Genomic DNA, 57671 nt, shown 5'->3' with positions numbered 1-57671 from the left:
TACGCTGGACAATATGGGGAACGCCAAAACAGTGCGTTACTATAAAAACAGTACAGCCCCCTATCGCACTATTTACTATTCATATGATGAACTTGGTCGTTTAATATCTAAGACAGAAGGAAACAATAACAATCGATATAAATATGACAAAATTGACCGACTTGTTAGTTTTACCGAAGCTGACGGTCAGCAATATGTCTTAAGTTATGATGAATTTAGCAGGCCTTTACAAAGTGTAGATGTAACAAATACATCAATGACTTATGGATATGACACTGTCGGCCTCGACTACATTAGAGGTGCCAACAATCAACTCACCAGCTTCACTCTCAATGGCTTTGGTAAAGAGCTCAAAGAGTCTAGCCCTGATCGAGGCAATGTATCATACGAGTACTACAGTCCGAGTCAAAAACTCAAAAAGCTAATCACTGGACTCGGTACCATCAATATTCAATACAGCAAAATCAATCAAGGTGAAAAAGTAACCAAATCATTTATCGGAGGATCTGAGTCATACCAGTTAAATTCAAGAGAGCTGCCGACAAGTTATACCGATAAATCAGGCAATACAACCCTAACGTATAATGCTTTTGATCAATTGATTGAAATGCGCAAGGTCATAAATGGTGGAAGCAGAAATGCAATCTACACGACCAAATGGCAATATGACGCCTACGGCAGGCTCACTTCAATAACTTACCCAAATGGTAATAAAGCTAACTACACTTACAACGCTGCCGGTATATCTAGCATTACCGCAACAATAAATGGCCGCAGTATCCCAATTGCGAGCAACATCACAAAATTACCTAGCCTTGGCCTAAAATCGCTCACATATGGTAACGGCCTGACAAGAAATATGACTTACGCAAATGGTCAAGTTCGAAGTATAACGGTGCCGAATGTCCAATCTTTGACTTATACAAGCCAAAAGGGCGAAATCACACACATAGATAACCACATCAATTCAACAAATGATTGGACCTATACTTACTCGAAAGGCAGACTCACAGATATACTGAAAAACGGTCGACCTCACTCCTCCATCAGGTATGATCAATCTGGTAATCGAACCAGTGTGAACCACTCAGGTACTACTTTAGAAACATACCGTTATCAAAGTAGTTCAAATAGACTGTTAAGTCGCACAAAAGGGTCCAACACGGTTAGATATAGTTATGATGCGAATGGCAATATCAAGACGCAAAGTCTCAATTATATTAACCAAAACTCGTATCAATATGACATCCAAAGCCGCTTAACAGGTGTCAGCAACAAAGGGAATTATATCTATGATGCATATAGCATCAGAGCCATTAAGCAATCTTCGGGTGTAGAAACTCACTTTATTTACACACCAGAGTCAAGACTGCTGTCTGAGAATGGCAATGTAAACTATGTCTACCTATTTGGTATGCCTGTTGCGATGTTGAAAAATAATCAGGTTTACTATATTCACAATGACCACCTTGGCCGACCTGAAGTAGTTACAAATAGCGCAAAAAACATTGTATGGCGCGCCCATCTAGAGCCTTTCACTCGTACTGTTGTACACAGCACAATTGGCGAGTTTAACCTCGGTTTTCCTGGTCAATACTTGGATACGGAGTCTGGGCTTTGGTATAACATTAACCGATACTACGACCCGACAACGGGCCGATATATTCAATCTGATCCAATTGGTATGTCTGGTGGCATAAACACCTATGTGTACGTTGGTGGTAACCCTGTCAAATTTACCGATTTACTTGGGTTAAATCCAGATATCAACTTAGTACCAATGACACAAACTAAACATTGGCGAGCAATGTTCAGACATGTTGACAACAGTCCAAATGATTTCTCAATTGGTGCACATGGCAACCCCGGTCAAATAATTAATGAAATAGGTAAGCCTCTCACACCTGCACAGCTTCTTTCATTGATGAAATCGAAAGGATATGATGGTAAACAACCAATTAAACTATATGCTTGCGAAACAGGTAAAGGCGGTGATGCTTCTTTTGCACAGCAATTGGCCAACTTAGCTGGACAACCCGTAACGGCTCCCAACAACCTGTTCGAGATTTATCCTGATGGTTCGCATGGCGTGGCAAACGGTGGCTCATGGGTAACGTTAAATCCAAATAAAGGTCAATAATGCGTAATATTGCTTTAATTATTGTGGGCCCCACTGTGTCACTTGCAACCTTTGCACAGGAGCTAACTACTGAGTTGGCGCTTAGCGAAGCGTTTAGTATTTCAGCTACCAAACTTGAGGCAAAATATAATTCTGTTTGCTCTATTGTTGAGATTGACTCCCCTTTGCATTTAAAGCGACATCAAGCTTATTCTGAGCTAACGGTCACAGCTGAAATGTACCAAAGTGATGGAACCTTGATATCATCGACGTATTTAGACACCCAAATTGAAAGAAACAAATATGTGTCTTTGGGGTGTTTACCTATCCATACTAAATACAGAGTTAAGATTAACTTCGACTACAGCCAAAAAGGTGTCTTGTATGGTAGAACACAGTCTTTGAGCATAACAAATTTAAGCAATTATTTGGGTACACAGAAAGCCCCTTAGGGCTTTCTATCTATTTCTCTTATTAGGCTTTCTTGTTTAGTAAGAGAAATATTTCTTACTGCTACTATGATATGCTACTGGCATCACCTACCCGTTTTGCATTCAAGGACCATTCATGACTATCGAAAGCTATATTGCCCTCTTCTTTGCCATGTTCATTGTTGGCATTATTCCCGGCCCTGCCGTTATCGCAATAACAACAGCCTCAATGACTGGAGGATTCCGTCGTGGTGCAGCGATAACCGTAGGACTCGTTTTCGCTGACTATGTATTTATTTTATTGGCGGTTTCTGGTTTGGCATATATCGCAGAGTCAATGGGGAACGCTTTTGCGATTATAAAATATCTTTGTGCGGGCTATTTAATTTGGATGGGCGTCAACTTATTTTTCTCAAAACCTTCACTGGCAGAGCAAACCGTTCCTAACAATAAGCACCATATGGACATATTAACTGGCTTTTTGCTTACAATGAGCAATCCAAAAGCCATTATTTTTTATGTTGCACTGTTTCCGGCATTTGTCGATTTTAAGACCATTTCCACAGCAGATATTTTAGGTATTTTTGCCTGCGCAACCTTAGCATTTGGCTCTGTTAACTTAGGTTATTCGTATGTCTCGGCCAAAGCCAAAAAGCTGGTCTCAAACTCAAAACGTTTGAACATATTTAACAAATTAGCAGGTAGTTTACTGTCCGCCTCAGGCGTGACGATTGCCACCAGAACATAAACAGGATTAGTTAAGGTCGCCAACATGGAACTGTTGCTAGGCATAATCGCATTCACGACGTCACTGATAGCTGCAATCATTGGCTTTGGTGGCGGAATGCTCCTTATCGCAGTGCTTCCCATGTTTTTAAGTCCCGCTTTAATCATCCCCATTCATGGTATTACACAGATAGCCAGCAACACATCAAGAGCGCTGTTTTCGATTTCTTATGTGAAGTGGTCACTATTGCCTGCATTCTTCATTGGGTCAGTCATTGGGACTTTGCTATTTGGTTTGGTTCTATACAACTTACCTACGACTTATATCCCTGCGGCAATTGGCCTCTACTTGTTGCTCAACATTTGGTACAAGCCATTTGCAAACTACGTTAGCCAATTCGAAAACTATTATGTCATCGGCGTGCTGCAAACTGGCTTAGGTTTATTGGTAGGTGCCACCGGGCCTTTGTCTCTTTCTGTACTTACTAAACAGCTCAAATGTAAAGATGAAATCATCGCCACCAGTGCTGTCTTTATGACTCTCAGCCATTTGGCAAAAGTGCCTGTTTTTGCAATGCTTTCGTCAACACTTTTACAAAGTGGCTCACTCATCTTATACATGGTTCTTGGATCCATTGCGGGGTCATACTGTGGCAGCAAACTGCGACTCTCTAGTAATAACGCAAAGCTCATTTGGGTTATCAAGCTCACGCTGACAGCACTTGCGATAAAAATGTTGGTTTCATTATTCATATCACAGCCTTAACAGTTTTGTAATGGCAGATAAAGCTGATTGAGCGCCTATTTAATTATAATACAAATGTAGCGGCTACATGTGTCCACACTCAATCCATAATCTTACGATACACTTAAGATGTTTTAGACAAGATAGAGAAATAACATGCGCTTGATCCCATTTGCTCTTGCTGGTTTGGTTACTTTGACCGGGTGCCAATTTAGCGATAACGACACCCCGGAAATCACCGTTGTAACACCTACACCAGAGATTAAAAGTAATTTAGAAATAACTGATATTTCAACTGGTCCTTTGGATACTTTGGAACCAAATGACACTGTGAAAACATACTACACAGTCGATGTGACGGGTTTTAATAACGTCGATGTCGAAGTTCATTTTTATCTAATGCACTCAGATGAACTAGATATTCAAAACGACCAAGAAACAGCCATTGAAGATATTCAGCAAATTGCAGTTGTCGAGTTAACGGGGCTTGCGCAAGGTGCTTCTGAACATGAGATTGAACTAACCCTGCCCAATTCACTGGAAGGTGGCAACTATCACATCTTGGCGCAAATTGATCCCCATGACCTGCATGTCGAAGACGTTGAAGAAGACAACCACCCTTCTGTCGATCATGACCCTCACTTGGAAGGTAATTTCCCACACGCTGACATTGTGGTACGAGAGCAAGCTGGCCACGACTACAAACTTCTAGGTGCAGAATTCGGTCAAGCTGCATTGATCCTAGATACACCAAATTCCGATAATGGCGCAAGTGAGCACCACACCGATTTGATTGGTTACTTCGAAGCGGACTATGAGGGTGCAAATTTAGGCCTATCCCACATAAAAGCAGAAGTAATGGTCGCTGGTAACTGGGTTAGCACACACTTTTGGGACGCGACGGCTGGCAAATATACAGACACACTTGCTCATGAATTTACTGCTGAACTGCACAACGAGCATATCGGTTTTGATATCGCTCTAGAAGCTGACCTGTTACAAAGCTTGCATGATAACTATAATGCAGACGTCGATAACACACTTGAAATGCGCTTTACATTAATTGATGCGGCACAAGATGCAGAGACCAATACTGACAACAACCAAATTCTGACATCAATACCGCTATACTTCTTCGAACAAGAAGATGCAACCGATGAACCTGCTAGTCGCTTGGCAAGACAAGACTTTACTGAACAAGCGGTTGCACCTGCTGCCGTTGGCCTTGCCAATATCAATTTCCAAAGCGAATTTGACAAATCATACGGAGACAAATCTAAATTTAGTGTTGGTGTAGACTTACAGGGCCAATTATTCATAGTACCAACAGGCGATCCAGGTGGCCGTATTACCGGTGAAGGTACAGTTGAAGCCTATTTTTTCAGAGCTAAAAACACCCTTTTTAGTATTTCGTATAACGGCAGTGCATACATCAGTGGCCAAAATACGGGCTATGAGTCTGAGATGATCATTTTTAACAATGTGGTTTTTGAAGATGAAAAGTTCACAGCCAAGTATGAAAAGTCTTGGGAAAAGAAATGGGAAGAAGACAAAACGCTTGCCCAAGCGACATTTACCGTCGGCCCAATTCCTATCAAGGTTGAAGCTGGCGTCACTGGTAATTTAGGGTTTGAGCTGACTGTCGGCTATAACGCTGAGCTATACGCTGAAGGTGACTTATTCCACGTAGATTTCGGTGCATTTGGTCGTGGTGGCGTTAACCTACTGGTTGCTTCAGCAGGTGTACAAGCAATTTTGACTTTAATCGACAATACTTTTGCCATGGAATCAAATGCTGGTTTTGCGTTACTTACAAACAACAGCAGCAACCCGCATATCTATTACGGCATTGAACTGAAAAATGATCTAGATGTGATCTCAGGAAAATTCGGCTTATACGCAGAAACGTATGGCGTCAAATGGTGTAAAAAATGGGGGATCCCATACCCATGTGGTAAGAAAACATCGCGCTATGATCTGTGGCTGTATCAAACCAAAAGTGTGTTTGATAAATCTTGGACAATTTACTCCAAAGAAGGTGAAATTAACCTATGATCACGCTTAGTAAAGCGACATTAGCCAGTGCACTTTGTGCACTGGCTGTTTCAGGTACTGCAAATGCGGATTGCTCTGCACAGTATCAGTTTGCAATCGATACACGAACGACATTTAATTACGACCAAGTGAGTCAACAAGGTCAGCAAACCCAATTGAAGCTCAGTGGCTTCATTTCCATAAAGGCTGTCCAACATAACGATGAGTCTGGTTGGTGGGCTATAAAAGCCGACAATGTAACCGCAGGACAAGGCCAATTTGCTTCTGAGTTGGCCAGTTATACCCTACCTTTTGCTTTTAGACTTGCATCGAATGGACTTATCAGTGACTTCTGGTTTCCTACGCAGCTAAATCAACAAAATCTAGAACAGCTGAAGGGACTGGCATACTACTTCCAGTTCCAGCGAGTCAGAAGTGAATTACACCAGCAAGAGCAAGATACATTGGGTAAGTATACGGTATCTTATCAGTTTAAAGATTCGAGCATTCAATTAAACAAACACGCTTACCTCTTGCGCGATGCCGAACAAACAGCATTGCAAACGGTTCAAGTTGCATCCTCAGGCCATACTATTACCCCTAATGCATGCTTTTTCGAATCACGTAAAGGCCAAGAAACGCTGCTGTTTTCTGGCAAAGGGCAGAGTTTAAACTTAAAAACCAAGCAACAATACCAAATTGGACCCACAACAACTGCATTCCCTTCTGCCCTTTTTTCGCTTCCAGCGACTTTAGACAATTGGCCAAATACAAATAAACCACTGAGCTCAGAAGCGCTAAAACAACTTAAAATATCGCTCCACAATTTGGTTAAAAAGCCCGATTTAACCGACACTTCAGCCTATGATTTGGCAAAACAGTTAGTACAATTTGATGCCGTAATAAGTTCTTTAGAAGGTGTCTTTTTACAACAAGCGCTCTCTGATGAAGCGCAAATGCGTCTGTTTAATGCGTTAGGCCAACTTGATAGTGCCAATAGCCAACTATTACTGGGTAATTTACTTATCAAGGCAGACAAAGATCCACTGATGCAATTTCGTGCCCTGCGAGCACTATCTCAAGGCCACCAGCCACTGAGTCCTCAATTAAGCACATTGCTAGTGACACAAATAGAAAATGGCTTTAGCAGTTTAGACTCCGAAGTAACCAGCAGTTTCTACATGACGATAGGCGCTATGTTGCATAGCCGTGAGCCCAACTTGCAATCATCTCAATTGCATGACGCACTATCAGAGCAGTTGTCACTGGTCAGCGAGAACACGACTAAATCCGCACTGGTAACGGCCCTTGGCAATAGTCGCGACGAACGACATTTTGAACAAATTGACAGCTACCTTGACTATCACAATAACAGTGTTCAAAAGGCATCTATACGCGCACTTGGCATGATGCAAACACAGCGCGCATACAACAGCTTAGAGAAGCAGCTAGCTAAACCAGTTCATCAGAACCAAGTCGCATTGCTAAAAGCCCTGTCTCACTATCAACTGCAACCCGCTGCCAGTGATGCCGTTTTAGCCATCGCCGTCAACAACCCCACCGCAGAAAACCGATTCGCAGCAATCCAAGCACTTGCTAATCAACAGCATCAAGATGGTATAAAAGCAACATTGAAATCGGCTTTAAAACAAGAAACGTCGAAACGAAACTTTAAAGCCATCATTGAGCTACTACACAGCAACAAACAACAAACCCCTTGATCTTTTTGTGTTGGCTTCGTCTAACTTTGTGTTAGTCGAAGCCGCACAGTGTGCTGTTAGCTGTTGCGGATCATTTAGATTCTGTTAGTAGAGGGCTACTATGGCACTTCATTCGATCATCCCCATTATTCGCAGCTTTGATGAAAATGCTGCACACGCTTTTTACCTTGAATTTTTGGGGTTCAAGTTAGACTGGAAACACCAGTTTGAAGCTGATTTACCCGTATACATGCAAATTTCCAAAGACAGCTGCATATTGCATATTTCAGAACACTATGGCGATGCGTCACCTGGGGTAAGCATTCGCATTGAATGCGACGATCTTAAGTCCTACCATACACAGTTAATCGCCAAACAATTCAAACATGCAAGACCTGGAATTAGCGAGCAGCCCTGGGGGATAGAAATGGCTATTTCAGATCCGTTTGGCAATAAGCTTATATTTTTCCAGTCGAACTAAAACAGGTAAGGCACCAACAGCACAAACAATAACTATAGCTTTGACTAGTCCTTCATTTGCTCTATCGCAACAATCTCAGAGCGGTTCATGGTCAGTTTGTAACGCTCCAGTTGTATGTCTTCGCCTGATTTAAAACGCATTACAAGATTTATTTGATATCTGCGCTCTACCGAGTTTTTAGAAACTTTGTGGCCCTCTAGACTGTATAACTTCCCAGCCCCTTTTTTAAGGTAGCGAGCGAACGAACTCATATTAAACGTTATACGTTGCTGTACCTCTTCATATCCAGGTAGAAACTCATCTATTTGCACCGAATTCTTACAGCTAAAGTGCAACAAATTGGCTTCTTGTCGATTTTGTCGACCACGCTTTTTGAGAAGTATATCAACGTCTTCCGGAATGTCTTTTTTCTTAATATGCTCTAGCCAAATCGTTTGGGTGCAAATTGTTTCATCATTGACTGAGTTTTTGAACTTGTTGCGCCATTTGGGCCGGCCTTTTTGCACCTTACGCCACGCCCACTGCGTTAAATCATCTTTAAACGTTTCTCTTAGACCATAGATCACACCGAGAAGCGCAATTAAAGCTACGGTAATTTCCTCAAAGTTTGAGCGTGCATTGAGTACCAAATACATCACAAACGCCATAATAACCGCAGTAACAGCCCCTCGAGCAAGGCGCTTTAGATTTGCCCCCAGATTAACCGTTTCTTTGTTGAAAACCACACCATACTCTATCAGTCTTTCAAGTAAGCGCATTTTATTGGTAATGCGATTGGGATCCTCAAGTGTAACTTGCGAGTTATAACTGTGTTTTTCTCGATAGCGGTTTTCTTGTTTACAAAAATCAATAACATCACCGCGCTCTTTACTGAAATCACTTGATTTAGGGCCTCTGGCAAGTAACTTCAAAAAGGCTTGCTCGGTATGCCAACTTAAATAGTTATCAGCATTTTGAAAATAAGATTTAAGCCGGTTGTCCGGTGGTGTATAACGGCGCAACTTCACTAGCAGCTTTGATGTTTGCTCCACAAGCTCTATCGCTGCAGGGTAAAACTCTTCCGCTTGTTTAAGTTTAAGGGTTTGTTTTACGTCGGCATCCAGTGCAATCCTGATCTGATAGCAAAATAAGTTTAAGTTGACGCGATAATCACTTTTTTGCCCTTTGCTTTGACTGATAAAACGACTTCGAACTAATGGCAAATGCAATTGCTCAGAGTAATAGGCGCTATGGCATTTTATGTTTGCATTGAAGTAGTCTACTTCATTGAGTGTATTAGCATTGATCCCCATATCAACCGGGATGGAAAAGTATAGGTCAAGTTGATTTGTCTCTTTTGGTAGGAGCTGATAATTGATTTTAAATGATAGGCTTTCGTCTTGGCTTAGTTTTGCGGTGCTCACTCGAATAATTTACCTCCTCTTTCTAACACCCCGTAAGTATAACACAAATCCTTTGCTAACATCGGCTTAAGCCATTAAAAGTAAAGTGAACAAGACGAAAATTCACTATGCTTCATTTCCCTAAAAAAGGATAATATGGGTTTTTAGCAGGAGTTTGCGTTATGGCAAATATACAACCAGAAAGTGTTGAGCGCTTTATTAGTCGTGTAACTGAGCAAGGGGAATCGGTAGAGTTTGAGCAGACCATTTCACTCATCGACACCCATTTTGAATTTACGCCAACAAGTTTTACAAACGGTGAGCAAGAAAATGAAGCAGGAACCAACCTTGGCTCTTGTAAAATTTTAGCATTCGCCAAATTACATGGTTTATCAGAGCAAGCCACATTGCATTGCTTTGGACGTTATTACCGCCAAGATGTGTTGCAAAACACTGATGGTAATGACCATGCAAACATTCGCAACTTTATGAAGTTTGGTTGGAAGCGAGTTTCTTTTTTTGAATTTCCATTATCTAAAAAATATTAGAAACCAATAACGACAATGCAATATGGTAGTAACCACAAAGCCGACTTACTGCCATAGTTTTAAACCTGTTGAGTGATTTTTACCGACTAAATTGGGTTTAATGCAGTTTAGGTAACGGCCTCTAAATAGATTAAATTTGCCATTGCCTCTTCATTGGAACTCCCACACGTTTCCTTATCAGCTTTAAAATCACTACAAACTTTAGGACGTTCAGGTTGCCCAAAAATAGAGCATAAGTTGTTGTCATTTAAGTATTCACAGCGGATATTAGCAGCCTTTTCTAACGAGCTGATGCTCGGGGCTATACAGCACGCACCACAACCTAATCTACAGTCCATTTTGAACCAACCATCAAAAAGCCTTCATTATACTCTGCGTATAATACGATGTATGTATCTCAACTCAAAAAAATGTACAATTTTTTGCAATTGTAACTGCGTTATTTATATCGCAATGCTTTGTTACATATTGAGCACAGATCAAAACACCTTGAAATAACTATTGACGTATTATTCTAACTAACCGATGCGTTCACGGTCAGTGCCTACGTATCTAATTTGTCAATTCAGGAAGGAATTAACATCGTGGCTAGTAAAAAACAAATTATCTTACCTGGTGTGGTACTACTTGGCGGCATTGCAAGCGCAATTGCATTTTCGTCAATGAAGACCCCTCCAGCTGAAAAACCTAAAAAAGTTATCCACCCGCTGGTTGAAGTAACCCCCATTAATGTTGCCCCCATAGAAATGTCTGTTAATTCTTATGGCATTGTAAAACCTAAATACAGCACCCAATTAGTCGCTCAGGTTAGTGGTCAAATCATTGAACTTTCCGAACAATTTGTTAAAGGAGGGTTTGTCAAAAAAGGGGAAGTGCTAGCGCGTATTGACCCAAATGATTACGAAGCAGCACTAATCGATGCCGAAGCGACACTCGCTCAAGCGAGTTCAGCATTAGAAATCGAACAAGCACAAGCGCATGTTGCAAAAACCGAGTGGGAACGTATAAAAAGTAACGCAAACTCTACAATACCGTCTGAACTATATCTTAGAAAACCGCAATTGGCCGAAAAGCTTGCTCGATTCAAAGCTGCTCAAGCAAGTGTAAAACGAGCCAAAAGAAATTTAGAACGCACTTATGTAAAAGCTCCTTATGATGCAATTATCGAAAACCGAGCATTAAGCTTGGGGAGTGTGGTCAATTTAGGTAGCTCAGTGGGCGTATTGAACGCAATTTCGGTAGCTGAGGTCCGCTTGCCCGTAGCTGACAATGAGCTGCAACACCTCAATGAAAACGGCCTAAATGCGGATGTGACGCTGACCGCTAAAGTAGCGGGCCAAGACGTAAGTTGGAAAGGTAAAATTGTCCGTAGTGAAGGTGTTATTGATAACCGAAGTCGCATGACTTATCTGGTTGCTCAGGTAGAACGCCCTTACGATAATGCACAAGCACCACTGCGATTTGGCGCATATTTAAATGCCCAGATCAAAGGTAAATTACTAACCAATGCTGTAGAGATCCCTCATCATTTAGTACGCGATGGACAAGTCGCCATTCTTAATCAAGATCGTACTTTATCATTCAAGAAACTCAATGTTGTTAGAGAGTACGACGGTCTCATTGTAGCCAACCGGGGACTTGAAACGGGTCAACAACTGATCACTTCCTCGTTAGAGTTTCCTACAGAGGGCATGCAGCTAAGCCTTGATGATAGCCAAGTTGCATCACCATCTACTGCCCTTGCATTAAAAGAGGAGTAATGGCCAATGGAGACACAAGAAAAAGGCTTAATAGCTTGGTTTGCACGCAACCCTGTTGCGGCAAACTTACTGATGATTTTTATCCTAGTAGGTGGGTTATTAACTGCATTTACAATTCAAAAACAACTTTTTCCGCAAGGTAAAAACTACTGGCTAAGTATTCAAGCAGTCTACCCAGGCGCTGCCCCACAAGAAGTGGAGGAAGGGATTACCATCAAAGTTGAAGAGTCGATGGAAGGCCTGGAAGGGATAAAACGACTGATAACCTACTCAAATAGAGGCTTCTCTCAAACTTGGATTGAAGTAGACCATCAGTACGAACCAAAAGAAGTACTAGATGAAGTCAAAATGCAAGTTGATGCAATCTCAACGTTTCCTGCAGGTATGGAACGCCCAGTTATTCGCAATGAGAAAAATGAACAAGAAGTCATGTTACTTACTTTGAATGGTGACATGAGCTTTCAGGAGCTAAAACGCCTTGGTAACAATTTACACGATGAAATGCTGGCTTTACCCGGCGTCAACTTGATCTCATTTAACAGCGGCCTTGATTATGAAATCGGCATCGAAGTAAGCCCTGATAAATTGCGTGAATATGGTCTGACTTTTAGAAATATTGCTGATGCCGTACGTAATTACTCAGCAAATATGTCTGCCGGCCAGATCCGCTCGGATAATGGCTACATATCAATGCGAGTGGAAAACCAAGCCTATCGCGGACATGATTTCGAGCAGCTGCCGTTGATTACATTAGAAGATGGCGCCCAAATTAGATTAGGTGACGTCGCTACGGTATCTGATGGCTTTGAAGAAGGCTTGATGTACTCTCTCTATAATGGCAAAAACTCTCTTATTTATGAAGTGCGCGCGTCGAAAGATCAAGATATCACCAACATCGCTGGCATCATTAAAAACTACCTTCAAGAAAAGCAGGGACAATTACCTCAAGGCGTTAAATTAGAACCATTTTTAGACTTTACCTACTACCTAGAAGGTCGCCTCAACATGATGATTGAAAACATGATCATTGGTGGCGCACTGGTTATGCTTATGCTAGCGCTATTTTTGAGAATTCGCTTGGCGTTTTGGGTCATGATGGGCTTACCTGTTTCTTTCTTAGGGGCTTTTTTACTTATGCCTGCTGGGTCCGTTGACATTACTATTAATCTGGCTTCTTTGTTTGCCTTCATTCTCGTACTGGGTATTGTGGTAGATGATGCGATTGTAGTAGGTGAATCCGCGCATGCTGAAATAGAAAAACACGGCCATAGCTTGAACAATGTCGTGCGTGGCGTTAAACGAGTTGCAGTCCCAGCGACTTTTGGTGTATTGACCACCATAGCTGCATTTTTCCCACAAACACTCTCTACTGGACCTGAAGCCGCGTTTTCTAAAGCAATTGGTGGCGTCATCATCCTGTGTTTAATCTTTTCACTGATTGAATCAAAGCTCATTTTACCTGCTCACCTTGCAGCGATGAAAGACAAGCCGAGTAACCCTAACAATCCATTCCACCGCTTGCGTGAAGCATTAGACAACGGCCTAAAACACTTCATTGAAAACATCTACAGACCCTGTATCGAAAAGTGCATTCATTACCGCTATACAGTGATTGTCGGTTTTGTGTGTATTTTAATTGTCAGTGCTGGTCTGTTTATGGGTGGCTTTATCAAATTTGTCGCTAACCCGAAAATTCCTCATGACTTTCCGAGCGTTCAAGTTGAGATGAACCTGTCGTCTTCAGAAACTGCGACACTTGAAACAATCAATAAGATTGAAACCATGTTGAATCAGGTTGAACATCAAATTGAAGAAGAATACGACCAAGTGATGGTTAAAAACTTCGCCGTTAACATGAATGGTAGAACCAATGCGACGATTCGTGCGGTATTAGTTGAGCCCCATTTACGCCCCATAGATACATTTGAGTTAAGTGCCATGTGGCGTGAAAACATGCCGCCGTTACCGGGCGTCAAGAGCTTAACTATTCAAGATAGTATTTCTGACGGTGGTCGTGATGACGGAGACATTAGCTTCCGCTTAGAAGGTAAAAACAAAGACACCTTAAAAGAAGTTGCACAAAAGCTAAAAGACAAACTCAGAACAATCGAAGGTGTCGGTGACGTGAATGACTCAATGCAATCTGCAACCGATGAAATTCAGCTTGAATTAAAGCCGCTTGCTTACAGCATGGGTTTAACACTTGCCGATGTAGCTTCTCAGGTTAACTTTAGCTACTACGGTATCGAAGCACAGCGCATACTCAGAAATGGTGAAGAGATCAAAGTGATGGTCCGCTACCCTGAAGCACAGCGTGATGCCATTAGCGACATTCAAGATGTACGTATCATTTCGCCTGCCGGTGCTGAGATACCACTGATCGAAGTTGCTGACATTAAACGCGTTGAAGGCGTAAGCAGTATTCGCCGTGAAAACTCTAAACGTACGGTCAGTGTGTGGGCGTCAATCGATACCGATAAAGCTGAGCCATTTAAAATTGCGGAGCAAATTAACGAAGAATACTTACCTAGCCTGCTTGAAAGTTACCCGGGTGTAACAGGTAATATTGCTGGTCGTATTCAAGAAGAAATGGATAGCGTTGCAGAGCAATTTAGAGACTTTGCCATCTCAATGATGATCATCTTTGCATTACTTGCAATTCCACTTCGTTCATATTCACAACCTCTATTGATTATGTCTGTGATCCCATTTGGTGTAGTGGGTGCTGTATTTGGCCATATGGTACTTGGTATGACAATGAGTGGGCTTTCAATGTTTGGCATCATTGCTGTTGCCGGTGTTGTAGTGAATGATTCACTGGTAATGGTCGACTTTGTCAACAAAGCGCGTGAACAAGGCATGAGTATCAAAGAGGCTGTGGTTGAAGCAGGATGCCGTCGTTTCAGAGCTATCCTGCTAACGTCTCTAACAACCTTTATCGGTTTAGTGCCGATTATCATGGAGACTAGCTTGCAGGCACAAATCGTTATTCCAATGGCAGTATCATTGGCGTTCGGTGTGTTATTTGCCACTGTCATTACCTTGTTGTTAATTCCTTGCCAATACGTGATGTTAGAGGACATTAAACAACTAGTGCGAAGAGTATTAGGTAAGACCAAAACGGAGCAACCACAAGTACAATCTAATATAAACTAACCCCCTTCCCTTCCTGAACGAGCCCGGCCGAAAGGCCGGCTCTTACACTTAATTACAATCTCTAAACACTTCTCAACCTAGCTATTCAGTTTTCATTCAATTCGCTGGCCCTATCTTGCATATGGTTAATATTTAGATAGTATTACCTAAAACAAAAACAGCATATATTAAGGATTAAAAATGCGTAAATTACTCATAGCTCCATTGTTCGGTATCCTCTGTGCGTGTGGCGGCGGAGGAAGTGGAGGCTCAAACAATAGTGAGCCATCCCGCCCTAACACTAATATAAATCAAGCACCTACAATTACTTTAGCCGGAGAAAGCATCGCGCTTTCAAAAGAATCAATCACCTTAACGACTCAATTTAGAGATCCGGAACAAGATACCTTAACTGTCGGCTGGAAAAGTTCTCTTGCTGGCGTAGCTTTCCAACAAAACTCTCTTGCTGAAACCGTCGTTTCATTCCCTACGGTGACTGAAAAGCAATCAGTGGTGATCACTTGTGAGGTATCAGATGGCGTGAACCCTGCTGTCACAAGGAATTTCAACGTGACGCTATACCCTGAGACTGTCGGTGCTCAAATTCAAATGCTTGACGAATATCAGTTCAAAGGAGGGAGTGACGTCAGTATCAATGTACCTTTTAAGACAACTTCAGAAATTGAGGAAGTATCATGGATGATAGAGGGCCTTGAACCAGACTATCAGGAGGTTATTAATAGCCTAACGTCTGATCATGGCGACTCAACATTGAAGCTTCAGCTTCCTGCGGTTGACGAAGTGCTAGAGTTTTATTTAACGATTACTATCAAAACCAAAGCTGGTGTACACAAGCAAACTGCACGCGTTAAAGTCTCTCCAGCGGATGGCCCTTCTTTAACCGTTTCATTGCCACAAAACTTATCCGTATCCTCGAAAGGCCAGTTAAGTATTGTGCCTACCATTTCAAATTCTGACGAGATAACTTCTTACCAATGGTTATGGGAGCCAAACCCCCAACCGACAGAGCCAACTGCCAACAAAAAGATTTATCAGTTCATTGCGCCAAATGTTGAGCAAGACACCGACTTTACCGTGACATTAAACGTCACAATGAAAGGGGATGTAAAACAATCAGCCAAGACACAGGTAAAAGTTAAGTCCATACCTGCTCATAACACATTGACCCTGAAAAGCTCACATGAGATCGCAACGGTTGGCCAAACGGTGATCATCACAAGTAATTTAGAAGACACCACAAACGTAAAGTCTGTTCTTTGGGATATTGACAATGGCTTTGATAAAGCCATGTATACCCAAGAGCACAACCAGTTAACCATAGAGATCCCACCAACTGACGACATCAAAAAGTTCCACACTGTGTATTATACTGTTGAATATAATTCAGGCGTTGTGCACGAATCACAAATCCCACTGATTTATCTCAGTAAGTCAGCTGCTGAAAATGACATTAAACTCAGCGATAAATATAAAGAGTTTTCGATTTACCCACAAAAAGAAGTCACAGCCAATTACACCCTAACAAGCAGTGTTCCCCTAGAGAGTGTCCGTGTTGTCTCATCATGGGATACACACACCTACGACAAACTTGAATCAGCGTATAGTGACAACAACTTAGCCATAACTGTGCTTAAAAACGCCCCTCAATTGTCGGGGACACGATTTTTCAAAGTGCTAACCAAAGCTGGTGCCGCTGAAAAGGAATTTACTATAACTGCGCAGGCTTACGACTCTTTGTTACGTGCCTACTCAGGTGTAGATGAAGTATTCATAGCAGGACGAAGTATTTCCGTCTTTGGGCAATTGATCCATGCAGACAATAAGAATGGTTATATTGGCAACTGGGCTTCAGATACTCTGCGCTTTGAATTTGTAAATGCTCAATCAGCAATAAATGAAGCAACAATGCGAGACATTTTCCGACCTGAAATGGAAAAAGTAAAACTAATACTATCGAGCCAAGACGAAAATAATACCGAAACAAAAAGCGAGTTAGCTGTCGAGTTTGTTGAGAATTTAACTTTAAATGGCGAAGTCTATAACTGCAAAGTGAGAGACCGGGTATTGCAACAGTGTACCAGTGACAATGGCCAAATAAATTTTCTGACTCCACCAGAGCAACTGAAGCAAGTGGTAACACGAGGTAGCTATGTTTGCTTGTTAGGCTATGATGGCAAAGTTCAATGTGAAGGCTTTAAAGACAACCCAGCTCTCGAAGTTCCTAACCTTGAATCTGTCGCGAGACTCAACGCTGTCGATACAGAAACGGTATGTGCACAGCTTACGGATGCAAGCTGGCAATGCTGGGGCGGCAATGCCACAAAAATTGATGACCTAATAAAGCAATCAGGCCAAGTGCACCAAGTTTTGAGTGTCAATGATCAAACCTGTCTTGTCAGTGATGGTCAAATACATTGTTATCAAGGAGAGGAAAAAGTCTTCCAAAGCGCTGGTAGGTTCGTATCTACATTGCTCATGAAAGAGGAAAAAATATGCTATAAAACCAAACGCTCCTATTCTACTAACTGCCCGCTCGACTAATAAACTGCTCTGCTCACCTTTGTGAATTCAAAGGTGAGCACTATATATGGCTTAATTACAAACAATCATAAAGATAATATATTTATACTAATTAAGACTTAAAGATTAGGTTATTTTAACTAGTTTTCTTTACAAACGCCGTGAATGGAGACAAACTAGAGCTAATGTCTCGCAACTATCTCGTATTATGAAATTATTCGCTTTAATTCTCGCGTGTATGACTCTTTTTTTAACCGGTTGTGGCAACGAAGATGCAGGCCGAGGTGACAAAGATACACCTGGGTATACTGCAACCATGTACTTCGATGCGCTTTATAATCGCAAAGACATGAACGCGGCACTTAAATTAGCTACACCCAGACTTGCACGTATTATGCGCTCTTATGGCACCCCTTCTCAATTCACTAGAAACTTAGTCAATATGCAATTTGACCATGTCACAATCGAATTAGACATGACTAACAAAAGCCTTCGTGAGCAATATGGTACAAACGCGAAAGTAAACCTTATATTCACTGGCAAACTGCATGGCGACCAAATTGACGATATGCGCAGCGTGCAAATGATAAAACGTAAAGGTGACTGGTATGTCGATAAAATAAACCCAGACCCTTACGCCAGATAATGTATTTACTTGATTAAGCGCTTGTGGCATCAACGCTCAGCGCTTCATCACGCACTGTAAGCCACTCTTCCAACATTTGTTTGTCACCTTCTGAAAAAACACCCGCTTCACATGCTGCGCAGAGCTGATCTGCCATGGGTTGATTATATAAACTCATGCTGTGCTTTTTTTGCCACCTCAAAAAGTCATGGTAAGCACTATCCGTCTTTTTAGACAGAGCTAACGCACGCTCCAATTTCTCGAGACCAGGCATGTTTTGGGAGTGGCAAAGAGCGCTTATTCGCATTCGCGTTGTATGGTTTTCTCTGATGCTCGCACATACCGATTTTACTAGTTCATCTGATATGCCATTCGCCCTTGTACCGATTGGGAAATACAAGCGTTTAGCAATCGTACGCAACCCTCTGGGTAAAAAGTTATCAATAAAGCTTTTTACCGCCGTGCTATAGCCAGATAAATGATAAGACATTGCAGCGTGCAACAGCGGCAAATCGCCACATTGGTGGCCATCATCTTCAAACTTTTTCAAAACACATGACGCCAAATACAAATGGCTTAACATGTCACCCAAACGAGCGGATTGCATTTCACGATACTTAAGCTTGCCACCTAATCTCAGCATGGCAATATCACTCAAAGAAGAAAGTACTTGGCTATACCAAGTTAACTTTTGGTAATACCGCGCTACTTCTCCACTCACTGGGCTACGGACAAAGCGAGCGACCGTGATACCATTTAAAAGCGCTTTCACCGCATTTTTACCTGAATGAACAATATGCGAAACCAACAATTTATCAAATGATTTGAGCCCCTGATCGGTGTCTGTCATTTGTGCCGCTTCCATTTCCTTCAATATATACGGATGGCAACGACTCGCGCCTTGACCAAATATCATCAAGTTTCGAGTCAATATATTAGCGCCTTCAACTGTGATGCTTATTGGCATGCCTGCATAATGATGAGCCAGATAATTTAGCGGACCTTTTTGTATCGCTTTGCCGCCATGAATATCCATTGCATCATTGATGATCACTCTCGCTTGTTCTGTTAGGTGGTATTTAGCAATAGCAGTGATCACCGACGGTTTTTTCTTTAAATCAACCGCCAATGCGGTGTTTTCTCTTGTAGCTTCAATACTATAGGCTAATCCATAAATACGAGCAGCAGAGCTTTGAACCCCTTCAAACTGTCCAATCGGTTGCTTAAACTGATAACGTAATTGGCTATAAGCAGAGGTTGATTTTGCGCACAACTGCGCAGTTCCTGCACTCAGCGCTGGTAAAGAGATCCCCCGCCCGGCGCTAAGGCAAGAAACTAACATGCGCCAGCCTTTGCCAACGCCACTTTGACCGCCTATGACCCAGTCAATAGGTATGAAGACATCTTGGCCTGATGTCGTGCCATTCATAAATGCAAGCCCCATAGGATCGTGACGATCACCACAGTTCACACCTGCGTGAGATGTGGGGATCAAAGCGCACGTTATACCGCATTCAAGTTGTTCACTCAGTAATTTATCTGGATCATATACTTTAAACGCCAGCCCAAGTACATCGGCCACTGGGGCAAGTGTAATATAACGCTTTGACCAGCTCACCCTTAAACCAAGTACACTTTCCCCTTCAAACTCTTGGTGACATACTGTCGCGTGATCAGTAATACCACCCGCATCAGAGCCCGCATGAAGAGAAGTTAAAGCAAAGCAAGGTAGTGCCTCCCCACTTGCCAGTTTAGGTAGCCAATTTTGTTGCTGTTCTTGCGTACCAAAATGCAACAACAGTTCCGCAGGTCCCAAGCTGTTGGGGACCATCACAGTGACGGCAGCGGATAAACTCCTTGTAGCAATAGTAGATACAATGACAGAGTTTGCTTGCGCACTAAACTCTTTACCGCCAAAGCTTTTCGGAATGATCAGTGAGAAAAAGCCCTTTTCTTTTAGAAATTGCCATGTATCTTCCGACAAGTCTCCTCGCGCTGTAATTTCAGACTCGTCAAGCATACCCATAAGTGTATTTAATTCATTATTTACGAATGCTAATTCTTCATCAGACAATCGAGGCCTACCTGACTTAAGCCACATATTCCAATCCGGCTTACCGCTAAATAAACTTGCATCCCACCAGGTATCTCCTGCCTTCATTGCTTCTTTTTCTGTATCTGATAGTTCAGGCAAGGCACGTTTAAAGTAATTAAATGTGGGCGTCGATATCCATTTAATTCGAATGTCCTTAACCGAAAATATAATCCATACTGCAATAATCAATAATAAAATTAGCCACATAAGAGTTGTTCCCCAACTGAGTATTAACGATAAGTATGGATGAAAAATCGGCTAACTCAATAATTCAGCTAGATTGGTAAGCCATGTTGATAAAGCGCCCAGTCACTATTTTGTATGAACTTTGAAACGCGCTAATTGAGCACCGGTAAAGAGGCTGTTATCATCAGCGCTCTCTATAACAAAAAGTGAAAACATATGTCAGCAAAATTTAAACTCAGCCTAAGCGCTATTTTTGTCGCTGGGGCACTCTCACTGAGTGGCTGTAACTCAACAACAAGTGAAAAACTAACAGAGAAAGATGCAGAAGTATTTCTTGCTGAAGCAGAAAAGCAATTACAAGACCTTTCAGTAAGGAGCAGTCGAGCAGCTTGGATCTATGCCAACTTTATTACTGAAGACACCGCAGCACTGTCAGCTGAAGTAAGCCGAGAATATACGGCTGCACTTGTCGCGCTTGCCAATGAAGCAGCTAAATTTGACGACCTTGAACTAAATTATGATAACCGTCGTAAGCTTGATAAGTTAAAACTAAACTTAACGCTACCTGCCCCAAAAGATCCGCAAAAAACGGCTGAATTAGCAAAGCTATCTGCTGAGCTAGATGGCTTATATGGTAAGGGCAAGTACTGCAAAGACGGTAAGTGCATGAGCCTTGGCGACATGACCGCCAAAATGGCCACCAGCCGCAACTATGAAGAACTTCTAGATATTTGGCAAGGTTGGCGCGAAGTTTCAAAACCAATGAGACCACTTTATAGCGATCTTGTGTCATTGGCCAACGAAGGTGCCAATGAACTGGGCTATGCAGACACAGGCGCGATGTGGCGAAGCAAATACGACATGCCAGCTGACGATTTTGCCAAAGAGTTAGATCGTATTTGGGGCCAAGTGAAGCCACTATACAACTCTCTTCACTGTCACGTTCGTGCTAAATTGGGCGAAAAATACGGTGAAGACAAGGTTCCTCAAGACCAGCCTATTCCAGCTCACCTGCTAGGTAACATGTGGGCACAAACTTGGGGTAATGTATACGACCTAGTGGCCCCGCAAAATGCGGATCCTGGCTACGACCTTACTGAGCTATTAAAGCAGCATGATTACGATGCGCTTAAGATGACCAAAGGCGCAGAAAAGTTCTTTACATCAATGGGGTTTGAGCCGTTACCAGAGACATTCTGGACTCGTTCATTGTTCTTAAAGCCAAAGGATCGCGATGTTCAGTGTCATGCTTCGGCGTGGAACTTAGACAACAAAGATGATTTACGAATCAAAATGTGTATCCAGCAAACAGGTGAAGAGTTCTCAGTTATTCACCACGAGTTAGGTCACAACTTCTATCAACGCGCCTATAACAAGCTGCCGTTGTATTACCAAGAAAGTGCCAATGATGGCTTCCACGAAGCTATCGGTGACACAATTGCACTTTCAGTAACGCCTGGTTATCTGAAAGAGATTGGTTTATTAGAGCAAGTACCTGATGAGTCTAAAGACATTGGTCTACTTATGAAAATGGCGATGGATAAAATTGCATTTATCCCATTTGGTTTGCTCGTTGACCAGTGGCGTTGGAAGGTTTATTCCGGTGAAATTAGCCCTGAACAGTACAACCAAGCTTGGTGGGACCTACGTGAAAAGTACCAAGGTGTACAAGCGCCTGTAGCACGTACCGAAAATGATTTTGACCCTGGTGCTAAATATCACGTACCTGGTAACGTACCATACACGCGTTACTTCCTAGCCCACATCCTGCAATTTGAGTTCCACAAGTCTTTGTGTGAGATCGCAGGTAGCAAAGAAGCGATTCACCGCTGCTCAGTATACAACTCAAAAGAAGCAGGTGAGCGTCTAAATACCATGTTGGAAATGGGTAGCAGCCGCCCATGGCAAGAAGCACTAGAAACAGTTACTGGTAACAAGCAAATGGATGCAACAGCCATCCTAGATTACTTTGCACCACTACAAGCTTATTTAGACGAGCAAAACAAAAACCGTCAGTGTGGTTGGTAACAACTTTCTACTGTCATGACAAAAGCGCAGCATTTTGCTGCGCTTTTTGTTTCTGTTGCTATATTCTGCAACACTTTTTTCCTTTCTCCTCTGGTAAATTCAAGCTAATGTATTGATCTGAATGAGGAGACTATATGAATCTACAACGCACATGGCTATTTGGCCAATTTGAACTTACTCGCCTATTTGCCACAAAACGAGGTTGGTTAGCTATTGCCGCATTCTCCCTCGTATGGCTCATGGTCTTACGTTACCCAATTTATAATGCAGTCCCTTTCATTAACAGTTATGAGTTTTCTGATATTGTTGGCCAAATAGCTGGCACCATAGGGCTGTCTGCGCTCGTTTCTTGGCCTGAAGCTGAGCTCGCAATGTTTTGGATTATCGGCCTGTTCACTTTTCCAATGTTTGCTGTATTCGTCACCGCTGATCAGACTGTTGGCGATAGAAACCGAGGCACACTCAGGTTTTTGACAATGCGTAGCACTCGGTTGGAAATACTACTGGGTCGTTTTATTGGCCAAGTTATGATTTTAGCCGCTTTAATTGCGCTGGTTACAATCGCAACCCTCATCATGCTGCTCTATCGAGATGCCAGCTTACTTCCTTCTGCAATCGCCAAGTCGATGGCTATTTGGGCCAAATTGTTGCTTACTTGTTTGCCATTTATTGCGCTTATGAGCCTCTTGAATTTAATTAATAACTCGGCGCGAATGAGCATTGTATTCGCCATTTTATTTTTTACTTTAATCGCTTCTGTGATTGGTTATGTCGGAGCTCAATACCCAGTATTAAGCTGGTTAAACTACATTATTCCGGGACATCAAATTGCCGAGCTGACTGGTTGGCAAAACACACCGTTATTTTCTTATGCGCTCCCGGCGTGTCAAACAGCGGTACTACTGGGTGCTGGGCATGTTTTACTGAAAGGGAGAGATCTATGAGCACAGTTATTGAAGTAAAGTCACTGAGCAAGACTTTTGGTACAAAGCGGGCTTTAGACAATGTTGAATTTAAAATAGAAAAAGGCAGCTCAGTCGCCCTCGTTGGTCCCAATGGCGCGGGGAAAACAACTCTATTTAGTATTGTATGTGGGTACCTGAAACCAAGTAGCGGAACGATAGATATCCTTAGTCATCAACCGGGGGATGCTCGATTATTTGGTAAAATTTCAGCACTGCCACAAGATGCACAGTTGGACCCCAAATTTTCGGTGCTACAGCAACTCACTTTTTTTGCCAAACTACAAGGTATGACAGGAAAAGCTGCCCTGGAAGATACAAAACGCGTATTAGCATTGGTCGACCTAGCACATGTTGCAAACTCAAAAACAAGTGAACTGTCTCACGGTATGCGTAAACGCGTATGTATCGCACAAGCGCTGCTCGGTAGCCCAGAAATAGTGCTGCTAGATGAAGCGACAGCAGGATTAGATCCAAAAAATGCAAAGGCCATTCGCAACCTTATTGCCTCTTTACAAGGCGACATTACGTTCATTTTAAGCTCCCATGATCTCAGTGAGCTTGAACGCCTTTGTGATACTGTACTTTACTTGGAGCAAGGACAACTCTCCAGCCACCAAAGCGATCTGCATCAAACCGAACAAGGTAGCTTTGTAACGTTACAAATGCTCAACTTGGATACAGATATGCAGGATAAAATCTCCCAGCTAGGTGGTGTGCGTAACATCAAACAGACTCAATCAGACGAACTCGTCATTGAATATACAAAACAGCCTCAACCTTTTGATTTATCTTTACTGGCTTTAATTCACGAGCATAAGTGGACATACAAACAACTTGTCAACGGCCGTACTTTAGAGAATCAGTTGTTTGTTGACTAGTATTGATCATTCGACCTGCTTAGTGACGGACCTGCGCTACATGTGCTCAATTTACCCGGTGTAGGAGTGAAGATGAAAACTCTGCGATTGGTCCGTCATGCAAAATCAAGTTGGCAAGATGCGTCTTTAGACGATTTTGATCGCCCTTTGAAGCCCAAAGGTATCCGCCGAGTGACCAAACTCGCAAAGATACTGGGTCCACTGCTTCACGTTCAATTGCTCACCAGTCCCGCGAGAAGAGCATTCGATACGGCTCAAATAATACACACCATTTGTATGCCAAATACGCCTGTTTTAACCCTTGATAAACTTTACACATTTGAACCAAACGAACTTTTTTCTGCAATGACGCGATTAGAACTCCACTGTTCTGACATCTGTGTTGTCACGCACAATCCCGCCATAACTGCCGTTGCCAATTTACTGGGAGCACCAGATTTAGACAATGTCGTCACCTCGGGGTATGTCGAGTTTTCTGCAAATATCCAGTCATGGGCTCAACTAAGTGCAAAGAATACTCACTATATCAGGCATTTATTTTTAGACTAAACCTTGACCGTACCTATATTGAAACTGATATATTTGCTTTTTATGTCAAGGAGATGTCGATGCAGCTTGTTCAGTTAAACAGCCGAAGTACGGGTCTTGCAGAGCTATTCGAGGAAATAGATCTGTTGATGAATAGCTTATACCCAGCTGAAGCCAATGATTTAGTGCCAATAAATGAGATAGATAACCCACAAACCTACATCATAGGCCACTATGATAACGGTGAGCTTGTCGCATGTGGTAGCTTTGTCTTAAAAGAGGACAATGGCATATATGCCGAGTTAAAACGTATCTACGTCAAACCATCACAACGTGGAAAAGGAATGACGAAAGCCATAATTGAACACCTGGTTATGCACGCTAAGCGCGAAGAGATCGGCGAAATAAAATTAGAAACCGGGGAGCAACAGACCGCAGCCATCAAGCTATACGAGTCATTTGGTTTTAGGCATTGCGGCACATTTGGCCAGTATAACGCAGAACCTAGCTCAGTTTTTATGCAGCTGACATTAGACGACTGTCAACAATGAGAAAATTGACTTGCCATTGGTAAATACGCTGTATCTAATACACAGGCAACAACACAGAATAAGTAATCACCAGTATGAAAACAGCAATAGTACTTGGCGCCACAGGGCTTATAGGTCAAAGTGTTACCCAAATTTTGGCGCAGCAGCCAGTCATTGAAAAAGTTGTTGCGGTTACGCGACGGCCTATTCAGTATGACTCAGAAAAAATCGTCAATGAAGTTGTCGACTTTGCCAAACTAAGTCGCTATCAGCACGTTTTCCAAGGACATATACTGTTTTCATGTTTAGGCACAACGCGCAAACAGGCAGGTTCAATTGCCGAGCAAAGGCGTGTTGATTTTGACTACCAATATCAGGCGGCAAGGCTCGCAGTACAAAATAATGTTACACACTATTTATTAGTTTCATCAAGCGGCGCGAATGAAAATAGCGTGAGTCCTTATCTTAAAATGAAAGGCGAGTTAGAGCATCGCGTAAAACTACTCGGGTTTAGACATCTCAGTATTTTTCAACCTTCTCTACTCATTGGCCACAGACCAGATACTCGAGTAGCAGAATCCATAGGTAACCACTTGCTACCCTTAATTTGTAAACTGCCCGGGTTAAAAAAGTATCGCCCTATTTCAGGCAACCAAGTTGCCACAAAAATGGTCTCGGTCGCGATGTCAGAATCGGCTCACTATGAAACATATAGGCTTGATGAAATATTTGAGAGTTAAAGGCGTTCAGGGTCAATATCGTCAATACCAATTGAAAGTCGCTAAAGAGTTTGAGACAAAGTAAAAAGGCCTTGTAATGATCTAAAGGCCGTATCGTTCATTGCGACTAACAACGATTGTGCATTCAGTTACCTTTACCAACTTGAGTAGCGTAACCTGCGCACTGGCATTGGATGATTTGGCCTTTTACGCGCACTCGCCATTTTAGTTTGGTGTCTGACGCCTTGGTGCCAGCATCAAACTTATGGGTTAAATTTCGCTCGCATGCTGACGTTTCTTGGGCAGTTCCGCTTTCGCCAGATTGCAACAGTGGGTATCCCAGCTCAACACACGCTCCCATGACATATTGAGTGTCATCTTGAGTGACATTGTGTACTTCTTTACTATGAGAATCAGACTTAGAGGTTTGACTTGGCCCCTCCTGAGCTGGTTGTTGATTTTGCTTTCCTTCACACCCTGCTAGCAACATACTTAAAAAAAAGTAAGTCGTAACGATTAACAATGAGTTTATTTGAACCCAATTTGGCATAGTTAATCCACTCCTTTTCACCCTTCCTGAACTTAGCTTTATTGTAGAAGCTGGGTCACAACATGCTGTTAAATTTCTTCATTTATACCAAAATTCCCTTGAAAAGGTACTTATGCAACATGCAAATCATTGGTTTCACTCCATCTTAACCTTGCTGTATACTAGTTCCCAATCCCTCGTCAAAAATGTGAAAGCAGATACAATTTCCGAGAACAGCATGACCAAGAACGCGCCAAATACTTCACTAATTCAAGAATTAAAGTCTATCGTCGGTAACAGCTTTGTACTGACCGATGACACCAAAAAGCAGCCGTATACCAAAGGATTTCGTTTTGGATCAGGTGATGCCCTTGCTGTTATCAGACCAGCGACTCTTTTAGAAATTTGGCAAGCGTTAAAAGCATGTGTTGCAGCTGATGTCATTGTGATCATGCAAGCAGCCAATACAGGCCTGACAGGTGGCTCAACACCTGATGGCAAAGATTATGATCGCCCCATAGTCATCATAAGCACCATGCGGATTGACAGTATTCAACTGATAGATAATGCCAAGCAGATTGTCGGACTAGCTGGCAGCACCTTGTTTGGCCTAGAGGACACGCTTGCACCTCACGGTCGGGAACCGCATTCTGTCATTGGCTCATCATGTATTGGGGCATCAATTGTCGGTGGAATTTGTAATAACTCAGGGGGGGCTTTGGTACAACGTGGGCCCGCCTATACCGAACTGTCACTTTTTGCGCAAATTGACGAACTGGGTAACTTGTCACTGGTTAATAATTTAGGTATTAACTTGGGCGATACACCTGAAGAGATATTGACTAATTTACAAGAGCAAAACTACACAGATGCTGACGTTCAGTTCCCAGAACTTAGGGCATCTGATGATGAATACCATGAACGTGTTAGGGACGTCGACGCAGAGACCCCTTCGCGCTTTAACAATGATGGACGCCGCTTATATGAGTCATCTGGTTGTGCTGGTAAGCTTGCGGTTTTTGCGGTTCGATTAGACACCTATCCGGTACCTGAAAAGCACCAAGTCTTTTATGTTGGTACTAATGATCCATCCGTGTTAGCTCAGATCCGTCGCGACATCCTATCTAAGTTTGAAAACTTGCCAGTCTCTGGTGAATATCTTCATAGGGATTGCTATGACGCCTCTAAGAAATACGGTAAAGATACCTTCTTAGTAATAGATAAACTGGGGTCTAAATATATTCCCAAAATGTTTGGCATCAAACGTACTGTTGACCGTATAGCTGACAACTTTAAGTTTCTACCCAGCAAGTTTTCTGATCGAATTATGCAATATCTGAGCTGTTTATGGCCTAATCACTTGCCAAAACGCATGGAAGAGTATCGCGACCGCTATGAACATCACTGGATTGTAGAGATGAGCAACGCTGGTGTTGCAGAGGCAAAAGCATACTTTGATGAATTCTTTAAAACGAACGATGGCAGCTACTTTGAGTGTACTGAAGACGAAGGTGAAAAAGCCATACTACATCGCTTTGTAGCAGGCGGTGCAATAGGCCGAATGCAGACTATGAACAGCAAAGAAATGGGTGCAATCATGACCATTGATGTCGCCTTTCCGCGTAATGAAACCGACTGGTTCGAACAACTGCCTCCAGAAATAGATGAGCAGATCGCTGTTAAACTATACTATGGGCATTTGTTTTGCCACGTCATGCACCAAAACTACATTATGAAACCGGGTGTAGACGCCAAAGCAGTTAAAAATAAGATCTTAGAGACATTTGATAAACGTGGCGCCGAATACCCTGCCGAGCACAATGTCGGACATGAATATTTTGCAAAAGATGCTCTGAAATCCTTCTACAAGAAACTTGATCCAACTAACTCATTCAACCCAGGTATTGGTAAAACGAGCAAGTGTAAACACTGGCACGAACACACACACAAGTAACCGCATTTGCTGCAATATTATGATAGTTAAGCCTCTGATATTGCAGCTCCAAAACGGCATTTATCTCATCTGAGTTAAACATCGCATTATTCGCGATGAATTAAAAATTTTATATAATCTATTTGAAATATTTTTGATACACTATGTGGCTATTAAAAATATTCAAGTACTTAGAATTATGAACCACCCTATCAAACTCAGTGCACTTGCCTTGTGTACCTTACTAACAAGTGCCTGTAACGCAACCAATCCAAGTGATATTCAATCGGATGCAGGATTGCGAATTGTAACTTGGAATATCGAACATTTAGCTGCTGACAACACCAAGGGGTGTAAGCCAAGAACGCAAAATGAAATTTCTGCACTGAAGAAATACGCAAGTTCTCTAGAAGCAGACGTTATCGCATTTCAAGAAGTTGGCTCAATCAAAGCCCTTGAAAACATTTTCGACACATCTCAATGGCAACTGATCATATCTGACCGTAAAGACAGCCCTAGCTACACTTGCCGTGGCAATGGATTGACGTCAACACAACAAAAAGTCGCATTCGCTGTTAAAAAGCCTTTAAACGTTGAAAAAGTTGTTCATCATAATCAATTCTCAGATATACAAGTTGGGTTGAGAAGTGGCTTGGAAGTTCAAATTGGCTATGCAGGCAAAACATTAGACTTACTTAATGTACACCTAAAAAGTGGTTGTTTTGTGGATGATTATCGCCGTTCAGACAAAAAATCGTGTCAGCTATTAGCAAAGCAAGTGCCTCTACTGGATAACTGGGTTGAATCGAAAAGCGCTGAGCAAGCCAACTTTATCGTTTTAGGCGACTTTAACCACAGACTGACCGCACCGTATAACCGCGTCAGCCGCGACTTGTATCACCCTGATGGACTTGCAGATAAGGCACCAAACAACCTTTCTAAGGCGACTTTCTTCAATGCAAATCAAATGCTAACGGGTTGTCATCCTTACTACCCTGCACCTATTGATCACGTTTTGGTGTCAAATACTCTGAAACCAACCTACGTGAAAGGCAGCGTTCAATTCCATTATTTTGACAATATGGAACCAAAGAAAATGCTCAGCGATCACTGCGCGCTCAGCATTGACCTAAACTAAAACAAGCATTTATGGGGCAAAGATAAAGCTTGCCCCTTACCTGTAATACTACTTTTCTAGTTGTTCTAAAATATCGAGCACTGATCTAAACAACCGTTTGTTAGCTAGCCCAATGTGTTGATTAACCACCGCGCCATAAGCACCAAAACGCGCAACAACAAGCTGTTTAGAAGGAATTATTACTACATACTGGCCTCTATGCCCACGCAGCGACACCGTGTCTTTTGGCAATTTAGGTAACCAAAAGCTCATATCATTCAACCAAAGCTGCCCACCATAGTGCTTATCAACTCCCTTGCTCATCATTACATCTTTAATCCAAGCCTCGGAAACGATTTGTTCTCCATTCCAGCGACCGTTATTTACAAACAGTTGGCCTATTTTAAGCCAATCATGTACTGTTAAGAACATTCTCGCACCACCTCTGAGGTTGCCAGCTTCATCAAGTTCAGCAATAGCATTGTTGATCCCAAGCGGCGCAAAAAAGTCTTGCTGATACAGCTTATTAATAGATGATAAGTCACCACCAGACGCATCCATCAACGCTTTACTTAGTAGCTGAGTTGTGCCAGTTGCATACTCAAATTTGCTGCCCGGCTTGTAATCTTTTGGCAGACCAGTTACGTAATTGACCGAGTCTCCGGTGTGATACCACATCGGCGCTAAATCTTCATACCCGTGAATATCAGGCAATTCCGCCCATTTTACGCCTGAGCTCATATTGAGTAAGTTCTTTACCGTCATTTCATGATGACCAAACTCCAATGATTGCTCTAAGGTGAGCTTACCTTGGTCAACCAATACGCCAGTTAATAGCCCTGTTACAGTTTTTGCCATCGACCAACTTAGCATTCGGGTATCGCCAGCATGAAACTGGTCATATTGCTCGGCAACGAGTTGTCCCTGATACATTACAGCAACTGCAAATGTATTGTCGCTCCATGTATAGTCCTTATTATTTGTGGCAAAAAATGAATCTAGCGATAGCGCCGGATCCAGCGCTTTAGCAATAGGAGTGCTTGGCAATGGTTGTGGGACCGTCACACCTTGAGATTGCGCATGCAATTGCGCAGGGGTCAATTCATGCAGTAGAGTACAACCGAAGCCATCTCGAAACACTGAAGTTCGAGTCAGAGGTGAGCCGTCAACCTGAGCTGTTATCGAAACCTGTTTTGCAACTTCATCAACACTCAACACAGGTGTATTTGGCAATGCGCCTAGCGCCTCAGGGATCACCCGCTGCTTAATAAAGTCTATGGGTTCTTGTGATATAAAATGCCTTGAGCACAGTTGATTGGCGCTATAGCCCAGCAATACATCTGGGTCTGAGTTACAGCCACTCAATACCACAATTGACGCTAAACTCCCCAATTTTAAAGCGATATGTTTCATATTTATTCCTTTTGTTATTCTTCGCAGCTATGACGAATAACTAAACAATAAATACAAAATTTATACAGCTTAACTCATGGCTGCTTGCTTTGATAACATCAAACGTTCACGCTGTAAAACACAATACGCGAGCAAGCCCAACCCAAGTATGACGTTTGCTAGCGCAAGACCCCACACAATACCACTAAAACCAGCTACATAAGCGCCAAAATATGCGAATGGGATCGACAAACCAAATAGCCTTAAGATACTCACATTTAATGCAATCATGCTGCGTCCAGTAGCGTTGCAACAGCTGACATACAACATGGTTGCAGCTAAAGCAATATAGGACAGTGGTAATACGGTTAACGCTAACTCAATAGATTTACTGACAAAAGTTTTCTGACAAAAGCCAACTCCTAACAGATCCGCGCCAAAAAATAGCACCAAAGAGACAACCAATTGCCAAACAATACATACTAAAACCGACAATTTAATTCCACGCCTGACCCTTAACGCTTTATTTGCCTCCCAATTTTGCCCTACAAAGATTGGCAGTGACGTAGTAAGTACCATGGGCAATAACAACGCAAGTGGCTCTAGGCGCATCACGACACCATAGGCAGCAACGGCATCACTGCCTTGTGTCGCAACAATTGCCATCAATATAGACTGCGCCAGCGGCGTGAGCAGCTGCATCGACACAATTGGGATCAAAAGACGAAACAAACAGCGAAAGCCTTGCCGACTTTGCGTAGAGAGCAAATTAATTTTTATGGATATGTTTTCTTTAACTATCAGTAAATAAAGCGCCCAAATACAGCCAGTTACAGCTGCAACCAGATGTGCAATACCCAACTTTTCTAAGCCACTGATCGCAAGATCAGCTCCTACCCATGGTGAAAACAATGCCGCACTGGTGAGCACCTGCATACCTGCAAATACCACCAGAAGCTGCGCTGCCGCTCGCATATTCCCAAAGGCACGCAATACGCCAAAAATCACCATAATTAAGAAAAAGAAGATTACAGCACCAAGGCGGTACTGCATATAAGTATTTAGAGGGCCCCAAACTTTTTCACGTTCAGAGAAGTCAGCAAAACCAAGTAAGTTTAAAATAGGTAATAAGTTTAACCAAATACCCAATGCTATCGTAGCACCAACCAAGACGGTAAATATCAAGCTGACTGCGGCAAGCTCTTCGACTACTCGCGCCTGAGTTAAGCGCGTCGCAACCACAATGCCAAGCCCTATGGCGAATGCAAATAAAGTTGCCTGCACTGGCAGCGTAAAACTCATTGCAGTGAGCTCTTCGACTCCTAAGCGAGATGCGAAATAAAGCTCAATCAAGTCCGCACTAAATAAAGCCAAAATAGCCCACAACATAGGTACCGTCAGTTGTCTCAACACCGCACTGGTAGAACCGGTTAAAATCCAGCGCTTCTTTACAGCCCTTGCACGTTGCTTGCGACAAGCTTGAACAGGTGAATAACTCAAATCTTGTGATCTATTGCATGTCATAGCGCGTGATCAACTCCTTGCTATTTGGTTTTATTTTTTATTTAGACAGACACTATTTGCTTTAATTGAGCAAAATGCTACTGCAAATAGCTGATTCATCTAATTATCAAGACCAATGAAAATCTTCAGAGTTCCCAGCAAATCTTGAAACTCGATGAACCCCCACAGAATTGAGATTAACCACCTCCATTTCGTTAACTAAAAACCAGCCAAATGCACGACTTTTTTATTATTTAAAAAACCGTCATAATAGTCGTTGAAAACAACCACTAAAGTCGATACATCATGGCCCAAAAGTTACCTCCACAGCTAAATGCCACGCAATCTCCTTGCGTACGAAATTGCTGTTTGGATGCCGAAGATATTTGTATTGGCTGCCTTCGAAGCATAGATGAAATTGTCGGCTGGGGAAGCAAAAGTGCACTAGAGAAAGCTGCAATACTAGAGCGATGTGCCGCAAGAAAACGAGCCAAAGAGCAAGTTCACAAATAACCCTGGAGCGTCTTCAGGTTACTACCAAATAGACCCGGATGGCGAGCAAGGTGTATCTCCCTTTGCTGTGTATTGCGATATGGATACCCTTGGCGGAGGCTGGACGCTCTTTGCAAATCACGCAGATGGTATTGAACGCAAGCTTATGCGCGATCCAGTAAAAATAGATCAATATGGTGTATTGGAATCGGCCCGCTGGCAAGCACTGAGAGCCACAATGACAGAAGGGCTTATGTTTATTGACGAACATCAGCGAGTATCTATGATTTCCGCACATAACGTCACCAACCCAACCGGTAATGGATGCCAGAGTTTACTTGATAACACAGCCGCTGATCTAACCGCCACATTTGACGGTAATCCTGAAAGGCCATTTGCTATTTGGCCGTACAGCACAATTTATGCGCATACAGAACAAGACAAACTACTTTATTTTATTAAGTAAACACCAAAACAAAGCAGCTTGAATGGGCTGCTTTTCCTCTAACAAACCCATGTCGTTATAAGTGACTTTCAAATTAGAAAATGTTCACTCACCTTGTTAAATAAATAGTTTAATCAATTATAAAATATAAAAGTAATATCATATAGAAGCTGGATAACCGAGCAGAGGTGTATCAATACCATTCTAATAATCCATAAGGTGAAAAACACCCTTCTCAATCAACGCGGTGATACCACCTTAAACAACCATTAATCACTCACAATTTACGATAAGTTTTATATCATTGCATACAGAATTTAAAAATAAACACACTAAAAAAGTATATGAAATAAAAAAACAAAACTAACAAAGCAAAAACTTCGAGCTTACTATTTGAGACCACTCGTGTCGTAAATAATGTAATAAATGAATGTAGATTTTCCTTTTTAGTATAGCAGTGGAGTAAAATCCTAAGCGCTGGCAATATGATCATGGCAAAAAAAGCCAGAACAGCAAACAATGTTACATGGAATTCAAAAAACCACTGTGCTTCAAGAGACTTAAAATTGGGGCACACTTTTAATTCCTTTATTAATAGCATCCAGATAAATACGGGTTGAGGATAAGCCTGAAAGCAAAACGCAAATATGTGCTCACGTTGCTTCGACTAGATAACCCTTCACAACAACCCTTTTTAATTAGAAGTGCGCCTTTGGTCCTAAATAATACGCTCTGTGTACTACTTGATTCAATACATGATGAAAACCAGCTGTTAAGTCCATTTGCTGATAATAGATTAAAAAGCTGATATCTATATCAAACAATATTGATTAAAGCCCCAAATTAGCATCTTAATGTTTATTCTTCCAATAAAAATAATCATAAATAAAGCTAACAAATGGCCTCAACCATTACAACATGAAAATAAAAATAATGAAAAAATCAATATGAGAGAACCCTCTTCTCACACGTAAATATTAAATAAAGAAAAATTAATTGATTAATCTATTAACTTGTCCAATTTAATAAAGAAATCGTTGAATGTGGCAGACATGTCTTCTGAGTGCTCTTGTATTTTCTGAAGATCTTCTTTCGCGCCGTCTAGAGTTTCTCGTAGGGTTTGTTCTTGCGTTTCGCTCATGCCAAAAGAGATTATTGAATCTTCTACGTCAAAAATAAGCGTTTCAACTAGCTCTTGGCATGATTGATTATAGTTTTTAAAAATAAGTTCAATGTCTTCTAAGTCTTTACTCGCCACCTGACTAAGCTCTCTGAGCCCCTTATTCTTCGCTTGAATAGCTTGAATGTTGGTTTCTAAACTTTTTAGTCTAGCGTCTGCACCTCTAACCACCAGTGCCAATATGTCATTAAACCTTCCGTATTTCTCATCGTCATCAATGGGCATATTTTTTATTAATAATGAGCAATATGCGCTGTTGAAAAAGCTACGCTTTTCGATGTTAATGACGGTTTTACTCTCTCGCCCTTTTTTAAGAAGCTCGCTTTCTAACGGGTTAATGACGCCAAAGTTACAAAAATCTCTAAATTCGCCCAATAGCCCCAACTGTACAGATGCATTTAAATCCAAGTTTCGACAAACGGATAAAACTGCGTTCGATAAATCCGCCAAGGTGTTGCATTGGTATGAGTTTTCAATGAACTCAAGGCATAAACCCAATTCACTACAACTGGTAATGGCTGTTAAGGTAACTTCTTCGGCAGCCTCGCAATTCACTTTTAAGGTATCAATTTCACTACTGAACTTAACCAATCTGTCGATCCTAAAACTAAGTTCAGCTGCATCAAATGGCTTGGTGATGTAATCATCACCACCTGCTTTAAACCCTTCAAGTTTGTCTTCAATACAATCTTTTGAGGAAACGAATAAAACCGGAGTATCGGAGTTAGAAGGGTTACTGCGAATCGCCTTACAAACCTCATATCCGTTCATACCCGGCATCACAACATCCAGCAAAATCGCATCATATTTACGCTCATGAAATAATGTCAGTGCTTCTTCGCCGTTATGCGCTGAGAAGTAATCATGTGATTCACCAAGCATTGTTTTTGCAATATCATGGTTAACTTCATCGTCATCGACTAACAAAATTGAGTACGACATACGCCCCCCAATAGGCTTTAATCTCGATACTGCTGAGAAATATCAAAAAATAAATTTTCTTTTTCCAAAAACTCATCCAACAACTCAGGATCAAAATGACTCCCCCGTCCTTCTTTCATGATTGCAATTGCTTTGTCATGCTCCATCGCATCTTTATAAACTCGCCGACTGATCAATGCATCATAGACATCCGCTATCGCCATCATGCGTGCGCTAAGTGGGATTTCTTCTCCTTTCAACCCTTCAGGGTAGCCGGAGCCATCCCACTTTTCGTGATGATAGTGAGAGATTTCCTTCGCAGTTTTAAGGAAGCTATTTGCCTGACCCAGCGCAGACTCGGCAGTCTCTATGGCGTTGCGACCAAATACGGTATGGTTTTTCATGATTTCAAACTCGTCAGCTGTAAGCCGACCTGGTTTGAGCAGAACATTGTCTGGGATCCCTACTTTGCCAATGTCATGTAACGGGGCAGACTTATAAAAATTATTAATCACTTCTAAAGTGAGTACCTTTTTATATTTTTCCTTCTCGCACAAAATAGTTGCCAATAGTTTTACGTAGAGCTGTGTACGGCGAATATGATTACCGGTTTCTTGGTCTCGGGTTTCGGCTAGGCTAGCCATTGCCTGAATAGTGACATCTTGAAGGCGAGACATTTGCTCCGTGCGCTTTTGAACCTCTTCTTCCAAATAATCGTTTTTGTTTTTTAGAATGTCTTTGGATTCTTTGTTCAATAAGTGTGTATTTAGGCGAGCAAGCAGTATTGGCGGACTAATTGGCTTGTTAATGTAATCACATGCACCCAACAAAAAACCTTTTTCTTCATCTTCAACACTGGTTTTTGCAGTCAAAAAAATCACCGGTATTTCACTGTATACCTCGTGCGACTTTAAGTACTTGATCACCTCGTAGCCATTCATCTGTGGCATAACAACATCAAGAAGAATGATGTCAACTTTGTTTTTTTCAACCACGGAAATAGCGGCTTCACCACTTTTTACCGCTAAGACACGATATTTATCTTTGATAATTTCCGTCATGAAAGCCAGGTTTTCCTTCACATCATCTACTACCAACACCGTTTTAAGCTGTTCCATAGGCTCTTCTATTGAATTGTTAGACAATTATTCATCACACACAAAAATATAGGTCTATTATTACTGAAACGCCAAGCATGGATTGGATTAGATGAAAAGTTTAAGAGTCAGCTTCTTTATCACATTCTCAATAATGTTGCTTGTCAGTATTGGGATTGGGTTAATGTCCTATTACGTCAAATCAGAAGTCAGCGCTTTGACTGATAAACAGACCCAACTTTTTAAGCTGACGGAGCTTGCCCATGAACTAAAGCTGAGTTCAGACAATTTGACAAATTTTGCAAGAGCCTATGCAGTGACAGGCAATGATAAATGGCAGCAGCTTTTCAGTTACACTTTGCTAGTGCGAGATGGCAAGGTTCGAGCGGACAATGCCAACACCTATGACTATTGGGATAGCCTAGCAGCCCCTCACTCCAGCGTTCCTGAGACGATCCGAGTAAACGATGGACATAATATAATTGAGCGATTTCAACAGTTGGGTGCGCAGGACTTTGAACTTTTGCAGATGCAAAATGCGCTTTCTACATCCAATGCTTTGGTTAGTCTTGAGCGTCGGGCTTTTAACGCCATAGAGGGCATACACAAAGACGAATACGGTAATTGGGTCAAAGACGCAGCACCAGACTTAGTAAGCGCTCAAAAAATTCTTTTCAGCGACAACTATCTAGTTGAGAAATCGAAAATCATGTCGGCAATTGGTGAAGCACACAGAGCTATCACTAATCGCCTCAATGCTGAGCTTGAGAGTCACCAAAATAGTTTAAACAACACCTATTTGCTCAGAAATATTTTCAATTTAATTTTACTTATCAATATCGCATTGTCTTTTTACCTGCTTTGGAAACTCTATATAAACCCAGTTGCATCAATCCAAAAACAAGTAGTGAGCAATGTAGAAAAAGGCAATTATAACTTCGTGCTTGATGAATCGGTGAAAGGCGACCTATCAGATCTGTCAAAATCAATGAACAAACTCCTGAACGACTTGTCTGAACAGCTCGAATTCAACACCATCATGAAAGACTTTGGGTTAGCACTTAGAGGGAAAAAAAATCCCAACGAGCTTGGAGAAGAACTCTTGCAGTTCTTGGAGCAAAGGCTTTCAGTTCCCCTTTTAGGCTTATATGTTTTTGAAGAACAAAAAGTGCTTACTCGCGTTGCTGGCACCGGATACAGCTGCAATTGCGCAAGAACATATAGTAACTATGACTCCATTCACTTTCATGTATTAAGCACTCAAAAGCCCTATTCGATGAAGTTTGAAAAGGAGCAGTATGCCATTGAGTTAAATGGAGAAAAGCTCTCTATAAGCGAGTTATATTATTTCCCCTTGGTCGTCAGCAATGACAGTATTGGTTTGTTAGAGCTGGGCAGCTTAGTTGAGCTAACTGATCAAGATTATAAGTGGGTGAAATCGGTCATAAACGATTTGGCAGTTAGTCTACAGCTTACACAAAACATCGACTTACAGTCAAAGGCCGAAAAACGTATTGTAGAACAACTCGAGCTCAACAAAAAAATTCTCGATGCCATTCCAAGCCCAATGTATTACAAAAACAGCTCTGGCAATTATTTAGGTGTTAATAGTGTTTTTCATCAATATTTTGGGACATTCGATGCAGATGTTTTGGACGCCACCACAGAAGATATTTTTAATTATGAAATTGCACAAGTTTTTGAGCAGTCACACCAAGATTTACTTGATGGTAAGTCAAACCAACACTACGAAATAAAAATTGATAATGCACAAGGCGACCCCCGCAACTTTATAGTTTATGAAGCTGTATTTACCAATGCCGAAAATGAACTTGCTGGTGTGGTTGGTTTATTACTTGATGTAACAGAACGCAAACAAATGGAGCTTGAGCTACGCCTAGCAAAAGATAAAGCGGATGAAATGAGTACTGCTAAAGGAGAATTTTTGGCAAATATGAGCCATGAAATTCGCACACCAATGAATGCAATTATTGGCATGAGCCATCTGGCACTTCGCACTGAGTTAACCACCCAGCAATCCGGTTATGTCAATAAAATAGACCAAGCGGCTAAGAGTTTACTCGGGATAATTAACGACATTTTAGATTTTTCTAAAATAGAATCAGGCAAATTAGAAATTGAAGATATCGATTTTTCTTTGCAAGAAGTAATGGATAACGTTGTTAATATCAACGTCATTCGTATGCAAGAAAAAGGCTTGGAAATGCTGTTGGACATTGCTCCTGATGTACCAATTAGCCTTGTCGGCGATCCACTTCGTTTGGGCCAAGTCTTAATTAACTTATGTGGCAATGCCATCAAATTCACAGAACGTGGAGAAATTACCATTTCGGTCACCAATCTTGAACAGCAAGATGACCAAACCACCTTGAAGTTTACTGTAAAAGACACTGGCATTGGCATGTCTCAAGAGCAGCAAAGCAAGTTGTTCAATGCATTTTCACAAGCTGATGGCTCCATTACTCGCAAATATGGGGGAACCGGACTCGGGCTGAGTATTTCTAAAAAGCTGGTCGAACTAATGGGAGGTACAATTGGGGTTAACAGTGAGCAAGGTCAAGGCTCTGAGTTTTACTTTACAGTTCGCTGCGGGTTGCAGTCGGCCAAACTGACCAATGTCATTTGTCCTGATAGCCAGTTAGCTGGTAAACACGCATTAGTCGTTGATGACAATGAAAGTGCTCGCGCAATATTAACGAACCTGCTCAAAGCGATGAAGTTTACTGTCACTTGCGCGTCAAGCGGTGCGGGCGCAATCGAACTTGTGCAAGGCAGCAAATTTGACATTGTGTTCATGGATTGGAAAATGCCGAATATGAGCGGAATTGATGCCATCAAACACATTCGTTCACTTGAATTAACGCCTGAGCCCAAATATGTACTTGTTACAGCATACGGCACCGACATTGGTATGAACTCACAAATCCACGACTTAATCGATGCCATAATTCTCAAACCCGTCAATGCGTCAGTTCTGTTAGATGCCATTATGGAATCATTTAACTTAGCAAGTCAGCCTAGAAACGGAGATGTGTCGAACAAAGACAGTGGGGTGAAACATTCATTCGAGAAACAAAAAGTGCTACTTGTTGAAGACAATACGACAAATCAAGAAATTGCCAATGAGATGCTTAGTTCTTTAAATTTAGACGTAACCATCGCAGATAACGGTCAGATTGCTGTTGATATGGTCAAAGATAACACCTTTGATATCGTGCTTATGGACATACAAATGCCTGTTATGGACGGTTACTCTGCGACGAAGAAAATACGTGAACTCAGTCAGTTCGATGGTTTACCAATTGTCGCCATGACTGCAAATGTCATGAAAGAAGATTTACAAAAATGTAAAGCTGCAGGCATGAATGATCATATTGGTAAGCCCATTAATTTCAATCAAATGACTGAGACCTTACACGCACATTTGTATAAAGTGACTAACCAAGACGACACTAATTTACGTCAAGTAGTTGAGAGCGCTGACGACAAACAGCCAGAAGTAGAAACAAATGCAGAGCAACAAGAGATCAAGTTAGATGGGGTCGATATTGAGCGGGCAATAAAACGGTTAGGGGGCAATGAAAAAGCGTTTTGGAACATCATTAAAAAATTTGCGCGCAATCAAATTGAAGAAACCATTAACCTCAATCAAGCGCTTGTCATCGGAGACATGGAACATGCAGAGCGTATTGCTCATTCACTAAAAGGGGCCAGTGCAAATTTGTGCATCGATGAACTCTCCAAACAAGCTTCAGACATCGAAGCAGCAATCGCTAATGAGCAAAAGGTTGAACCACAAGATGTAGAAGTCCTAACGGAATACCTAAGAGGGCTGCACAAAAGCCTAAGTGAACTGCAAAGTGATGAAAAGCCAGCGACCCCAGCTCCCAGCACATCAAATATTGTGAGTTTTAAAGTTACGCGTGGGGATTTCTTAGAACTGGAAGAGCTATTACTCAGTTGTGATACTCAATCCGTTGAAAAAGTTTATGAGCTCAAAGCGAACCATAAAATTGATGAGTCTACTTGCATTGAACTTGTGGAACTCATTGAAGATTTTGAATTTGATCAAGCCAGAGAGGTGATTTCGCAATTGTTAGAACAGTCGGCGTAGTTGAAGTAGCTCATATCATCCCTTACTGTTTGAAAAAATTGGGTTATATGTCATCTGGCTGACAACAATGAGTAATTTACTGACGGCCCAAGTGGTTTTGACTTTTGTATTCGATATTGCTTGCTTTATGGCTTTTATTAATAACTAATTGGCATTGGAAAGGCCCTCTTTCAGTAATCTTTTGGGCTCATTTCGCTGTGCTCACTAGCAACCTTTAAGGTATCGCGTGGACTATTCATCTCTAATTAAATCTGTAAGTCTATTGCTAGGTGTGATTGGCGGTCTATTTGCAATCTACAAGTTTTATAGAAGAGACGAACACTTTCCTAGGGTTCAATTTGACGTTGAAATTAATTTTGTAGGAAAAGAAGACGACAAGCATGTAGTTGAGATTGTTGCATCTCTAGACAATAAAGGGGTTGTTCCAATAAAACTTACGGAGTTAGAGTTTAGCCTCAGAGGACTTAAGTCAGGAGAACCTTTGGAAGAAGGCGACAATAAGATTAATAAGCAGCTTAAACTACCCCACAAAATTAAAGATGCCCCTTGGATAGCAGATATGTGGGAACATACATTTGTATATCCAGGAGTGAGAACTCGTTATACACATGCAGCTATCGTTGATGACAAATATAATTATCTGCTGGTAAGAGGCTTGTTTATTTATGAATCTGACGAAAAGTTTCACACCTCAGCAAAATTAGTAAAAGTACCTAATCAGTCAATTCAGTAAGGCAGCCAGTGAGCCTGTAACCTCGGCTAGAAGCGTTACAGAGCATTTGTTTTAACTGTGTAATTAGATAATCTTGGCACATATTCGACTGTCTGATTTGATTGAGTCCTAATAAGCCTGACAGATCAGGCAAGTTGAGACTTATACTGCTAGTGAAAACCACCTAAAACAGAGCCAGCCTCAAAGGGGCTAGCTCTATCATTTTATTTTATTATATGTAAGCCATTGAGCCAGAAATATATTTTTTCTTTGTCAAAATAAGCTAATGCCCCCTCTTTATTGTTTTTCGAGATGGTTCGGGACCACAATGTATAACCTGTCACCTTATCGTAACCGAACAACTTCCACGTATTTGAAAATAAAAATGTTTCTATTCTCATGGTGTTGCGACAAGCATTATCTATACACTTTCCGTTCGATAAGACTTCTTCCGCAACTATATCCTTATTATAGCGGTAAGTCTGAATGTACTTTAAGTTATCGCCATTTTGGTCGGCAACAAATGCATAACTCGAGTCTCGCTCAACTCCCCCCCACTTGCTCGTTTCAATGACGTGGTGGATCAATTCGAATTCAGGGTCGTCATCGACATTGACCCAATAGACATCTAAAACATCCTCCTGATAAATGCTAAAGACCTTTTCTTGCCAAGATTCAACCAGCTCGATATTGTCTTTAGTCACCTTATAAATACCCGATTGACCAAACCTATAGCCGTTGTCTATCTTGGTTACAGCTTCGTTATATGTGGGCTGACTCCAATATGGAATTTGCCAATAAACATAAATCAAGCCATTTTTGTTAAATTCAGGGTGTGGAGATACATGCTTTACATCTTCCAGCACCTCAATTTGGCTGGAATGTCCATTGATCAAAAAGTGCCTCTGCTGAGACCCCAACCTATTGGACAGCCTGACCAACTCTACTCCATCGTGAGCTGATAACACATAACCATCAGAAAGTTCGCTACTGGGTATGGGAATACGTTTTTGTTCTACTCTATCAACGTCATATAAAATGTACTCAGAACCGACTTCTTGATAGTAACTACCATCACTTCTCATAACCATACTATTTCCATATCCTGGCGAAAAATGTCTCTTTCTAAAGTTGTTTCGCTCATCAATAATGTCAGTGTATTCATACACATTAATCATAAGGCTTCCGTCATTAAGCGGTACAACACGACTTCCTGCGGCTGTCGACTTTCTTGAGTAACGAGTGCTCAAATTGCTTATATATTTTGGCTTAATCTTATTGTCTTCAAGACTAGCAGCAATAAGATAAGTATCTTTGCCTGAACTTGAATTCTGCCAATTAAGAAGCGTAGATGAAATGGCGTCTTCACTAGACACTACATGTTTAAGAATAAGTTCGCGAGCTCCGTCACCATCGATATCTGATTGACCAATTATGGTGGAGTTGTTGACATTAGGTATCACTTCAAGCCCAGCAACATAACTATAGGCATTCGCGATGAAACCTTGTTTTATTTGGTCATATCCAACGAGTGTTAAACCATTATCAGATTGAAACAATATACCGCCCACCCCACTTGAATCATCCACTATCGCAAAAGCATCATGATAGAGGCTGCCAAATTCATTGGTATTGAGCTGCCCTTTTTTAATAAGACTGCCTTCTTCATAGATATACCAACTTAAATATTGCTCACCTGTTTCATTTTCACCTAACGTCAGCAACCCTTCACATACCCCGTTGTTGTCCTGATCGACAAACAAAGTATTGTTAACTATGCTGCCATGCCACTGATAATAACCCTGTTGATGTACTTCAAAGTCTGTTAATGCGTTGTCTTTAAAGCTAGAAAGTACTAACTTAACCTCTTTTAAGGTTGGATTGGTTGCAAAAAATGCAAGCTCTTTTTTGCCATCTCCGTCAAGATCACACGCCTTCCATGACTGCCAGGTGAAAAATGTTAAGTATCTTGGCAATTGATGTTCACTACGCACATATGTAGCGTCGAATATTTCAACACGATTGTTACCAATCATATTGACCACTTCCAATGTATCATCCCCGTTCAAATCAACCAGTCTTGGTGCTGGATAATCACGGGGTGTTGCGAATTCAAAAATATGGTTTGTATCAGCTGAACTTTGAAAGCTCTTATAGCCTCCCGTACCCGCAGACAAATTGTTTTCATTAGCATATAAATAGACCATAGATTGCGTATCGTCAGAGTAGCTTACATCGAGTATTGGACCTTCACTGTTTCGAGACAATAAATTTGAATCAACCTTAAGTTTGTCATCTTGTATTGTTAACCAATATATACCGTCTCTATAATCGTCAGAAGAAGGCAATAACTGAGCCGCTTTATCAGACCCAACTGGCCAAGAACGATTATAAGTTGGATAGTCTCCTGTATAGTGAAATACCGAACTGACCTTCGTATTTGTAGGTATTGCAACTACCCCCTTTACATTTTCTGACTTGTTCTCTCCCTCATCAATAACTTCAATTGAGTAATATACTGTATCGGCAAAGTGATAGCCGTCATCTAATTGACCATCCCACTTTATTTCACCTGAAGGGGAAAGCGTCATAGATTTTGGTCCAGATGTGAGTTTAATTGTGTAGTTATCGAGGTTTTCTATGTTGAGCTGTGCGGTGAACAACTCTCCTTCTTTCAGTTCACTTTTTACTGAAATATCCGCTTCAATAATCAGCGTCTCTCTTTTTTTACCAGTAACATAAACCTGCTCAGCAGCAGTGCCAATGTTTCCTGAACTGTCTATTGCGTTTAACGTAACTGTATACTCTCCCGGTGATTCAAACGTATACCGATGTTGCCGCTGCTCACCTTCTGATAAAATTTCGCCAAACTCATCTGTTATTACCCAATTTAATTGCGACAAATCATAATCTGCGGCCCTTAACTCAGTCACCTCCATAGTATGGAGCTCACTGGGTGATACTACGTTAGGAACTTGTATAACAGGAATATGAGGCCCGTTATCTTCAGATAGCGATGAAAGAGAAAAATGCTCATACGGGACATAAATCACCCTCTCCTCTAGGGGCTCTTGTCCGTATGAAAACTTTGGATTGGATGGACCATAGAGTGAGCCATTTGTATTCCATAATCCTAATTCTAGATAATTGTTAAAGCGCTTTCGAAAAGATATGTCAATGTCCCCTGATATTGTATCCGGAAATGACGGAGCCGCACTTGATTCACTTAGACTTACTCGGCCATAATCAGGTAAATAAATGTGGTTATACGACTCACCAGAATCTGCAAACTTTTCATCGACCCAAGCACGCACTTTACCGCCTTGGTGAAAAACAAAACTCGCTTCAAGTAAAGTATCGTACACGGATTGCACCATGTATCCAGTCAATGTGTAGGAAGCATCAGACTCGATGTCTTGTATTGAAAATGCAGCCGCAAATTCGTATGCTATTTTCTCAGGGATACCTCCTACATTTTTAACTACGTGCAAGTTCATGACACCGTTGGATATTATTGGCCCAATTTTGCAATTATTAAATTTCGCTGTATAACTAGACTTAAGGTTGTCTGCATCAACCTTTGGTAGATCGATGGTTCCCGATTCACAATTTTGAGACTCAGAAAGTATGTAGGCTCTATCGTCGTATTTATAGAATTTAGGGTGGCCAATTGAAAAACCATCGGTATCATCGTACAGAATAAAGTTCTTTATATCATTCCAATACACAGAGTCATGTGCTATTAAAGCAAAGTTTTTGTTGGTAACTTCAGCAACTTCTAAACTGCCACCGTAGCGAGCTTCTAATTTGAGTTTTCCATTGATTGGTAAAGTAGGTTGATTATCTTGAAAGCCAGATTCAGAGGAATTCCCCTCGCTGCCGCCTCCGCAACCAGTTATTATTAGCGTTAAAAAAATGCCAAACAAAATTGGCGTTATCCGTAAGTAATCCATTACGCACCTTCCATCCATTTAAATTCAACATATAACTTTACACAAAAATCACATTTCAACAACATTTTGATACTGAATATCTTCAATATTAAAAAATTAATATTTCTTATATTAATTATGCGTTATACGTTGAACTAACTAGTTTAGTTAACAATAAACTAGTTAGTTCAACAAAGTGTTAAAATGGAATCGCTAGACCTAGACTAAAGTTACTTAGAAAATATAGACTTGTGTTTTTTACTACGATATACATTGTTGACTATTTGAGTGCCTGAGAAATCAAAATTGAAAGAGCCAATGTGTTCAAGGCCAAGGCGCTGGTAAAACAAATTCGACGTATTCTCCACCCATGTATAAAGCCAAAATTCAGCGCCCCAATGACGTTGAATTTCAGCCAGTAATTTTTTGCCAATCCCCTGCCCTTGAAACGCATTATGAACATAGAGCTTTTCAATCTCAAACCCGTAATCATTTTCTTGATATTGAGACTCAAAATTGACGACCGCAAAGCCAATTAGGGCGTTATCTCGCACATAAACCATTACTTTGCACTCAGGGTTATCAATTAATTGGCTAAAGTATTTAGGCGTAAATGTCGTCAATGCAAAGTGTGCATAATCATCACGCATCCCATCTGGTGTATACGTCGTTAACCACACCTGCAAAGCGAGTGCTGCGAGGCTGTTTGTATCTTGAAGCTGAGCTTCTCTAATCATAGTGAGAGGTTATCCATAGTGTATGTAAGAAGTGAGCACTTATCACTTTACGCATGTCTATATTTCAAGTTCTCGGCTGTAATATTGGGCTTAATCTTGGTTATCAAGGACCACAACCTCACCTAAAAACCCCGCGTTGGCTACTGTGCTATAACTCAGCGCATTGGGCCCGGCGTGCATAACCAAATCTTCACCATCGAGTACGCCATTGTTATTACTATCTTGATAGAGCGCGCCTATATGTGCAAATTGCCCATTTTGACGGTACCTGACCGCTATAAAATCTCCTGGAAAAATGTCACTGTCCCACTTCAACTTAGTGTTGGAACCTGTAAATCCACGTAATTTCGCTTTGTGCTTTAAATTTGTAACCAACCAAGCTACATTGCGGTCAAATACTTTGCCATTGTCCTTTATCGCATTTGCAGCCATTAATACATCTGCGCAGTCAACCCCAAATAATGCTGGCTTTGGTAAGGTACAGACCCGAAAATGGCCGGCACATTAAAAAAGCTACTCAGCACACCCAAATACCCCTCACCTTGTGTGAAAGAAACTCGTAGCACCTGTTTATTTAAGCCGCGATGGTCGTTGTTCTCTAATCCCATACTTTTACGGCGGCGACCGTCTTTTCCAATTACTTCTACTTGAAACCAAAAGCTACCAACATTGGCATGGTAATATGGAGACTCAAACACATTATTCTTGTTTAACCATGTCCCCGATACTTCTATTTCAGCCAAGTTATCAAACTGATTTAGACGCTTTTTGTGGTAGTTTACTTTGCCAAATCCAGCCCATTTATAGGGGTTTTTCTCCCATGGATGATTGGCGTTTTTGTAGTATTGGCTGGTATCAGGAATAATTTGAAACCACCTCACTTGCTCCTCAGCCAATACGTTAACTTTGAGCTTAACGCTTTGCCCCGTTGGTGATGACACCGCGTGCCTAACTTGCCATGAAGTGTCAGATGCTATCTGAGAATAGATATCTACACTTGCAAAGGTATTTATACTAAAAAGTAACCCAAATAGGCTGCAAAATTGACAAACTTGCTTCCTTATTCCCATTTATTGCCTCCTTATGTCATTCACCCCAGATACCCTTTAAAGAGGTAATTCAACCAGCGTATATCTTCTTCGCCTAAACATGCTTGAAGGTGCAACTTTGACTGTTGAAGTATGTCTTCATAGACATGTGCTAATGCCTCAACCGTCAATTCTAACCATTCTTCTTTTTCATGTTCACCTAAGTCTCCCCCATTAAATGCATCGTCTAATAGCGGCTCATACGTTTCAAGTGCGCGGTACAATCGACTCAAAACTGGGTTTATCAATTTTATTGTATCCGCCTCAGCAAACTCCTGTAGCACCTTATCTTGAGCCTCTTAAATATGCTGGTTGAGCGCAACTTGCGTGTACTTTTGACCTCGTGGACAAATACCATGTTTGTTTAACAGACCCGTTATGCTTGGCAGTGCCGCCTTTGCTGCAATAGCGGCACCAATTGCGCGGTTCACAAATACAGAAACCCCGCAAATGAGCTGCATACCGTAGGTCAGTTTTGTATCTAACCTATCTATATCATTTGCCAGCAGCTCTAACCGACTTACCTGCCCTACTGGCTGTTTTCTTACTAAAGATTCCGTTTGTTCTGACAAAATATTTGTCAATAACGCTTCAGCATGTTCATTGGCAAAGTGAAAAACTCGGCGTTTTGGTAGCGTGTTTACTTCTGGTACGCCATCCGGCAGGTTTCTTAAAGTATGTAAGGCAACTTTATGCTCACCCAATTCAATAGGGATGACAAAGTAATGCTTTTCGTCATAGTCTGACAGTTTAGATTTGTGGCAAGAGGCTAAAAACGGCAGCCCAGCGACCGAATCTTTAAATAGCGTAAGCTGTTTATTGATTTTGCCTTTAACTTGATTTGGTTGCTTAACTAATAAGCGAAGTGTGTTTAGTATATTTTTATGCACTTAGTTTGATACCTCCTTGTACCGAACGGCTCACAATTGGCCCTTGATTACCTATATAAGATAATTGAGCTCTTTCATTGACTTAGTTGGTACAAATTCCGTTATTTGATACTCAGCAATACCTGTTTTATAAAATGGATCTTCGTTTAAAGTTGCCTCTAGTGATTCTTTCGATGTGGAAGCAGCTAAAATGACACCTCCGGTGCGCGGCTCAGTTGGGCCTGACATTAAAAAAATACCATCGTCATAGCACTGATCTAAATACTCAATATGCAGTGGCAAATACTTCTCTACTTCTGATAATCCAACGAGATAATTAAGCGTGACGATAAACATGGCGAGTTCCTTTTGTTATTTATTGGGCGCATTTTTCATGTATCCAAAATAGTAACATCATTGTCCTATTTTTCGTACCTATTTTAACATTGATTAATGTATCAATCGAAATTCAACCTGTATAGAGCCACTTAACATTTCCTTACAACTTACAGAAGCTTTAACATTCGTCATACTAATCAAAATCTTGTGCGACAATTTGTCACATCCCTTGAAGTAAGTTTATTACATATAATCCAACCATTATCCTCAAATCAATAACAATACATGCTAAAAATACTGCTCGCTTGGCATCGACGACTGGCGCTTTTATGCGTAATTCCGTTTGTAATTTGGGCGCTTTCAGGGCTATTGCACCCTGCAATGTCTCATTTTGCGAAAGCGCCACATATTAAGCCTGACCCTATCAAAGTTGAATTGAATAGGATGCATAATTACACACACTTGAAAGACGCTTTAAAGCAGCAAGATATCCATCACTTCAGCCATGCTAGTTTGGTAGAGTTTAAAGGAAACTACTTCTATCAAGTTCAACAGCAAATTGATGATGGTACAACGGTGCATTACCTCCCTTTATCAGCAACCAATGTCAGCTTAAATGATGTTGATTATGCGCACTATCTGGCAACACAATGGAGTAATCATAACGTTATAAAGAGTGAATTTGTCACACAATTCAGTTCTGCTTACCCTGAAATAAACCGGGTATTGCCTGTTTATAAGTTGCGTATGAGCAGCGGGAATAACATATATATAGATACATTGGGCAAGCGCATAACCGCGCACAATACACCACTGAGAGAGTCGCTATCTTTCTGGTTCAAACAGTTACATACTTGGCAGTTTGCTGGTGATAGACACAGCCTATGGCGCATCATCCCTATGCTGATAATCAGCATCACATTATTTGTTATGGCCGTTTTTGGATTGCTGACATACAGTGTGTTGTGGCCACGAATTAAAAAAAAACAGCTCAATAAGCGGTCGTTACATAGGGTTTCGGGGTTAGTTTTAAGTTTATGCATGCTCGGATTTGCGAGTAGTAGTGCACACATTTTAATTGATAAGTTTTTTTTGCAAGAGTTTAAAAATCTAGCTCCTGGCAATCAAATTGCCACAGATGCCATCAATCATGATCCTGTCAAAACACTCGCAGCAGCAAATGGTCATAACTTCCAGTTGGTCAATATTTCAGGTCAAGTCATTAGCCAAATCGTATCGTATAAAAATAAATCGATGCACTTTGCATATTGGCAAAGTAACCAAACTCAATATGATGATAAAACATTTGCTCAAAATGCGTTACGAAACCAACTAAATATTACTGGAGCGCTAACACACAGCGAAAAAATCGATAAGTTCGGCCCAACATATGGTTTTATTAACAAGCGGCTACCTGTGCAACAACTGAGTTTCGAACAATCTCCAGAAGTGCGCTATAGCGTTGAGCTTCACACCGGGTACATAGCCGCAGTTGATGACACGTGGCAAAACGCGCGTAGTTGGCATTTTGGCTATTTACATAAGTACCACTTTTTAAACCCTTTAGGTAAAGGTATTCGTGATAGCATCATTACTCTGATCTGCCTCGGATTAGCATTTATTGCCTTATTAGGTACTTCACTGTACTTTTCAAGATTACTGCGTCAGCGTCGGGCAAAAATACATCGCAATTTACAAAATAACGAAATATTAGAAATAACTAAGGAACAAGCATAATGAAATCTGGCTTTTCTTATTCACTCATTGCCATCGCGCTACTGCAGGCTGACTTACTATACGCACAGCAACAGGCAGAGGATATCGAGCAGATCATCGTCACAGCAAGTAGAACAGCCAAAGCTAACACGGATCTGGCACTGAGTGTCGGCAGTGTATCCACTGAGATTATAAAAAATGACAATGCACAACACCTATCTGAGTCTCTAGAAACTATTTCAGGCGTATTGCTCAATCAGCTGTCTGGTGGACAAGGGCATAACGCCGCGATACGCATGCCAATAAACTATGGTGGTTACACATTATACCTTCAAGACAATGTGCCTTTGCAATCCGCAGCATTTTACAATCACAATGCACTTTGGTGGGCGAGCAGCAACTCGTCAATATCTCGATTAGAGGTACTTAAAGGTGCCGGGACCAGCCTGTATGGTTCCGGTGCAGTTGCAGCCACTGTGAATGTGATTTCAGCCCCTATCGGAGAGGGTAAAAATGAGTTGGCCTCTACGTTAGGCGAACATGGCTATAAGCGAATAAACGGCAGCATTACTCACGCACTCTCAAACTCAAATGGTATTCGGATCAGTGGTGCCTACTTAAATAATGATGGTTGGAGAGAGCATAGCAGTGTTGAAAAAGCAGAGTTTAATGTACTCCATGAGCTTGAGATAGATGACAAACAAAGCCTTAAAACCAGCTTGATCACGTCAACCTTAGATCAGCAAATGCTAAACGCACTTACTGAAGAGCAGTTTAACCTAGATCCATCGCAATCTGGTTTGCCCGATGAAGTACTAGCCATTGACCCTAGCCGAGCCACGGACTACGTACGACTCAGCTCAGAATATCAATATGAAGATCACGACTTTTATGCGTCGGTGATCCCTTATTTACGCTACCGTAGTAACGATTATATTGCGACTTGGCAACCGAATATGCCGAAAGTCGAATCAAGCGTTAGAACCATTGGCCTGCTGGCCTTAACAAACTTTAGACACAATCCGGATTTTGAAACCACAATAGGCATCGACCTAGAACGCTCAGAAGGCGATGCATACTCCTATCAGCCGACCACCAGAACAACAACTGGCTGGGGTGCTGCGACCTACCCGCAAGGGCACGTTTTTTATAACGACTCCACGCGTTTTGTAGGCATATCTCCTTACATTCAACACCTAGGTAAACTCACTGAACAGCTAAATTATTCAATCGGGTTAAGATACGACAACAACCAATACGACTTTGACAATACCTTGTCTGCTTACGATGACGATGGATTTGGTAATCGTTCTATCACAAGTCGCAGTGATACTTTTGAGCACTTGAGCCCTAAAGCAAGTTTAAACTACCAGCTCAGCGCACAGTCCAGTCTTTATGCTCGTTATGCTAATTCGATTCGGATCCCCACGGCTTCTGAGATTTACCATCTAAAGACCAAAGAAACCAGTTCACAATTGGACTCAATCAGTGAGGAAACATCCGATACATACGAACTAGGCTACAAAGCAAACTTCGACAAACTCTCTATAGAAGTAGCTTATTATATTATGGATGTAAAAGACGCGATTGTGACAGCCTATGATGACTTTGGTTCAAGCTTTCGCGTTAATGCCTCTGAAGTGAGACATCAAGGATTCGAAATAGGTGGGACTTATACCTTTTCACCGGCTTGGTCTATGGCGCTAGCGTATAGTCAATCCAATCATGAATTTCAACACTACGTACAAGATGCAGGCAGAATCGATTTCAAAACGGGGGAAAGTAAAGAAATCGACCTATCTGGTAATAGCTTAGTCATGGCCCCAGAATACGTTGCAAACCTGCGCTTAAATTACACGAGCCAATTGGTGTCTGGCCTCAATATTACAGCTGAGATTAAGAGCATTGGAGACTACTGGATGGACTCTGAAAACACACGTAAATATGAAGGCTATACAATCGCAAACCTCAAGGCCAACTATCAAGTCACTGAGTCACTCAAGCTACACGCACGATTGGCAAATGTCACTGACAAAAAGTATGCCTTACAGGCTGAACTCAGATATGGCAAAGAACGTATCCAACCCGGCGCGCCACAAATGGCTTATGTTGGGCTGAATTACTCATTCTAATTGCCAATAGAAAGCTATAAATTTCCCTATGCCCGTCAGTTGCCGGGCATAGGTCGCTTATCAAATAAAAGAAAAAAATCAGTGCTTCGGCAAAACTTCAAATTAAAACTGCTTGCGAGTCATACATAACAAAGATAGTATATAATAAATTAATTATATTCATATTCAAAACGAGCATTGATATGAAAGTACTCTTTTTATGTACCGAGAACTCAGCGAGATCGCTGATGGCAGAAGTCCTGCTAAAACATCATGGGAAAGGTAAATATGAGGTCTACAGTGCTGGAACAAAACCAAGCGGTGCTGACCCTCGTACTCTCGCTGTTATTGAACATTTTGGGCTAAAGAGTCAAGGGCTTGAATCACAACATATAGATGAATTTGCCAACATGCATTTCGATTACGTGATCACCCTCTGTGCTAGTGCAACCAAGGAATGTGAAGGCAGAGTCAATGGCATAAATTGCCTAGCATGGGATATTGATGAACCCAAGACTCGCGAGTGTGACAACCCGTTTGAAAAAACGTTGCAAGAGATCAATGAAAAAATACAATCTTTACTCGTGGATAACGCCTCTCAAAAGCCCGCTACCGTAGAGCCCATGGCATTTTATAAGGCACTTTCAGACGAAACTCGGCTTAAAGCTTTACTTATCATTGCAGTAGAAAAAGAAGCATGTGTCTGCGAGCTTATGACCGCACTGGACGAACCCAGCCAGCCTAAAGTTTCACGTCACCTCGCTCAATTGCGAAAAGTAGGCATATTATCAGACCGCAAATATCACCAATGGGTATTTTATTCACTCAACCCTACACTGCCCGAGTGGATGAAACACACGATCACGTCGACAGTTATCAATGAACCAACTTTCATAGAACAAGAACTGTCTCGACTCAACACTATGGGGGACCGCCCTACTCGTTATTCAAACTTGTGTAGTTAAAAGGTATTAAAGTGGGAATTTTTGAACGCTACTTATCCGTTTGGGTCGCTGCCAGCATCGCTACTGGGGCTGGGCTCGGCTTAATTTACCCGGCAATTTTTGAGTCTATTGCTGCTTTAACCTTCGCCAATGTTAATTTGGTAGTCGCGGTGCTAATTTGGGTGATGATCTACCCCATGATGGTGCAAATTGATTTTTCTACCATCAAAGAGGTCGGCAAAAACCCCAGAGGTTTGATACTAACCGTCGTAATAAATTGGCTTATAAAGCCATTTACCATGGCAGCCCTTGGATGGTTATTTTTTGAAGGTATTTTTGCCAGCTATGTCAGCCCACAAACGGCACAAGAATATATTGCAGGTATGATACTACTGGGAGTCGCTCCTTGTACCGCCATGGTGTTTGTTTGGTCTCAGTTGACCAAAGGTGATGCGAATTACACGTTAGTGCAAGTCTCCGTCAATGATGTGATCATGATATTTGCCTTTGCTCCGATTGCAGGTTTGCTGTTGGGCGTGTCGGATATTCATGTTCCATGGAATACCTTGCTTATCTCAGTTTTACTTTATGTCTTGTTACCGCTTGTTGCCGGAGTTGTGACTCGTAAAAAACTCAATGGCTCGAACAAAAATGAAGCTGCGATCAATTCCTTATTAGCAAGGCTAAAGCCGTTTTCAGTCATTGGCTTATTGGCAACTGTAGTACTGCTGTTTGGATTTCAAGCTAATACCATTATTTCACAACCGATGAACATAGTCCTGATTGCAGTTCCGCTCATTTTGCAAACCTATGGGATATTTTTTATCGCCTATTTTGCTGCTTTGAAATTAAAGCTTAGACACAATATTGCTGCTCCAGCTTGTCTGATCGGTACCTCGAACTTTTTTGAACTCGCTGTTGCTGTCGCGATCTCTTTATTTGGATTGCATTCAGGCGCGGCACTTGCAACCGTAGTTGGCGTTTTGGTAGAAGTACCTGTAATGCTGTCTCTCGTTGCTATCGTCAATAAAACCAAGCATTGGTTTAACCCATAATTTCACCAAGAGACTGTTATGCAAACACACCCATTTGACAAACTAGCCCTGAATAACGGCGGGACGTTCATTTTCACTCCTTGCCCTGGCACAAAAGAAGTGCCATTAATCGAAGCTGTCGAGCAACTTAAGTGCGCGTCAGTTCAAGCTGTTGTCACTCTGATGTACGACAACGAAATGGAAAAAAATGGTGCTCAAGGATTACCACTTGCCTGTGAAAAACTCGCGCTACAGTGGTTTCAACTACCTCTGCCAGATGACGATGCCCCTAATCAAGACTTTACTGATGCATTCAATACACATGTCAATGCGATCTTATCCATTGTAGAGCAAAAAGGCACCGTCGCGGTCCATTGTAAAGGAGGCTCAGGCCGAACAGGGCTGGTTATAGCGCTGCTGATGAAACGTCTTGGATACGATCATCAAGCTATCATTGAGCAGGTACAACTACTCAGGCCCAAAGCGCTTAAACACCCGGTGCAAAAAGCCTTTTTTGATGAATTCTAGTCCTCACCTGATTGACAGTTAATTTATGTGCAATGCACTGAGTTTAAGGCTGGATGTATGAATTTGGTGTCACGCTACGCCAAATTCATACCTACACCAAAGAGACATCTCCCTTCATAATCATTCACAACTCAGCGCGCTGTTACTTTAGGTTCATCCCAAATATCGTATTTGTCCCCTTGCCACTTTAACAAAGCAAATAAGTAAGCAGTCAGTAACATTAGCAAACCGCCGACCAATGCAGCTTCACTCACAACACCCACACAACAAAATATAAAACCTGATATATGCCCCAGCCACGTGATGCGATTTGCTGTATCTCGCTTTGGCCTAAGCTGTAAAAAATTAAGCACAAACCAAATTTTTAAAATAATCGGCAGGCCTTGCCAATTTTCAGAACGTCTATTCATGGTCACTTTCTCCTGATTCAATATTTCGATACTGACATTGAGCGCAGCAGCAAGGCATTTCTGCGATTCTAAACTCGCATTACCACCAGCCTCAATTCGTTGAATAGTACGAACACTCAAACCAGACATTTGAGCTAACTGCTCCTGGGAAAGGCTGCGACTTAATCTAAGTTGTTTTAGAACCACGGTTTTACCTCTTACTCGCTCATCTTGGAGAGTGACTGATATTATCATCTGTCGGTCACGAAATGGTATCGACACTACCCGACAATTACCCGACTCTTACATGACACCTGTTAAAAAGACACACTTTTAAAATAAATAGCATACCTTTCAATAGTTTTGCATTTACGACCAAACTCCAAACTCCAAACTCCAAACTCCAAACTCCAAACTTGGTCAAGTATGATTATTAATCGTCGTTTTTCTCATCAAATTCCGCTAGCATAGCTGCCAATTTATAATAATTAAAATAGAGGGACATATGATCCAAGATGGTTTTTCGTTCATCGCATTCTTAATGTTTGTGTCGAGTATTGTGATTTGGTATGAGGACAAATATAAAAATGGGCCTTTTTTCAAATATGTTCCAGCTGTCATTATCATCTACTTTTCAGCGATGGTAATGTCAACGTTGGGCGTATGGGAAATGACAGAGTCAGTCAAACAAGCCCGTGGAGAAGTAAAAACCGCTATATTGCCAGCAATGATATTCTTAATGCTATTGAGGGCAGACCTACGCGACATTGTTAAGCTTGGACCTAAGCTATTAGGGACTTTCTTTGCTGCAACTTTAAGCATTGTACTTGGTTTCATCATTTCTTTTGCGTTATTCCAAAGCTATTTAAGTGACAATGCTGCGCTTACTTTTGGCGCTCTAGCTGGCAGCTGGATAGGCGGTACTCAAAATATGGTTGCTGTGCAACAATCTTTGGGACTGAATGATGCCGGAATGGGATACACCCTATTGATCGACTCAATAGATTACGCAATGTGGATCATGTTTTTACTGGCTCTGGTACCTTTTGCACATAAGTTTAATGCTTGGACAAAGGCAAACACCAGCACCCTTGATGAGCTGCAACACAAACTCACCTTGTCTAATGATAAGATAAGAAAAGAAACTACTTTTCCAGATATAATGCTACTGCTCGGCTGTGCATTTGGTTTGTCTGCACTGGCAATCTACGTATCGGGTTTATTACCACATAACGCGGTCCTCACGAGTACAACATGGAGTATTATGTTGGTGACCTTAGCAGGTGTCATTTGCGCAATGACACCTCTTGGGAAAATTCCAGGTTCTCCACAACTTTCAAATGTCTTACTTTATACACTTGTTGGGCTGATTGCGGCCAACGCAAACTTTGCAGAGTTAACTCAAGCTCCTGCGTACATCTTAGCTGGCTTTGTTATCCTACTTATTCACGGCGTAATACTCACGACTATCGCCAAAATATTTAAACTCGATCTATTTACCTGTGGTATAGCCTCACTCGCAAACATCGGTGGCGTTGCCTCTTCCCCCGTTCTTGCTGCAGCATATAGCCAAACTCTAGTACCAGTTGCAATCTTGATGGCGCTGATGGGCGTCATCATTGGCACAGGTGCAGGCATAGGCGTTGCCTTACTGTTACAGGCCATGTAATTATGCGCATTCTGTGGTGAGTACTATCTCACCACAGAATGAGAATCACGGCAAAATTCAACCATTTGCAACATACAAAGTTCCACACTATTTAAAAAACAAAAACACTATAATTTAACTAGCCTATTTCAACGCTACATTAACGATAATAATCTATATCTTCAGTTCCGCCTCTTCTAATGAATTTAAACCTAACTCTTTAATTATTATGATTAAAGAGCAAGCTTCAACAACCAAGTCTGTTTATTTATTGATCACAATTTAAATCAATGTTAAAACATATAATGAATTGTAACTGATAAAGTGTCACTTGCTTTACTATTATAGTATTTACATCGATGCACAAATCGAAACCAAACAATAATCGCAATATACAAATATACTAAAAGTTTAAATTCAATTAATTTATATAAGGAAATTCATATGGTATTAAAATCCTCTTTATTCATATTTTTGCTTTGTATTATTTCATTCGATTCATATGCAACAATGGACTTGCAAAGCTACAAAAGGCAGGCTCTAATCGATCGACAAACTCCTGGACGCTGTGTAAACCCACCTCATATTATCGATTATTACCACCGTATAGACTTCGCGCAGAGCCACGGGCTTATTACTTCTAGCGCTGCATCATGGGGCCGTATAGCTGGTTTCTACCCAGTCATTGATGTATTTGATTACACGATAGTCGCAGTGTGTAGCT

At 41.5% G+C, this 57671-nt stretch carries 47 protein-coding genes (2 of these 47 cut by a window edge); 31 read left to right on the top strand and 16 right to left on the bottom strand.

The window, feature by feature from the left end:
• From N483_RS26450 to N483_RS26420, 7 genes are all read left to right on the top strand, one after another.
• Window positions 1–2140, top strand: the 3' portion of a protein-coding gene (locus tag N483_RS26450) for an RHS repeat-associated core domain-containing protein (RefSeq protein WP_023400567.1). It extends 2009 nt beyond the left edge of the window; the window shows 2140 of its 4149 coding nt (coding positions 2010–4149); the start codon falls outside the window, past its left edge; its stop codon occupies window positions 2138–2140.
• The gene (locus N483_RS26445) at window positions 2140–2571 is read left to right on the top strand and encodes a hypothetical protein (RefSeq protein ID WP_023400566.1); all 432 of its coding nucleotides are present in this window, start codon (window positions 2140–2142) and stop codon (window positions 2569–2571) included. The genes N483_RS26450 and N483_RS26445 overlap by 1 nt, the downstream gene beginning before the upstream one ends.
• A gap of 115 nt (window positions 2572–2686) precedes the next feature.
• On the top strand, window positions 2687–3298 hold the full coding sequence (locus tag N483_RS26440) for a LysE family translocator (protein ID WP_023400565.1): 612 nt from the start codon (window positions 2687–2689) through the stop codon (window positions 3296–3298).
• Window positions 3299–3322: 24 nt separating this feature from the next.
• The gene (locus tag N483_RS26435; protein WP_023400564.1) at window positions 3323–4042 is read left to right on the top strand and encodes a sulfite exporter TauE/SafE family protein; all 720 of its coding nucleotides are present in this window, start codon (window positions 3323–3325) and stop codon (window positions 4040–4042) included.
• Window positions 4043–4177: 135 nt separating this feature from the next.
• Window positions 4178–6076 (top strand): hypothetical protein, encoded by a 1899-nt coding sequence (locus N483_RS26430; RefSeq protein WP_023400563.1) that lies wholly within the window; start codon window positions 4178–4180, stop codon window positions 6074–6076.
• Entirely contained in the window at window positions 6073–7776 is a 1704-nt protein-coding gene (locus N483_RS26425) for a HEAT repeat domain-containing protein (RefSeq protein WP_023400562.1), read from the top strand. The genes N483_RS26430 and N483_RS26425 overlap by 4 nt, the downstream gene beginning before the upstream one ends.
• 100 nt (window positions 7777–7876) lie before the next feature.
• Window positions 7877–8236, top strand: coding sequence for a glyoxalase superfamily protein (locus N483_RS26420; RefSeq protein ID WP_023400561.1), 360 nt, complete (start codon window positions 7877–7879; stop codon window positions 8234–8236).
• 44 nt (window positions 8237–8280) lie between these two features.
• On the opposite strand, the gene N483_RS26415 is transcribed toward N483_RS26420, so the two are convergent.
• Entirely contained in the window at window positions 8281–9639 is a 1359-nt protein-coding gene (locus N483_RS26415; RefSeq protein WP_023400560.1) for a hypothetical protein, read from the bottom strand.
• 161 nt (window positions 9640–9800) lie between these two features.
• On the opposite strand from N483_RS26415, the gene N483_RS26410 reads away from it, so the two are divergent.
• Window positions 9801–10166 (top strand): HopJ type III effector protein, encoded by a 366-nt coding sequence (locus N483_RS26410; RefSeq protein WP_023400559.1) that lies wholly within the window; start codon window positions 9801–9803, stop codon window positions 10164–10166.
• 107 nt (window positions 10167–10273) lie between these two features.
• On the opposite strand, the gene N483_RS27565 is transcribed toward N483_RS26410, so the two are convergent.
• Window positions 10274–10504, bottom strand: coding sequence for a hypothetical protein (locus N483_RS27565; protein ID WP_023400558.1), 231 nt, complete (start codon window positions 10502–10504; stop codon window positions 10274–10276).
• Window positions 10505–10750: 246 nt separating this feature from the next.
• On the opposite strand from N483_RS27565, the gene N483_RS26400 reads away from it, so the two are divergent.
• From N483_RS26400 to N483_RS26385, 4 genes are all read left to right on the top strand, one after another.
• Window positions 10751–11926 carry an efflux RND transporter periplasmic adaptor subunit gene (locus N483_RS26400; protein WP_023400557.1) on the top strand — a complete coding sequence of 392 codons (1176 nt, stop codon included), beginning with the start codon at window positions 10751–10753 and terminating at the stop codon, window positions 11924–11926.
• A gap of 6 nt (window positions 11927–11932) precedes the next feature.
• Entirely contained in the window at window positions 11933–15082 is a 3150-nt protein-coding gene (locus tag N483_RS26395) for an efflux RND transporter permease subunit (RefSeq protein WP_023400556.1), read from the top strand.
• 180 nt (window positions 15083–15262) lie between these two features.
• The gene (locus N483_RS26390; protein WP_023400555.1) at window positions 15263–17623 is read left to right on the top strand and encodes a hypothetical protein; all 2361 of its coding nucleotides are present in this window, start codon (window positions 15263–15265) and stop codon (window positions 17621–17623) included.
• 187 nt (window positions 17624–17810) lie between these two features.
• Complete coding sequence (locus N483_RS26385) at window positions 17811–18248, top strand: hypothetical protein (protein WP_023400554.1); 438 nt, start codon at window positions 17811–17813, stop codon at window positions 18246–18248.
• 13 nt (window positions 18249–18261) lie between these two features.
• Here N483_RS26385 and N483_RS26380 read toward each other — a convergent pair whose 3' ends face one another.
• Window positions 18262–20529 (bottom strand): acyl-CoA dehydrogenase, encoded by a 2268-nt coding sequence (locus tag N483_RS26380; RefSeq protein ID WP_023400553.1) that lies wholly within the window; start codon window positions 20527–20529, stop codon window positions 18262–18264.
• Window positions 20530–20724: 195 nt separating this feature from the next.
• Here N483_RS26380 and N483_RS26375 point away from each other — a divergent pair, with 195 nt between their 5' ends.
• The 6 genes from N483_RS26375 to N483_RS26350 all read left to right on the top strand — a co-directional run bounded on the left by N483_RS26375 (window position 20725) and on the right by N483_RS26350 (window position 26177).
• Window positions 20725–22536 carry a M2 family metallopeptidase gene (locus N483_RS26375; protein WP_023400552.1) on the top strand — a complete coding sequence of 604 codons (1812 nt, stop codon included), beginning with the start codon at window positions 20725–20727 and terminating at the stop codon, window positions 22534–22536.
• Window positions 22537–22670: 134 nt separating this feature from the next.
• Window positions 22671–23480: an ABC transporter permease subunit gene (locus N483_RS26370; protein ID WP_023400551.1), complete on the top strand. Its 810-nt coding sequence runs from the start codon at window positions 22671–22673 to the stop codon at window positions 23478–23480.
• The gene (locus N483_RS26365; RefSeq protein ID WP_023400550.1) at window positions 23477–24379 is read left to right on the top strand and encodes an ABC transporter ATP-binding protein; all 903 of its coding nucleotides are present in this window, start codon (window positions 23477–23479) and stop codon (window positions 24377–24379) included. The genes N483_RS26370 and N483_RS26365 overlap by 4 nt, the downstream gene beginning before the upstream one ends.
• Before the next feature lie 72 nt (window positions 24380–24451).
• The gene (locus tag N483_RS26360) at window positions 24452–24928 is read left to right on the top strand and encodes a SixA phosphatase family protein (protein WP_023400549.1); all 477 of its coding nucleotides are present in this window, start codon (window positions 24452–24454) and stop codon (window positions 24926–24928) included.
• Between the two features lie 59 nt (window positions 24929–24987).
• Window positions 24988–25458, top strand: coding sequence for a GNAT family N-acetyltransferase (locus tag N483_RS26355; protein WP_023400548.1), 471 nt, complete (start codon window positions 24988–24990; stop codon window positions 25456–25458).
• A 74-nt stretch (window positions 25459–25532) separates the two neighbouring features.
• On the top strand, window positions 25533–26177 hold the full coding sequence (locus N483_RS26350) for an NAD(P)H-binding protein (RefSeq protein WP_023400547.1): 645 nt from the start codon (window positions 25533–25535) through the stop codon (window positions 26175–26177).
• Between the two features lie 124 nt (window positions 26178–26301).
• Here the strand turns inward: N483_RS26350 and N483_RS26345 are convergent, their stop codons facing one another.
• A complete protein-coding gene (locus N483_RS26345; protein ID WP_023400546.1) occupies window positions 26302–26706 on the bottom strand; it encodes a hypothetical protein in 405 nt (134 codons plus the stop codon).
• A gap of 217 nt (window positions 26707–26923) precedes the next feature.
• On the opposite strand from N483_RS26345, the gene dld reads away from it, so the two are divergent.
• The gene (gene dld / locus N483_RS26340; protein ID WP_036976770.1) at window positions 26924–28639 is read left to right on the top strand and encodes a D-lactate dehydrogenase; all 1716 of its coding nucleotides are present in this window, start codon (window positions 26924–26926) and stop codon (window positions 28637–28639) included.
• Between the two features lie 178 nt (window positions 28640–28817).
• The gene (locus N483_RS26335) at window positions 28818–29756 is read left to right on the top strand and encodes an endonuclease/exonuclease/phosphatase family protein (RefSeq protein WP_036976713.1); all 939 of its coding nucleotides are present in this window, start codon (window positions 28818–28820) and stop codon (window positions 29754–29756) included.
• A 48-nt stretch (window positions 29757–29804) separates the two neighbouring features.
• Here N483_RS26335 and N483_RS26330 read toward each other — a convergent pair whose 3' ends face one another.
• Together N483_RS26330 and N483_RS26325 are read right to left on the bottom strand one after the other, a co-directional pair.
• Window positions 29805–31148, bottom strand: a complete 1344-nt coding sequence (locus N483_RS26330; protein ID WP_023400543.1) for a serine hydrolase domain-containing protein — start codon at window positions 31146–31148, stop codon at window positions 29805–29807.
• A 69-nt stretch (window positions 31149–31217) separates the two neighbouring features.
• The gene (locus tag N483_RS26325; protein ID WP_023400542.1) at window positions 31218–32651 is read right to left on the bottom strand and encodes an MATE family efflux transporter; all 1434 of its coding nucleotides are present in this window, start codon (window positions 32649–32651) and stop codon (window positions 31218–31220) included.
• 285 nt (window positions 32652–32936) lie between these two features.
• Here N483_RS26325 and N483_RS26805 point away from each other — a divergent pair, with 285 nt between their 5' ends.
• Window positions 32937–33143 (top strand): DUF1289 domain-containing protein, encoded by a 207-nt coding sequence (locus N483_RS26805; protein WP_080672634.1) that lies wholly within the window; start codon window positions 32937–32939, stop codon window positions 33141–33143.
• Entirely contained in the window at window positions 33103–33588 is a 486-nt protein-coding gene (locus N483_RS26320; protein WP_023400541.1) for a fibrinogen-like YCDxxxxGGGW domain-containing protein, read from the top strand. Before N483_RS26805 ends, N483_RS26320 begins: the two co-directional genes overlap by 41 nt.
• A 979-nt stretch (window positions 33589–34567) precedes the next feature.
• Here N483_RS26320 and N483_RS26310 read toward each other — a convergent pair.
• Window positions 34568–35689 (bottom strand): response regulator, encoded by a 1122-nt coding sequence (locus N483_RS26310; RefSeq protein WP_023400539.1) that lies wholly within the window; start codon window positions 35687–35689, stop codon window positions 34568–34570.
• A gap of 17 nt (window positions 35690–35706) precedes the next feature.
• Window positions 35707–36786, bottom strand: a complete 1080-nt coding sequence (locus tag N483_RS26305) for an HD-GYP domain-containing protein (RefSeq protein ID WP_023400538.1) — start codon at window positions 36784–36786, stop codon at window positions 35707–35709.
• A 91-nt stretch (window positions 36787–36877) separates the two neighbouring features.
• Here N483_RS26305 and N483_RS26300 point away from each other — a divergent pair, with 91 nt between their 5' ends.
• Complete coding sequence (locus N483_RS26300) at window positions 36878–40900, top strand: hybrid sensor histidine kinase/response regulator (RefSeq protein ID WP_023400537.1); 4023 nt, start codon at window positions 36878–36880, stop codon at window positions 40898–40900.
• A 226-nt stretch (window positions 40901–41126) separates the two neighbouring features.
• A complete protein-coding gene (locus tag N483_RS26295) occupies window positions 41127–41633 on the top strand; it encodes a hypothetical protein (RefSeq protein WP_023400536.1) in 507 nt (168 codons plus the stop codon).
• 203 nt (window positions 41634–41836) lie between these two features.
• Here N483_RS26295 and N483_RS26290 read toward each other — a convergent pair whose 3' ends face one another.
• The 7 genes from N483_RS26290 to N483_RS26260 form a co-directional block, all read right to left on the bottom strand.
• Window positions 41837–45565 (bottom strand): hypothetical protein, encoded by a 3729-nt coding sequence (locus tag N483_RS26290; protein ID WP_023400535.1) that lies wholly within the window; start codon window positions 45563–45565, stop codon window positions 41837–41839.
• 209 nt (window positions 45566–45774) lie between these two features.
• Window positions 45775–46281 carry a GNAT family N-acetyltransferase gene (locus N483_RS26285; protein WP_023400534.1) on the bottom strand — a complete coding sequence of 169 codons (507 nt, stop codon included), beginning with the start codon at window positions 46279–46281 and terminating at the stop codon, window positions 45775–45777.
• A gap of 90 nt (window positions 46282–46371) precedes the next feature.
• Window positions 46372–46713 carry a hypothetical protein gene (locus N483_RS26280; protein WP_023400533.1) on the bottom strand — a complete coding sequence of 114 codons (342 nt, stop codon included), beginning with the start codon at window positions 46711–46713 and terminating at the stop codon, window positions 46372–46374.
• Window positions 46713–47351 carry a hypothetical protein gene (locus N483_RS26275; RefSeq protein ID WP_023400532.1) on the bottom strand — a complete coding sequence of 213 codons (639 nt, stop codon included), beginning with the start codon at window positions 47349–47351 and terminating at the stop codon, window positions 46713–46715. The genes N483_RS26280 and N483_RS26275 overlap by 1 nt, the downstream gene beginning before the upstream one ends.
• Window positions 47352–47371: 20 nt before the next feature.
• A complete protein-coding gene (locus N483_RS26270) occupies window positions 47372–47617 on the bottom strand; it encodes a hypothetical protein (RefSeq protein ID WP_155250784.1) in 246 nt (81 codons plus the stop codon).
• 51 nt (window positions 47618–47668) lie between these two features.
• Window positions 47669–48259, bottom strand: coding sequence for a hypothetical protein (locus tag N483_RS26265; RefSeq protein WP_023400530.1), 591 nt, complete (start codon window positions 48257–48259; stop codon window positions 47669–47671).
• Window positions 48260–48310: 51 nt separating this feature from the next.
• Window positions 48311–48595, bottom strand: a complete 285-nt coding sequence (locus N483_RS26260) for a YciI family protein (protein WP_023400529.1) — start codon at window positions 48593–48595, stop codon at window positions 48311–48313.
• A gap of 267 nt (window positions 48596–48862) precedes the next feature.
• Between N483_RS26260 and N483_RS26255 the strand changes: the two genes are divergently transcribed.
• The 5 genes from N483_RS26255 (at window position 48863) to N483_RS26235 (ending at window position 54910) form a co-directional block, all read left to right on the top strand.
• The gene (locus N483_RS26255; protein ID WP_023400528.1) at window positions 48863–50314 is read left to right on the top strand and encodes a PepSY domain-containing protein; all 1452 of its coding nucleotides are present in this window, start codon (window positions 48863–48865) and stop codon (window positions 50312–50314) included.
• Entirely contained in the window at window positions 50314–52425 is a 2112-nt protein-coding gene (locus N483_RS26250; protein ID WP_023400527.1) for a TonB-dependent receptor, read from the top strand. Before N483_RS26255 ends, N483_RS26250 begins: the two co-directional genes overlap by 1 nt.
• 182 nt (window positions 52426–52607) lie before the next feature.
• Complete coding sequence (locus N483_RS26245; RefSeq protein WP_023400526.1) at window positions 52608–53369, top strand: metalloregulator ArsR/SmtB family transcription factor; 762 nt, start codon at window positions 52608–52610, stop codon at window positions 53367–53369.
• A gap of 11 nt (window positions 53370–53380) precedes the next feature.
• Window positions 53381–54403 (top strand): ACR3 family arsenite efflux transporter, encoded by a 1023-nt coding sequence (arsB, locus tag N483_RS26240; RefSeq protein ID WP_023400525.1) that lies wholly within the window; start codon window positions 53381–53383, stop codon window positions 54401–54403.
• A gap of 18 nt (window positions 54404–54421) precedes the next feature.
• The gene (locus N483_RS26235; RefSeq protein ID WP_023400524.1) at window positions 54422–54910 is read left to right on the top strand and encodes a dual specificity protein phosphatase family protein; all 489 of its coding nucleotides are present in this window, start codon (window positions 54422–54424) and stop codon (window positions 54908–54910) included.
• Window positions 54911–55041: 131 nt separating this feature from the next.
• Here N483_RS26235 and N483_RS26230 read toward each other — a convergent pair whose 3' ends face one another.
• On the bottom strand, window positions 55042–55554 hold the full coding sequence (locus N483_RS26230) for a helix-turn-helix domain-containing protein (protein ID WP_231105494.1): 513 nt from the start codon (window positions 55552–55554) through the stop codon (window positions 55042–55044).
• A gap of 250 nt (window positions 55555–55804) precedes the next feature.
• On the opposite strand from N483_RS26230, the gene N483_RS26225 reads away from it, so the two are divergent.
• Together N483_RS26225 and N483_RS26220 are read left to right on the top strand one after the other, a co-directional pair.
• Window positions 55805–56968, top strand: a complete 1164-nt coding sequence (locus N483_RS26225; RefSeq protein WP_023400522.1) for a DUF819 domain-containing protein — start codon at window positions 55805–55807, stop codon at window positions 56966–56968.
• A gap of 423 nt (window positions 56969–57391) precedes the next feature.
• On the top strand, window positions 57392–57671 hold the 5' portion of the coding sequence (locus N483_RS26220; RefSeq protein ID WP_023400521.1) for a hypothetical protein. The gene runs 32 nt beyond the window's last position; only the first 280 of its 312 coding nucleotides appear in the window; its start codon is at window positions 57392–57394; its stop codon lies beyond the right edge, outside the window.

The sequence above is a fragment of the Pseudoalteromonas luteoviolacea NCIMB 1944 genome (assembly GCF_001625565.1).
Lineage (GTDB): Bacteria > Pseudomonadota > Gammaproteobacteria > Enterobacterales > Alteromonadaceae > Pseudoalteromonas > Pseudoalteromonas luteoviolacea_F.
This window is presented reverse-complemented; position numbering and strand designations above follow the sequence as displayed.

What these genes read in the sequence shown, in the direction of transcription:
- N483_RS26805 (WP_080672634.1), top strand. Translation starts at nt 32,937, where the DNA reads ATGGCCCAAAAGTTACCTCCACAGCTAAATGCCACGCAATCTCCTTGC.
- N483_RS26245 (WP_023400526.1), top strand. Translation starts at nt 52,608, where the DNA reads ATGAAAGTACTCTTTTTATGTACCGAGAACTCAGCGAGATCGCTGATG.
- N483_RS26230 (WP_231105494.1), bottom strand. Translation starts at nt 55,554, where the DNA reads ATGATAATATCAGTCACTCTCCAAGATGAGCGAGTAAGAGGTAAAACC.
- N483_RS26355 (WP_023400548.1), top strand. Translation starts at nt 24,988, where the DNA reads ATGCAGCTTGTTCAGTTAAACAGCCGAAGTACGGGTCTTGCAGAGCTA.
- N483_RS26330 (WP_023400543.1), bottom strand. Translation starts at nt 31,148, where the DNA reads ATGAAACATATCGCTTTAAAATTGGGGAGTTTAGCGTCAATTGTGGTA.
- N483_RS26430 (WP_023400563.1), top strand. Translation starts at nt 4,178, where the DNA reads ATGCGCTTGATCCCATTTGCTCTTGCTGGTTTGGTTACTTTGACCGGG.
- N483_RS26350 (WP_023400547.1), top strand. Translation starts at nt 25,533, where the DNA reads ATGAAAACAGCAATAGTACTTGGCGCCACAGGGCTTATAGGTCAAAGT.
- N483_RS26300 (WP_023400537.1), top strand. Translation starts at nt 36,878, where the DNA reads ATGAAAAGTTTAAGAGTCAGCTTCTTTATCACATTCTCAATAATGTTG.
- N483_RS26370 (WP_023400551.1), top strand. Translation starts at nt 22,671, where the DNA reads ATGAATCTACAACGCACATGGCTATTTGGCCAATTTGAACTTACTCGC.
- N483_RS26440 (WP_023400565.1), top strand. Translation starts at nt 2,687, where the DNA reads ATGACTATCGAAAGCTATATTGCCCTCTTCTTTGCCATGTTCATTGTT.
- N483_RS26425 (WP_023400562.1), top strand. Translation starts at nt 6,073, where the DNA reads ATGATCACGCTTAGTAAAGCGACATTAGCCAGTGCACTTTGTGCACTG.
- N483_RS26225 (WP_023400522.1), top strand. Translation starts at nt 55,805, where the DNA reads ATGATCCAAGATGGTTTTTCGTTCATCGCATTCTTAATGTTTGTGTCG.
- N483_RS26345 (WP_023400546.1), bottom strand. Translation starts at nt 26,706, where the DNA reads ATGCCAAATTGGGTTCAAATAAACTCATTGTTAATCGTTACGACTTAC.
- N483_RS26435 (WP_023400564.1), top strand. Translation starts at nt 3,323, where the DNA reads ATGGAACTGTTGCTAGGCATAATCGCATTCACGACGTCACTGATAGCT.
- N483_RS26375 (WP_023400552.1), top strand. Translation starts at nt 20,725, where the DNA reads ATGTCAGCAAAATTTAAACTCAGCCTAAGCGCTATTTTTGTCGCTGGG.
- N483_RS26365 (WP_023400550.1), top strand. Translation starts at nt 23,477, where the DNA reads ATGAGCACAGTTATTGAAGTAAAGTCACTGAGCAAGACTTTTGGTACA.
- dld (WP_036976770.1), top strand. Translation starts at nt 26,924, where the DNA reads ATGACCAAGAACGCGCCAAATACTTCACTAATTCAAGAATTAAAGTCT.
- N483_RS26410 (WP_023400559.1), top strand. Translation starts at nt 9,801, where the DNA reads ATGGCAAATATACAACCAGAAAGTGTTGAGCGCTTTATTAGTCGTGTA.
- N483_RS27565 (WP_023400558.1), bottom strand. Translation starts at nt 10,504, where the DNA reads ATGGACTGTAGATTAGGTTGTGGTGCGTGCTGTATAGCCCCGAGCATC.
- N483_RS26445 (WP_023400566.1), top strand. Translation starts at nt 2,140, where the DNA reads ATGCGTAATATTGCTTTAATTATTGTGGGCCCCACTGTGTCACTTGCA.
- N483_RS26290 (WP_023400535.1), bottom strand. Translation starts at nt 45,565, where the DNA reads ATGGATTACTTACGGATAACGCCAATTTTGTTTGGCATTTTTTTAACG.
- N483_RS26385 (WP_023400554.1), top strand. Translation starts at nt 17,811, where the DNA reads ATGAAATTATTCGCTTTAATTCTCGCGTGTATGACTCTTTTTTTAACC.
- N483_RS26260 (WP_023400529.1), bottom strand. Translation starts at nt 48,595, where the DNA reads ATGTTTATCGTCACGCTTAATTATCTCGTTGGATTATCAGAAGTAGAG.
- N483_RS26390 (WP_023400555.1), top strand. Translation starts at nt 15,263, where the DNA reads ATGCGTAAATTACTCATAGCTCCATTGTTCGGTATCCTCTGTGCGTGT.
- N483_RS26305 (WP_023400538.1), bottom strand. Translation starts at nt 36,786, where the DNA reads ATGGAACAGCTTAAAACGGTGTTGGTAGTAGATGATGTGAAGGAAAAC.
- N483_RS26395 (WP_023400556.1), top strand. Translation starts at nt 11,933, where the DNA reads ATGGAGACACAAGAAAAAGGCTTAATAGCTTGGTTTGCACGCAACCCT.
- N483_RS26285 (WP_023400534.1), bottom strand. Translation starts at nt 46,281, where the DNA reads ATGATTAGAGAAGCTCAGCTTCAAGATACAAACAGCCTCGCAGCACTC.
- N483_RS26335 (WP_036976713.1), top strand. Translation starts at nt 28,818, where the DNA reads ATGAACCACCCTATCAAACTCAGTGCACTTGCCTTGTGTACCTTACTA.
- N483_RS26280 (WP_023400533.1), bottom strand. Translation starts at nt 46,713, where the DNA reads ATGGCTGCAAATGCGATAAAGGACAATGGCAAAGTATTTGACCGCAAT.
- N483_RS26275 (WP_023400532.1), bottom strand. Translation starts at nt 47,351, where the DNA reads ATGGGAATAAGGAAGCAAGTTTGTCAATTTTGCAGCCTATTTGGGTTA.
- N483_RS26250 (WP_023400527.1), top strand. Translation starts at nt 50,314, where the DNA reads ATGAAATCTGGCTTTTCTTATTCACTCATTGCCATCGCGCTACTGCAG.
- N483_RS26235 (WP_023400524.1), top strand. Translation starts at nt 54,422, where the DNA reads ATGCAAACACACCCATTTGACAAACTAGCCCTGAATAACGGCGGGACG.
- N483_RS26420 (WP_023400561.1), top strand. Translation starts at nt 7,877, where the DNA reads ATGGCACTTCATTCGATCATCCCCATTATTCGCAGCTTTGATGAAAAT.
- N483_RS26360 (WP_023400549.1), top strand. Translation starts at nt 24,452, where the DNA reads ATGAAAACTCTGCGATTGGTCCGTCATGCAAAATCAAGTTGGCAAGAT.
- N483_RS26380 (WP_023400553.1), bottom strand. Translation starts at nt 20,529, where the DNA reads ATGTGGCTAATTTTATTATTGATTATTGCAGTATGGATTATATTTTCG.
- N483_RS26325 (WP_023400542.1), bottom strand. Translation starts at nt 32,651, where the DNA reads ATGACATGCAATAGATCACAAGATTTGAGTTATTCACCTGTTCAAGCT.
- N483_RS26310 (WP_023400539.1), bottom strand. Translation starts at nt 35,689, where the DNA reads ATGTCGTACTCAATTTTGTTAGTCGATGACGATGAAGTTAACCATGAT.
- N483_RS26255 (WP_023400528.1), top strand. Translation starts at nt 48,863, where the DNA reads ATGCTAAAAATACTGCTCGCTTGGCATCGACGACTGGCGCTTTTATGC.